The organism is Falsiroseomonas sp. (assembly GCF_051859025.1).
GTDB lineage: Bacteria > Pseudomonadota > Alphaproteobacteria > Acetobacterales > Acetobacteraceae > Falsiroseomonas.
On sequence record NZ_JBHYGL010000008.1, the window covers coordinates 52,869 to 108,854 of the forward strand.

General features: G+C 71.0%; 50 protein-coding genes (1 of these 50 cut by a window edge). 29 read left to right on the top strand and 21 right to left on the bottom strand.

From position 1 onward, the window contains the following. From ACTIE5_RS10120 to ACTIE5_RS10130, 3 genes are all read right to left on the bottom strand, one after another. A partial coding sequence (locus ACTIE5_RS10120; protein ID WP_439549574.1) for a hypothetical protein occupies positions 1–1,178 on the bottom strand: 1,178 nt, incomplete at its 3' end. A gap of 96 nt (positions 1,179–1,274) precedes the next feature. After that, positions 1,275–2,396, bottom strand: a complete 1,122-nt coding sequence (locus ACTIE5_RS10125) for a hypothetical protein (RefSeq protein ID WP_439549575.1) — start codon at positions 2,394–2,396, stop codon at positions 1,275–1,277. Positions 2,397–2,414: 18 nt separating this feature from the next. Continuing rightward, on the bottom strand, positions 2,415–3,395 hold the full coding sequence (locus tag ACTIE5_RS10130; protein ID WP_439549576.1) for an NAD-dependent epimerase/dehydratase family protein: 981 nt from the start codon (positions 3,393–3,395) through the stop codon (positions 2,415–2,417). 577 nt (positions 3,396–3,972) lie between these two features. Between ACTIE5_RS10130 and ACTIE5_RS10135 the strand changes: the two genes are divergently transcribed. The 3 genes from ACTIE5_RS10135 to ACTIE5_RS10145 all read left to right on the top strand — a co-directional run bounded on the left by ACTIE5_RS10135 (position 3,973) and on the right by ACTIE5_RS10145 (position 12,206). Next, positions 3,973–9,756: a glycosyltransferase gene (locus tag ACTIE5_RS10135; protein ID WP_439549577.1), complete on the top strand. Its 5,784-nt coding sequence runs from the start codon at positions 3,973–3,975 to the stop codon at positions 9,754–9,756. A gap of 137 nt (positions 9,757–9,893) precedes the next feature. Beyond that, on the top strand, positions 9,894–11,231 hold the full coding sequence (locus ACTIE5_RS10140; RefSeq protein ID WP_439549578.1) for a UDP-glucose dehydrogenase family protein: 1,338 nt from the start codon (positions 9,894–9,896) through the stop codon (positions 11,229–11,231). Between the two features lie 144 nt (positions 11,232–11,375). Beyond that, positions 11,376–12,206 carry a tellurite resistance TerB family protein gene (locus ACTIE5_RS10145; RefSeq protein WP_439549579.1) on the top strand — a complete coding sequence of 277 codons (831 nt, stop codon included), beginning with the start codon at positions 11,376–11,378 and terminating at the stop codon, positions 12,204–12,206. A gap of 8 nt (positions 12,207–12,214) precedes the next feature. Here ACTIE5_RS10145 and wecB read toward each other — a convergent pair whose 3' ends face one another. Together wecB and ACTIE5_RS10155 are read right to left on the bottom strand one after the other, a co-directional pair. Further along, the gene (gene wecB, locus ACTIE5_RS10150) at positions 12,215–13,291 is read right to left on the bottom strand and encodes a non-hydrolyzing UDP-N-acetylglucosamine 2-epimerase (protein ID WP_439549580.1); all 1,077 of its coding nucleotides are present in this window, start codon (positions 13,289–13,291) and stop codon (positions 12,215–12,217) included. Beyond that, positions 13,288–14,652: a nucleotide sugar dehydrogenase gene (locus tag ACTIE5_RS10155; RefSeq protein ID WP_439549581.1), complete on the bottom strand. Its 1,365-nt coding sequence runs from the start codon at positions 14,650–14,652 to the stop codon at positions 13,288–13,290. The genes wecB and ACTIE5_RS10155 overlap by 4 nt, the downstream gene beginning before the upstream one ends. Positions 14,653–14,868: 216 nt before the next feature. On the opposite strand from ACTIE5_RS10155, the gene ACTIE5_RS10160 reads away from it, so the two are divergent. From ACTIE5_RS10160 to ACTIE5_RS10190, 7 genes are all read left to right on the top strand, one after another. Further along, positions 14,869–16,383, top strand: coding sequence for a Y-family DNA polymerase (locus ACTIE5_RS10160; protein ID WP_439549582.1), 1,515 nt, complete (start codon positions 14,869–14,871; stop codon positions 16,381–16,383). A 3-nt stretch (positions 16,384–16,386) separates the two neighbouring features. Next, complete coding sequence (locus tag ACTIE5_RS10165) at positions 16,387–19,659, top strand: error-prone DNA polymerase (protein WP_439549583.1); 3,273 nt, start codon at positions 16,387–16,389, stop codon at positions 19,657–19,659. A 114-nt stretch (positions 19,660–19,773) separates the two neighbouring features. Then, positions 19,774–20,679, top strand: coding sequence for a manganese catalase family protein (locus ACTIE5_RS10170; protein ID WP_439549584.1), 906 nt, complete (start codon positions 19,774–19,776; stop codon positions 20,677–20,679). Positions 20,680–20,775: 96 nt separating this feature from the next. Next, positions 20,776–21,201 (top strand): DUF1810 domain-containing protein, encoded by a 426-nt coding sequence (locus tag ACTIE5_RS10175; protein WP_439549585.1) that lies wholly within the window; start codon positions 20,776–20,778, stop codon positions 21,199–21,201. Between the two features lie 81 nt (positions 21,202–21,282). Beyond that, the gene (locus ACTIE5_RS10180) at positions 21,283–21,732 is read left to right on the top strand and encodes a hypothetical protein (RefSeq protein WP_439549586.1); all 450 of its coding nucleotides are present in this window, start codon (positions 21,283–21,285) and stop codon (positions 21,730–21,732) included. Between the two features lie 48 nt (positions 21,733–21,780). Then, the gene (locus ACTIE5_RS10185; RefSeq protein WP_439549587.1) at positions 21,781–22,203 is read left to right on the top strand and encodes a MarR family winged helix-turn-helix transcriptional regulator; all 423 of its coding nucleotides are present in this window, start codon (positions 21,781–21,783) and stop codon (positions 22,201–22,203) included. An 8-nt stretch (positions 22,204–22,211) separates the two neighbouring features. Continuing rightward, on the top strand, positions 22,212–23,351 hold the full coding sequence (locus ACTIE5_RS10190) for an MFS transporter (RefSeq protein WP_439549588.1): 1,140 nt from the start codon (positions 22,212–22,214) through the stop codon (positions 23,349–23,351). 3 nt (positions 23,352–23,354) lie between these two features. On the opposite strand, the gene ACTIE5_RS10195 is transcribed toward ACTIE5_RS10190, so the two are convergent. The 4 genes from ACTIE5_RS10195 to ACTIE5_RS10210 all read right to left on the bottom strand — a co-directional run bounded on the left by ACTIE5_RS10195 (position 23,355) and on the right by ACTIE5_RS10210 (position 26,075). Next, on the bottom strand, positions 23,355–23,945 hold the full coding sequence (locus tag ACTIE5_RS10195; RefSeq protein ID WP_439549646.1) for a DUF882 domain-containing protein: 591 nt from the start codon (positions 23,943–23,945) through the stop codon (positions 23,355–23,357). Continuing rightward, positions 23,945–25,432 (bottom strand): L,D-transpeptidase family protein, encoded by a 1,488-nt coding sequence (locus tag ACTIE5_RS10200; RefSeq protein ID WP_439549589.1) that lies wholly within the window; start codon positions 25,430–25,432, stop codon positions 23,945–23,947. The genes ACTIE5_RS10195 and ACTIE5_RS10200 overlap by 1 nt, the downstream gene beginning before the upstream one ends. 57 nt (positions 25,433–25,489) lie before the next feature. Beyond that, positions 25,490–25,693, bottom strand: a complete 204-nt coding sequence (locus ACTIE5_RS10205; protein ID WP_439549590.1) for a hypothetical protein — start codon at positions 25,691–25,693, stop codon at positions 25,490–25,492. A gap of 142 nt (positions 25,694–25,835) precedes the next feature. Continuing rightward, positions 25,836–26,075, bottom strand: a complete 240-nt coding sequence (locus tag ACTIE5_RS10210; protein WP_439549591.1) for a hypothetical protein — start codon at positions 26,073–26,075, stop codon at positions 25,836–25,838. A 193-nt stretch (positions 26,076–26,268) separates the two neighbouring features. Between ACTIE5_RS10210 and ACTIE5_RS10215 the strand changes: the two genes are divergently transcribed. The 5 genes from ACTIE5_RS10215 (at position 26,269) to ACTIE5_RS10235 (ending at position 30,814) form a co-directional block, all read left to right on the top strand. After that, complete coding sequence (locus ACTIE5_RS10215) at positions 26,269–27,357, top strand: Ldh family oxidoreductase (protein ID WP_439549592.1); 1,089 nt, start codon at positions 26,269–26,271, stop codon at positions 27,355–27,357. Between the two features lie 14 nt (positions 27,358–27,371). Then, complete coding sequence (locus ACTIE5_RS10220) at positions 27,372–28,271, top strand: isocitrate lyase/PEP mutase family protein (RefSeq protein WP_439549593.1); 900 nt, start codon at positions 27,372–27,374, stop codon at positions 28,269–28,271. Next, positions 28,268–28,996: a haloacid dehalogenase type II gene (locus ACTIE5_RS10225; RefSeq protein WP_439549594.1), complete on the top strand. Its 729-nt coding sequence runs from the start codon at positions 28,268–28,270 to the stop codon at positions 28,994–28,996. Before ACTIE5_RS10220 ends, ACTIE5_RS10225 begins: the two co-directional genes overlap by 4 nt. 128 nt (positions 28,997–29,124) lie before the next feature. Next, on the top strand, positions 29,125–29,490 hold the full coding sequence (locus ACTIE5_RS10230) for an NfeD family protein (protein ID WP_439549595.1): 366 nt from the start codon (positions 29,125–29,127) through the stop codon (positions 29,488–29,490). 133 nt (positions 29,491–29,623) lie between these two features. Further along, positions 29,624–30,814 carry a class I SAM-dependent methyltransferase gene (locus ACTIE5_RS10235; protein WP_439549596.1) on the top strand — a complete coding sequence of 397 codons (1,191 nt, stop codon included), beginning with the start codon at positions 29,624–29,626 and terminating at the stop codon, positions 30,812–30,814. A gap of 30 nt (positions 30,815–30,844) precedes the next feature. On the opposite strand, the gene ACTIE5_RS10240 is transcribed toward ACTIE5_RS10235, so the two are convergent. From ACTIE5_RS10240 to ACTIE5_RS10250, 3 genes are all read right to left on the bottom strand, one after another. Further along, entirely contained in the window at positions 30,845–31,450 is a 606-nt protein-coding gene (locus ACTIE5_RS10240; RefSeq protein ID WP_439549597.1) for a GIDE domain-containing protein, read from the bottom strand. Positions 31,451–31,895: 445 nt separating this feature from the next. Next, positions 31,896–32,270, bottom strand: coding sequence for a glyoxalase superfamily protein (locus ACTIE5_RS10245; protein ID WP_439549598.1), 375 nt, complete (start codon positions 32,268–32,270; stop codon positions 31,896–31,898). After that, positions 32,267–33,262 (bottom strand): Bug family tripartite tricarboxylate transporter substrate binding protein, encoded by a 996-nt coding sequence (locus ACTIE5_RS10250; RefSeq protein ID WP_439549599.1) that lies wholly within the window; start codon positions 33,260–33,262, stop codon positions 32,267–32,269. The genes ACTIE5_RS10245 and ACTIE5_RS10250 overlap by 4 nt, the downstream gene beginning before the upstream one ends. Positions 33,263–33,374: 112 nt before the next feature. On the opposite strand from ACTIE5_RS10250, the gene ACTIE5_RS10255 reads away from it, so the two are divergent. The 4 genes from ACTIE5_RS10255 to ACTIE5_RS10270 are packed head-to-tail and all read left to right on the top strand — an operon-like array spanning position 33,375 to position 36,941. Next, positions 33,375–34,094 (top strand): DUF1028 domain-containing protein, encoded by a 720-nt coding sequence (locus tag ACTIE5_RS10255; protein WP_439549600.1) that lies wholly within the window; start codon positions 33,375–33,377, stop codon positions 34,092–34,094. A gap of 13 nt (positions 34,095–34,107) precedes the next feature. Next, the gene (locus ACTIE5_RS10260; RefSeq protein WP_439549601.1) at positions 34,108–35,316 is read left to right on the top strand and encodes an MFS transporter; all 1,209 of its coding nucleotides are present in this window, start codon (positions 34,108–34,110) and stop codon (positions 35,314–35,316) included. Between the two features lie 31 nt (positions 35,317–35,347). Next, complete coding sequence (locus ACTIE5_RS10265) at positions 35,348–36,313, top strand: Gfo/Idh/MocA family protein (protein ID WP_439549602.1); 966 nt, start codon at positions 35,348–35,350, stop codon at positions 36,311–36,313. Beyond that, positions 36,303–36,941: a hypothetical protein gene (locus tag ACTIE5_RS10270; protein WP_439549603.1), complete on the top strand. Its 639-nt coding sequence runs from the start codon at positions 36,303–36,305 to the stop codon at positions 36,939–36,941. Before ACTIE5_RS10265 ends, ACTIE5_RS10270 begins: the two co-directional genes overlap by 11 nt. Positions 36,942–36,948: 7 nt before the next feature. Here the strand turns inward: ACTIE5_RS10270 and ACTIE5_RS10275 are convergent, their stop codons facing one another. Then, positions 36,949–38,127 (bottom strand): 4-hydroxybenzoate 3-monooxygenase, encoded by a 1,179-nt coding sequence (locus ACTIE5_RS10275; RefSeq protein ID WP_439549604.1) that lies wholly within the window; start codon positions 38,125–38,127, stop codon positions 36,949–36,951. 140 nt (positions 38,128–38,267) lie between these two features. Between ACTIE5_RS10275 and ACTIE5_RS10280 the strand changes: the two genes are divergently transcribed. The 3 genes from ACTIE5_RS10280 to ACTIE5_RS10290 all read left to right on the top strand — a co-directional run bounded on the left by ACTIE5_RS10280 (position 38,268) and on the right by ACTIE5_RS10290 (position 42,535). Continuing rightward, entirely contained in the window at positions 38,268–39,017 is a 750-nt protein-coding gene (locus tag ACTIE5_RS10280; protein ID WP_439549605.1) for an SDR family NAD(P)-dependent oxidoreductase, read from the top strand. Then, the gene (locus ACTIE5_RS10285) at positions 39,005–39,472 is read left to right on the top strand and encodes a TNT domain-containing protein (protein ID WP_439549606.1); all 468 of its coding nucleotides are present in this window, start codon (positions 39,005–39,007) and stop codon (positions 39,470–39,472) included. The genes ACTIE5_RS10280 and ACTIE5_RS10285 overlap by 13 nt, the downstream gene beginning before the upstream one ends. A 276-nt stretch (positions 39,473–39,748) precedes the next feature. Next, positions 39,749–42,535, top strand: a complete 2,787-nt coding sequence (locus ACTIE5_RS10290; protein WP_439549607.1) for a calcium-binding protein — start codon at positions 39,749–39,751, stop codon at positions 42,533–42,535. Positions 42,536–42,628: 93 nt separating this feature from the next. On the opposite strand, the gene minE is transcribed toward ACTIE5_RS10290, so the two are convergent. The 4 genes from minE to ACTIE5_RS10310 all read right to left on the bottom strand — a co-directional run bounded on the left by minE (position 42,629) and on the right by ACTIE5_RS10310 (position 45,726). Then, positions 42,629–42,919: a cell division topological specificity factor MinE gene (minE, locus tag ACTIE5_RS10295; RefSeq protein WP_439549608.1), complete on the bottom strand. Its 291-nt coding sequence runs from the start codon at positions 42,917–42,919 to the stop codon at positions 42,629–42,631. Beyond that, positions 42,916–43,734 (bottom strand): septum site-determining protein MinD, encoded by an 819-nt coding sequence (minD, locus tag ACTIE5_RS10300; RefSeq protein ID WP_092961830.1) that lies wholly within the window; start codon positions 43,732–43,734, stop codon positions 42,916–42,918. Before minD ends, minE begins: the two co-directional genes overlap by 4 nt. A gap of 65 nt (positions 43,735–43,799) precedes the next feature. After that, positions 43,800–44,588: a septum site-determining protein MinC gene (gene minC, locus ACTIE5_RS10305; RefSeq protein ID WP_439549609.1), complete on the bottom strand. Its 789-nt coding sequence runs from the start codon at positions 44,586–44,588 to the stop codon at positions 43,800–43,802. Between the two features lie 172 nt (positions 44,589–44,760). Then, entirely contained in the window at positions 44,761–45,726 is a 966-nt protein-coding gene (locus tag ACTIE5_RS10310) for a Bug family tripartite tricarboxylate transporter substrate binding protein (protein ID WP_439549610.1), read from the bottom strand. A gap of 75 nt (positions 45,727–45,801) precedes the next feature. On the opposite strand from ACTIE5_RS10310, the gene ACTIE5_RS10315 reads away from it, so the two are divergent. The 6 genes from ACTIE5_RS10315 (at position 45,802) to ACTIE5_RS10340 (ending at position 51,711) form a co-directional block, all read left to right on the top strand. Next, positions 45,802–46,704 carry an ABC transporter substrate-binding protein gene (locus ACTIE5_RS10315; RefSeq protein WP_439549611.1) on the top strand — a complete coding sequence of 301 codons (903 nt, stop codon included), beginning with the start codon at positions 45,802–45,804 and terminating at the stop codon, positions 46,702–46,704. Next, positions 46,701–47,159: an acyl-CoA thioesterase gene (locus ACTIE5_RS10320; protein WP_439549612.1), complete on the top strand. Its 459-nt coding sequence runs from the start codon at positions 46,701–46,703 to the stop codon at positions 47,157–47,159. Before ACTIE5_RS10315 ends, ACTIE5_RS10320 begins: the two co-directional genes overlap by 4 nt. 72 nt (positions 47,160–47,231) lie before the next feature. Next, a complete protein-coding gene (locus tag ACTIE5_RS10325) occupies positions 47,232–48,059 on the top strand; it encodes a hypothetical protein (protein WP_439549613.1) in 828 nt (275 codons plus the stop codon). 39 nt (positions 48,060–48,098) lie between these two features. Continuing rightward, positions 48,099–49,925, top strand: coding sequence for a heavy metal translocating P-type ATPase (locus ACTIE5_RS10330; protein ID WP_439549614.1), 1,827 nt, complete (start codon positions 48,099–48,101; stop codon positions 49,923–49,925). After that, a complete protein-coding gene (locus ACTIE5_RS10335; protein WP_439549615.1) occupies positions 49,922–50,884 on the top strand; it encodes a D-2-hydroxyacid dehydrogenase family protein in 963 nt (320 codons plus the stop codon). Before ACTIE5_RS10330 ends, ACTIE5_RS10335 begins: the two co-directional genes overlap by 4 nt. Next, complete coding sequence (locus ACTIE5_RS10340; protein WP_439549616.1) at positions 50,881–51,711, top strand: alpha/beta hydrolase; 831 nt, start codon at positions 50,881–50,883, stop codon at positions 51,709–51,711. The genes ACTIE5_RS10335 and ACTIE5_RS10340 overlap by 4 nt, the downstream gene beginning before the upstream one ends. A gap of 4 nt (positions 51,712–51,715) precedes the next feature. Here ACTIE5_RS10340 and ACTIE5_RS10345 read toward each other — a convergent pair whose 3' ends face one another. Genes ACTIE5_RS10345 through ACTIE5_RS10355 form a run of 3 tightly spaced genes read right to left on the bottom strand, consistent with a single transcriptional unit; the run spans position 51,716 to position 54,401 of the window. Beyond that, complete coding sequence (locus tag ACTIE5_RS10345) at positions 51,716–52,777, bottom strand: alpha/beta fold hydrolase (protein WP_439549617.1); 1,062 nt, start codon at positions 52,775–52,777, stop codon at positions 51,716–51,718. Between the two features lie 47 nt (positions 52,778–52,824). After that, positions 52,825–53,160, bottom strand: coding sequence for a hypothetical protein (locus ACTIE5_RS10350; RefSeq protein ID WP_439549618.1), 336 nt, complete (start codon positions 53,158–53,160; stop codon positions 52,825–52,827). A gap of 41 nt (positions 53,161–53,201) precedes the next feature. Then, positions 53,202–54,401, bottom strand: coding sequence for a Zn-dependent hydrolase (locus ACTIE5_RS10355; RefSeq protein WP_439549619.1), 1,200 nt, complete (start codon positions 54,399–54,401; stop codon positions 53,202–53,204). Between the two features lie 80 nt (positions 54,402–54,481). On the opposite strand from ACTIE5_RS10355, the gene ACTIE5_RS10360 reads away from it, so the two are divergent. Continuing rightward, the gene (locus ACTIE5_RS10360) at positions 54,482–54,865 is read left to right on the top strand and encodes a RidA family protein (protein ID WP_439549620.1); all 384 of its coding nucleotides are present in this window, start codon (positions 54,482–54,484) and stop codon (positions 54,863–54,865) included. On the opposite strand, the gene ACTIE5_RS10365 is transcribed toward ACTIE5_RS10360, so the two are convergent. After that, a protein-coding gene (locus ACTIE5_RS10365; protein ID WP_439549621.1) for an N-acyl-D-amino-acid deacylase family protein crosses the window boundary here: on the bottom strand, positions 54,859–55,986 show its 3' portion. It continues 327 nt past the right edge of the window; only the last 1,128 of its 1,455 coding nucleotides appear in the window; its start codon lies beyond the right edge, outside the window; it ends in the stop codon at positions 54,859–54,861. The two genes, ACTIE5_RS10360 and ACTIE5_RS10365, sit on opposite strands and share 7 nt — an antisense overlap.

The window sequence follows — 55,986 nt, forward strand, 5'->3', positions numbered from 1 at the left end:
GCCGCCTCCGCGACCGGTTCCGGCGCCCGCTCCGCGGCTGGCTCCCGCACCAGCTTCCGCGCCGCCTCCGCGACCGGTTCCGGCGCCCGCTCCGCGGCTGGCTCCCGCACCAGCTCCCGCGCCGCTTCCGCGACCGGTTCCCGCGCCGCTTCCGCGGCGACACCCGGGACCGCCCCCTTCGCCCCCGCCCTGGCCGCCTTCTTGGCCGCCAGCGCCTCGGCCTTCGCCTTCGCCGCCTCCTGCTCCCGCACCAGCGCCTTCGCCCGCGCCACCGCTTCCTCCTGCCGCAGCGCCTCGATCCGCGCGGCGTTGGGGAAGTCGAAGGTGGCGTCCTGCAGGCCGAGGATGACGGTGCGGGTGAAGCCCGATGCCTCGAACTTCGCCGGGTTCATGTGCAGGCCGACCGCGCCGATGTAGCGCGCATGGACCAGGGCGGTGTTCAGCGCGACGCGGCCGAGGAAGTAGGTCACGGCCTTCTTCACATCGTCCTGGGAGGAGACGCCGACATCGATCCCCCGCGCCCGGTAGTGCCGCAGGATCTCCGCCCCCGGCCGGTCCCGGTAGTCCCGCCCCAGCGTCATGGCGTAGTAGTCCGCCATCACCGGCTGCATCTCCTCCCAATGCCGCCGGAACAGCCCGAAGCCCCAGAGATGGCCGAGCCGCTGCAACGCCCGGGCCTTCTTGCGCTGGTCCTCCTCACTCGCCTTCAGCTCGCCGTAGCAGGCGAAGTAGCCCACCTGCCCCACGCCACCCCCCGCACCGGCACCGGCACCGGCACCGGCACCGGACGCCGCGCAGGCGTCGCGCAGCCGGTCGAGCGTCGCCAGGTAGTTCGGCTCCAGCACCAGATCGTCCTCGAAGAAATAGGCGCAGTCGGCGCCGATCTCCCGGAACATGTGCGTCTCCGCGCGGAAGAAGTTCTCCGCCACGCCGATATTGTCCGCCGCCGCCATCACCCGCCCGGCCGGGAAGATCTCCCGGAACACGGCGATGCAGGCCTCGATCTCCGCGGCCTCGGCGCAGACGCGCCCGCTATGCGCGTTGCGCCAATTGTCCTGGAACAGGATCACCTCCCGCTCCTCGATCGCCGCGCCTTCCTGCGCCGCCAGGCTGGCCAGCACCTGCCGGAGGTAGTCCGGCCGGTTGAACGACATCACGGCGATGGGCGGGTGTCGCATCGATCCTGTCTTCCCATCCTGCGCGGCAAGCGCCGCGCCTTCCTTGTCTTATCAGGCCCGGCTTCAGTCAGTCCCGGCATCAGACGGTGCCGATCATCAGCTCAGGTAGAACCCCTTGCCCTGCGCCTCCCGGCTGCGGAGCAGGGACCGGCGCACCTGGCGCAGCGTGCGCACGCCGACATTCTTCTCGAAGTAGGCCTCGTCCGTCGGCAGCCGGTCCATCACCAGGCGCCACAGCGCCTCCAGCTCCGCCCGCGTGATCGGCAGGTCCGGGTTGAAGAAGCTGGCCCGCATGGTGGCGAGTTCGCGGTCATAGGCATCGCGGCGATGGGCGCTGCAGGCCTCGAACTTCTCGGCCGCGATCCGCTCCAGCACCTCGCCCCCGCCGGCGGGCACCACCGCCGGCAGCGTCTCCGCCATGGGCGCCTCGGCGAAGCCCTGGGCGGCGAAGCGTTCCTCCCGGAAGCTCTCCCCCACCGCGCCGATGTAGCGGGCGAAGCCCACATCGGTGTTGATGCGCGCGAAGCCGAGATCGGCGCAGGCCATGGTCTTCGCCACGTCCTGCGACGAGGCCATGGAGGAGACGCGGCAGGCGCCGAACAGCTCGACGATCCGCAGATGCGGCCGCGCCTGGTAGTCCACCTGCTGGTAGACCTGGTGGAAGGGCTTCAGCCAGGGCTGCATCGCCTGCCAGCAGCGGCGCGTCAGCCCGAAGCCCCAATGGTGTTCCAGCGGCACGATCTGCGGCGCCGCCGGGTCGCCCTGCCGGCGATGGTCGCCATAGGCCGCGAAATAGCCGAGCTGGTTGTGCCGCCCGAACCTTTCCGCCAGCACCTCCATCATCGCGAGGTAGGCCGGGCCGAGTTCCAGGTCCTCCTCGAAGAAATACGCGATGTCGGCGCGCAGCGTCTGGAAGGCGTGGCGTTCGCCGCGGAGGATGTTCATCGCGACGCCGAGATTCTCCGGCGCCGCATGGACCTGGCCGCGCGGGAACACTTCCCGGAAGGCGGCGATGCTGGCCTCGATCAGCGCGGGCTCGGCATAGGTGATGGAGGAACGGCGGGACTTCGCGCCATCCTGCATCAGGTGGATCGATGCCTCATCCACCAGCACGCCCTGCTGCGCCTTCAGCGACCGGCACAGCCGGCGCAGGTAGTCGGGCCGGGCGAAGGCGAAGATGATGATGGGGGCCTGCACGACCGGCATGGTGGCGGACATCGTTCGGGCCGTGCCCGTTCAGCCGAAATGCCCGCGCCACCAGCCGACGAAGCGCGTCAAGCCGGTGCGGAGGTCGGTGGTCGGCTGCCAGCCGAAATCCCGCTTCATGGCGGAGACGTCGGCGAAGGTCGCGGGCACGTCGCCCGGCTGCATCGGCATCAATTGTGTCACTGCCTTCACGCCCAGCAGTTCCTCGAGCATGGCGACCATGTCGAGCAGTTCCTCGGGGTTGCTGTTGCCGATGTTGTAGAGGCGATGCGCCGGCGCCGCCGGCGCGTGGTCCAGCGCCGCGATGATGCCCGCCACGATGTCGTCCACGAAGGTGAAGTCGCGGCGCATCTTCCCCTCGTTGAACAGCCGGATGGGGCGGCCCTTCAGCATGGCGTCGGTGAACAGCCAGTAGGCCATGTCCGGCCGGCCCCAGGGGCCATAGACCGTGAAGAAGCGCAGCCCCGTCAGCTTGATCTTGTAGAGGTCCACATAGACCTTCGACATCAGCTCCCCCGCCGCCTTGGTCGCGGCGTAGAGGCTGGCCGGGCTGTCCACGCGGTCCCCCTCCCGGAACGCGCCATCGGTGCGGGACCCGTAGACCGAGCTGGTGGAGGCATAGACGGTGTGGCCGATCCGCCCCTCGCTCCGCCGCACCGCCTCCAGGATCGCCAGGTGGCCGGTGACGTTGGCCGCCGTGTAGGCGAAGGGCGCTTCCAGCGACCAGCGCACGCCGGCCTGCGCGCCCAGGTGCACGACGCGGTCGATCGCCGGATCGGCCTTGAACATCGCCAGCACGGCGTCCTGGTCCGACAGGTCCAGATGGTGGAAGGTGAAGGCGCCGGGCGCGGCATCCCCGGTCAGCGCCGCCAGACGCGCCCGCTTCAGCGCGGGGTCGTAATAGGGGTTGAGGTTGTCGAGCCCGACCACCTGCTCACCCCGCGCCAGCAGCGCCTGGCAGACATGCGCGCCGATGAAGCCGGCGGCGCCCGTAACGACGATCTTGCCCATGGCTCAGCGCCCCGCCCAGGCGGCGGCATCGGCAGGCTGCGCGGCGGATGAAAGGCGCATCGGCGAGTTCCTTCGATTCCGCGATCCACCGGAGGAGGACGGCGACAGGCTGCCCTGATGGATGCGGTCGGTATGCCCGACCTATACCGACCAGGGCGACTGCCCGCCAGATGCACCCCGGCCTGCCCGGATGTCGCCTGTTTCGCGCCGCGACGATGTTTCCCGCCCCAACCGCCGCTTGTGCCCGGGGATGCAAAATGACGAGGCATGGTTGCACTAAAAACAGTCATTCACAACCAAGGGGCGTCGTGTCAGTTACATTAAGACGGTGCTCAGGGGCTGGAACGCCGCCGCGCGTCCAGGCTACACAACCGCCGACGTTGAGGGTATCGGTGTTTACAGACTATAAATCAGGCGGTTCCAGGACGGCAGCGGCCCAGGGCGTCCCGATCGCGACCCGCGAGACGGATGTCACGACGCCATGCCCGGCGGTGTTCCGCCCCGCCGTGGTGACCGGGCCGACACTGTCCCCAAAGACGGGGCCTCGACTGCAGCAGATCTTGGGACAAACCCACGCATGACAACGGTCAACATCGTCACGTCTGATCGGGGCTGGATCCTGGAGAAGCTGGCGTCCGAGGTGGCCGACCGCCTGCCCTACGTCACCTTCGGCGACGGCCGCGATCCCAAGGCAGCCATCCAGTACTACGTCACCTATTCCTGCCGCGGCCAGCGCCTGTCGCCCATCGAGGTCGCCTACTTCGCCCATCTGGAGCCCGAGGGCCCGGCCTACGACCAGTTCTTCAGGACGGCGCGGGAGGTGGAGCACTGCGTCTGCCACGCCCGCCTGTATGAAGGCGTGCTGCGCGACGCCGGCATCGACCACGTCACCACCATCTCCCCCGGCGTGGATACGGAGACCTTCCGGCCGAAGCTTCGCATCGGCGTCGTCGGCCGCACCTACCATACCGGCCGCAAGGGCGAACACCTGGTCGCCGCGCTGCAGGACATCCCGGAGATCGAGTGGTCCTTCACCGGCACCGGCTGGCCCGGCCCCGCGCTGGAACTGCCGGGCGCCGATTTGCCGGACTACTACCGCAGCCTGGACTACGTGCTGGTGCCCGCCCTTTATGAAGGCGGGCCGATGTGCGTGGTGGAAGCGCTGGCGAGCGGGACGGAAGTGATCGCGCCGGCCATCGGCTGGGTGCCGGAATTCCCGCATGTCGAATACCAGGTCGGCGACGTCGCCGACCTTCGCCGCGTGCTGCTGGAACTGGTGGAGAAGAAGCGCGCACTCCGCGCCTCCGTCATGGACCGCACCTGGGATGCCTGGGCGGAAGGGCATGACCGCGTCTTCCAGGGCCTGGCGAAGCAGCACGGCATCACGCTGCTCGCGCCGGAAACCAAGGCACGGCGCGCGGATCGCCCGCGCAAGGTCGGGCTTTTCCTGCACGGGAATGAGAACAAGTCGCAGGGCGGCCCCACCGTCCGCGTGCCCCGCCTGGCGCGCGAACTGACGCTGTCGGGGATCGAGACCGAGCTCCGCATCCACCCCGCCGCCCGCGGTTTCGGCGACCTAGACCTGGTGCATGCCTTCAACACCTGGTCGCCCTGGTCGGCGCTCGACCTGCTGCGCCGTGCGCACCGGGCCGGCCGGCCGCTGGTCTTCTCCCCCATCTTCCTCGACCTGACGCGCCGCGACCTGTGGCAGGAGAAGCTGCCGAAGCTGCTGACGGATGCCGAACCCGGCGCCGCCACCGATGCCGCCCTCGCCCCCTTCCTGGCCGAACTCCGCGCGCGCCGCGCCAGCGACGAACCGGGCGCCGAGGCCGTGCCCGGCTTCCACGCCGCGGTGCGGGAAATGGCGACGCTCGCCGACCACATGGTGTTCCTGAGCGAGCGGGAACGCGCGCGCCTCGCCCGCATCGGCGCGCCGGTGGACAATGGCACGGTGGTGCACAACCCCGTCGATGCGCAGCTCTTCGCCGATGCCGATCCCGCCCTGTTCGAACAGGAATACGGCATCAAGGACTTCGTGCTCTGCGTCGCGCGGATCGAGGCGCGGAAGAACCAGGTCATGCTGGTCCACGCGCTGCGGGACACGAACCTGCCGATCGTGCTGATCGGCCACACCGCCAACCAGCCCTACCGCGACATCCTGGAAAAGCACCGCACGCCCAATGTGACGGTGATCGACCGCCTGCCCCCCAATTCGCCCCTCCTCGCCTCAGCCTTCGCCGCCGCGCGCGTCGCCGTGCTGGCCAGCTGGGCCGAGGGCGCGCCGCTCGCCGCCCTCGAAGCCGCGGCCTCCGGCGCCAACCTGGTACTGAGCGACGAGTCGGGCGAGAGCGAGTATTTCGGCGACCGCGCCCGCTACTGCGACCCGGGCGACCCTGCCTCCATCCGCCAGGCGGTGATGGAAGCCTATGACGCACCGCGCGACACGGCGGCGATCCAGGTGCAGAAGGACTTCATCGCCACCACCTACAGCTGGGAACGCCACCGCGACGGCACCGAGGCTGTCTATGCCAAGGCGATCGGGGCCGCGAAGGCCCGCGCCTCCGCCACCCCCGAACGGGCCCCCATCCTGCCGCGCTCCCTCGCCGCCTCCGGCAGCCAGGACGTCGCCTCCCCCGGCGACTACAAGCCCGTCACGATCATCTACGACGTCACGACCAGCGCCAACCACAGCGGCCGCTGGACCGGCATCGCGCGCGTCGAGGCCGCGCTGGCGCTGGCGCTGCGCGCCGATGCGCGCGCCGACATCCGCTTCATCGCCTGGAACAACAAGGCCCGGCAATTCGTGGAGATGCCGTTCGAGGGCATCCGCGCCGGCAAGCTCTCCCGCCTCCTCGCCCATTACGACGACAACCCGCCGCCGCTGCTGTCGCTACCCGCCGGCGCGCACTACATCGTGCCCGGCAGCGGCTGGATGCAGAACGCGCTCTACGCCGAGAACGTCGTGGCGCTGGCCCGCCTGCACAAGCTGCGCTTGACGCCCATCATCCACGACATCATCCCGACCAAATTCCCCTTCTGGTTCAACGAAGGCTACGCCCCGGTCTTCGAACAGAACCTGACCATGCTGCTGGACGGCGCCGACCAGGTCGTCGCCATCTCCCAGGCCACGCGGCGCGACGTCGAGGACTATGGCGCGCGCGTCCAGGGCCTCTTCATCCCCGAGGTGCTGGTCCTGCGCGAGGGCGACGAGATCCAGCAGATCCTGCACGCGGAGGACCCGAAGGCCACCGCGGCGATGGAGAAGCAGTTCGGCCGCCGCCCCTTCGTGCTGACCGTCGGCGCCATCCACCAGCGCAAGAACCACAAGCTGCTCTACGATGTGTGGCTGAAGCTGGCGGAGCGCATGGGATCGCGCTGCCCCCACCTCGTCATCGTCGGCGGCGTCGCCTGGAACGGCCATGACGTGGCCCGCGCGCTGCGCGGCGATGCGCGCCTGAAGGACCACGTCACCATCCTCGATGGCGTCGACGACCTGGTGCTGGACTGGCTCTACGAGAACTGCCTGATGACGGTCTATCCCTCGTTGTACGAGGGCTGGGGCCTGCCGGTCGGCGAAAGCCTGCGCCACGGCAAGCTCTGCATCGCCGCCGACACATCGTCCGTGCCGGAGATCGCGCCGGGGCTGGTGGAGTTGCTGGACCCGCTCGATGTCGCGGCCTGGGCCACCAAGCTGCAATTCTACGCCGGCAGCCGCAGCGCCCGCGCGGCGGCGGAAGCGCGCATTCGGGAAGGCTACCGCCCCTTCGGCTGGAACGAATCCGCCGAACACCTGCTCGACCTCCTGGCCTCGAGCCAGGAACGCGCCCGCCCGCCGCGGCCCTACACGCTGGGCGCCATCGTCAATTTCGCGGACCGCGTGGCGGCGTCGCGCATCCGTGGCGGCGGCTGGCACCCGCTGGAACGCTGGGGCTGCTGGGCCAACCATGTCCGCAGCGAGTTGATCTTCGAACCCGGCGTTTCCCCCACCGAACCCCTGGTGCTGATGGCGGAAGCGCGCGCGCTGTCCTTCCCCAACACGCCGTTCGAGGTCCGTGTCCTTGCCAATGGCGTGCCGGTGGCGCGCTGGAAGCTGAAGGGCGGCGACCTCCAGACGCTTCACGCCGTGGTGCCCGCGGCGCTGGCCGCCCGCGGCCGCCAGGTCCGGATCGAATTCGAAAGCAGCAGCCTGACGCCGGTGCGCCAGGTCAGCAAATCCGACGACCAGCGCCTGGTCGGCCTCGGCATCGCCAAGGTGGCGCTGGCGCAGCTGTCGGGCGTGCGCGATGCCGGCGTCTATTTCGGCACCGCCACGCGGCCCGCGCACCGCGCCAGCCTCGGCGTGACCTATGCCGTGGGGGGGGAGACGCCGATCCAGCCCTTCCTCGCCGGCGCCTGGGGCACGCGGTCGGGCTGGGGCATGGTCAGCACCGATTTGCGCCCGCGCCTCGAACTCTCCCTCACGGAGATGCCGGGCCGCGACATCGACCTCGACCTCCGGCTGCGCCCGGTGGCGACCGCCGCCGCGCCCCTGCTCATGCTGGCCCTGGCGAATGGGGAGGAGGTGGGCGCCTGGACCTTCACCAGCGACACCCCAGCCACCGTCACGCTCCGCCTGCCCGCCGCGCTGCGCGCGCGGTCGGAACCCATCACCATCGACCTGGTGGCCGCCGATGCCCGCGCGCCCAAGGCGCTGGAACTGGGCGCGGCGGAGGAAACCTACGGCTTCGGCCTGATCGGCTTCGTGCCGCGCCTGGCCGGCACCGCGCCGCGCCGCGGCCGCCTGGCCTTGCCGCCCGGCGGCGCGCTCGCCATCACCTCCAGCCAGCAGGCGACGGAGATGTCGGCGCTGCGCGCGGCGCTCGGGCTCGACTGGCACGCCCCCGAACGGGTCGCGACCTGGAGCTTCGGCCCGACGGCCACCCTGCCCCTGATGCTGGGGCCTGACGCGGCCAGCGACGGCGCCCTGCTGACGCTGGAGGTGGAGGGCTTCAAGCCCGCCCCGGGCGCGCCGGCCGTGAACATCGTGGCCTCCGCCAGCGGCCGCATCCTGGGCCGCTACACGATGGATGCCGGCCGGATGGGCAGCATCGACGTGCCGGTGCCGCCCCACGCCATCGAATCCGACGGCGCGGTGGATCTGGTGCTGTCCGTCGATGCGGCGCTCTCGCCCTTCGTCGCCAAGGGCTCCAGCGACGAACGCCCGCTGGGCCTCCGCCTGGCCCGCGTCACGCGCCGCGCGCTGCCCATCCTGCGCAGCAACCGCATCCTGAAGTTCGGCGCCGACCCCGCGACCAAGGCGCAGGAGGAGGAAGCCGCCATCACCATGCGCGGCGACTGGTATCCGGCGGAAGCCTCGGGCTGCTGGAGCCGCGGCGATGGCGGCGGCCTGGCGATCGCCCCGGTGGTGGGGGATGACCAGGCCTGGCGCCTGTTCTTCCTCTGCCGCACCATCGCCGGCACCCCCGCCGCCCCCGCGGTGGTGGAGGTGGAGCTGAACGGCACGCTGCTGGACCGCTGGGAATTCACCGGCGACCGCACGGTGCTGGCGGAGGTGCGCGGCCTGGCGGAGCGGCTGGTGGACACCCCGGTCGCCACCCTGTTCTTCCGCCGCGTCGGCGCCGTCTCCCCCAAGGATGCCGGCATCAACACCGATGGCCGCCTGCTCGGCATGCAGTTGACGGCGGCGCTGCTGGTCGGCCCCGGCATCAATGAACGCAAGGTGCGGGACCGCCTGGCCTCCGCCGGCCTCGGCCGCCACCGCCTGCTGCAGGAAGTGGAACGCCCGCCGGAGCCGGAGCCCCCGCCGCCCCCCACCCCGCCGGAGCCCGAGCCGGTGGCTGAGGCGGTGCCGGAAGCCGCGCCCTCGGTCGCCGAACAGGTCGCCGAACAGGCCGCCGCCGAGGCCGCGGCCCCGCCGGAGGTGCCGAAGCTCAGCAGCATGCTCGACTTCTCGGTCGATGGCATGATGGAGGGCGTCACCCTTACCGGCTGGTTCAATGCCGAGCCCGATGGCCGCTGGTCGAATGCCGACAGCGCGGAAGTCCGCCTGCCGCGCCCGCCGGAAGCCGGGCAGACCCTCAGCCTCGAACTCTTCGGCCGCGTCTTCGGCACCCAGGTCAGCGGCCCCGCCATGGTGGAGGTCCGCATCGATGGCGTCGTCGCCACCAGCCTGCGGTTCGAGAATGACGACTTCACCCACCAGAAGGTGGAGATCGATTGCAGCCGCCTGAGCCGCGGCGGCACGGAAGTGCCTGTCAGCCTGCGCCGCGCCGGCGCCGTATCCCCGGCGGAGGCCGGGGAAGGCAGCGATGAACGCCGCCTCGGTGTCCTGGTGCACACCCTCGGCGTGGTGTGGCAGTAGCCGACAGGCGGGGCGTTAACCGCGTTCCGTCATGATCCGAGGGGGATGGCGCCGCCCGGTGCCCTCCCCCTCATCCCACTGGTCCGGGGCCCCGCCTGCCCGGAAAGCCTGCCTGTTTCGAAAAATGGAGTAGTCCGATGCGCGTGACGATGATTGGTTCCGGCTATGTCGGCCTGGTCTCCGGGGCCTGCTTCGCGGATTTCGGGCATGAGGTGATCTGCGTCGATGTGAACCAGCAGAAGGTCGATGACCTGAAGCAGGGGCGCATTCCGATCTACGAACCCGGCCTCGATGCCCTCGTGGTCAGCAACGCCGCGGCGGGGCGCATCTCCTTCACCACCGACCTCGCCAGCGCGGTCGCGGATGCGGATGCGGTGTTCATCGCCGTCGGCACGCCGTCCCGCCGCGGCGACGGGCACGCGGATCTCAGCTACGTCCGCGCCGCGGCGAAGGAGATCGCGCAGGCCATCCGCCGCTACACCGTGGTCGTGACCAAATCCACCGTCCCCGTCGGCACCGGCGACGTGGTGGAACAGATCATCCGGGAAACCCGGCCGGACGCCGAATTCTCCGTCGTCTCCAACCCCGAATTCCTGCGCGAAGGCGCGGCGATCGAGGATTTCAAGCGCCCCGACCGCGTGGTGATCGGCGCCAATGACGAACGCGCCAAGACGGTGATGGCGGAACTCTACCGCCCGCTGTCGCTGAACGCGGCGCCGATCCTGTTCACGGATCGCCGCACGGCGGAGCTGACGAAGTACGCCGCCAATGCCTTCCTCGCCACCAAGATCACCTTCATCAACGAGATCGCCGACCTCTGCGAGGAAGTCGGCGCCGACGTCCAGCTGGTGGCGCGCGGCATCGGCATGGACAAGCGCATCGGGTCCAAGTTCCTGAATGCCGGCCCGGGCTATGGCGGTTCCTGCTTCCCGAAGGACACGCTGGCACTGATCCGCAGCGCGCAGGATTACGGCGTGTCGCTGCGCGTCGTCGAAAGCGTCGTGGCCGTCAACGATGCGCGCAAGACCGCGATGGCGCGCAAGGTGGTGCGGGCCTGCGGCGGTTCCGTGCAGGGCAAGACCGTCGCGGTGCTCGGCCTGACCTTCAAGCCCAACACCGACGACATGCGCGACGCGCCCGCCATCAACATCATCGATGCGCTGCAGCGCGCGGGGGCGAAGATCCGCGCGCATGACCCGGTCGGCATGGACCAGGCCAAGGCGGTGCTGCACAACGTCACCTACACCGACAGCGCCTATGAATGCGCCACGGGCGCGGATGTGCTGGTCCTCGTCACGGAATGGGACGCCTACCGCGCGCTCGACCTCAAGCGCCTGAACCAGTTGATGAAGGCCGCGGTCATCGTGGACCTCCGCAACGTGTACCGGGAGGATGAGGTCGCCCGCGCCGGCTTCGAATACATCCGCATCGGCGCCATGCCGAAGCTCGGCCGCGCCGCCGCACCGGCGGCCTGACCCGAACCGGCGCCCGGGCCCGGGCCGGGTAGCCAGGGCCGGGGAGCCAGGGCCGGGTTGGCGCCGTCGGGTATGAGTCCGGTTGCGATGAAGCCGGCGTCAGGGACCGTTGAATGACCGGGCGGGGATCACGATCTCCGCCCCATGATCAACGCGAAGTCGCTGCTCGACAGTTTCCTCGGCCAGGGACGCCCCGGCCTCAACCAACCCGGCCTCAACCAACCCGGCCAGACCCAACCCGGTAGGGCCGCCACGCCCTACGGCTCCCAGGCCCCTACCCCGGGCGCCACCCAGGGTGGCGGCAGCCTGATGGACCAGGCGCGCGCCGCGCTCGGCCAGGTCAGCGGCGGCAGCTTCGCCGGCGGCGCCGCGGCGGGCGGCATCCTCGGCATGGTGCTGGGCGGGAAAAGCATGCGGAAGCTGGGCGGCAGCGCGCTGACCCATGGCGGGGCCGCCGTGCTCGGCGCGCTGGCCCATCGCGCCTGGCAGAACTGGCAGCAGGGCCAGGCGCCGGCCAGCGCCCCGCTTGCGAACACGGGCGCCGCGACCCCGGCGGAGGCGCGGGACCTCGACCCCCGCTTCATCCCCGGCGCCACCCCGGCCGCCGATGGCCAGCCCTTCGAACTCGCCCTGATCCGCGCCATGATCGGCGCCGCCAAGGCCGATGGCCATGTCGATGCGACGGAACGCGCCCGCATCTTCGAACGGGTGGAGGAAATGGGCCTCGACCCCGAGGCCAAGGCCTTCGTCTTCGACGCGCTGGACCAGGACATGCCCGTGGCCGCCATCGCCGCCACGGCCCGCACGCCGGAACAGGCGGCGGAGCTCTACCTGGCGGCGCGGATGGTGATGGACCCGGACCAGGCGGCGGAACGCGCCTGGCTCGGCGCCCTCGCCCACCGCCTCCGGCTGGACCCGGGCCTGGCCGCGCATCTCGACCGCCAGGCGGAGGCCGCGGCGCCACCGGCCGCCTGAAGGCGCCCTCAGCCGCCCGCCAGCAGTTCCGCCAGGTGCGCGCGGATGCGCGCGCCTACCTCCCGGTCCCACAAGGGCACGGGCAGCGCGCGCGGCCAGGCGCCGGCCAGCACCTCCGCCACCGCCGGCACCAGCGTGGCGGGGGAGACGAGGCGCCCGCTGGACAGCGTCAGCGGCCTTTCGGTGCTGTCGCGCAAGGTCAGGCAGGGGGTGTCGAGCAGCATCGCCTCCTCCTGCACCCCGCCGCTGTCGCTGGCCGCGAAGGCGGCGCCATCCAGCAGCGCCACGAAATCCAGGTAGCCGAGCGGTGGCAGCACGCGGATGCCGGGCGGCGGCTTCAGGCCGAAGGATTGCATCCGCAGCCGCGCGCGGGGGTGCATGGGCCAGGCCAGCGGCAGGTGGCCCGCCACATCCCCGATCGCGTCCAGCCAATCGCCGAGGCGCGCCGCGCTGTCGACATTCTCCGCCCGGTGCAGCGTGACCACCCCGTAGCCCCCGCGCAGCAGCCCGGCGGGCAGGGCGCGGGCGCGGGCGCGATCCAGGCTGTTCAGCAGCGTATCCGCCATGGTGTTGCCCACGGCCCGCACGCGCGCGGGGTGGTGGCCGGTCGCCACCAGCATCGCGGCATCGGCGTCATTCGTCGTCCAGAGGATGTCACTGATGGCATCGACGGCGCGGCGGTTGATCTCCTCCGCCATGTTCCAGTCGCCGCCGCGCAGCCCGGCTTCCAGATGCGCCACGGGGATGCCCATCTTCCGCGCCGCCAGCGCCGCCGCCAGCGTGCCGTCCACATCGCCGACCACCACGGCCAGCGCCGGCCGTTCCACCCGCCAGGCGGCCTCGCAGGCCATCATGGTGCGGCCCGTCAGCTCCGCATGGCTACCACCCGCGACCCCCAGCGCGACATGCGGCGCCGGCAGGCCGAGGTCATCCAGATGCTGGCCGAACAGCGCATCGTCATGGTGCTGGCCGGTATGCAGGATGCGCGGCGTGCAGAAGCCGTCATCCTTCGCCAGCGCGCGCCACAGCGCCGCGATCTTCGGCAGGTTCGGCCGCGCGGCGGCGACCAGGTGAAGGATCGTCACGCCTTCACGATATGCGGGCCATGCACGCCGGCCCGGGCGCAGGCGTTGCGCGTATCCACCACCAGCCGCGCCGCCCGCGCAATGGTGGCGTGGTCCACATCGTCATGGTCCGTCGCCACCAGCACGGCGTCGTAGCCCGCGACGCTGGCGGCATCCGCCGGCACGGATCGCCGCCCCGCGAGTTCCGGATGCTCCCGCGTCCGCGGCACTTCCGGCACATGCGGGTCGTGGTAGTCCACCACCGCGCCGCGCGCTTCCAGCAGCCGCGTCAACACCAGGGACGGGCTTTCGCGCAGGTCGTCCACGTTGCGCTTGTAGGCCATGCCCAGCAGCAGGATGCGCGCCCCGTTCAGCCCGCGGCGCGCCTGGCGGTCCAGCGCCTGGGCCAGCTTCTCCACCACCAGGCGCGGCATCAGCGTGTTCACCTCTCCCGCCAGTTCGATGAAGCGGGTGTTGATGCCGAATTCCCGCGCCTTCCAGGTCAGGTAGAAGGGATCGATCGGGATGCAGTGGCCGCCGAGCCCCGGCCCGGGCTGGAAGGGCATGAAGCCGAAGGGCTTGGTGGAGGCCGCCTCGATCACCTCCCACACATCGATGCCCATCGCGTCGTAGATCGTCTTGAGTTCGTTCACGAGGGCGATGTTGACGGCGCGGAAGATGTTCTCCGTCAGCTTCACCGCCTCCGCCGTCGCGGCCGATGAAACCGGCACGACCCGCGCGACCACGCCCGCATAGAAGGCGCAGGCCAGGTCGAGCGCCGCCCGCCCATCCCCCCCCACCACCTTCGGGATCGCGGCGGTGGTGAAGACCGGGTTGCCCGGGTCCTCCCGTTCCGGCGAATAGGCCAGGAAGAAGTCGTGGCCGCTGAGCAGGCCCGTCTCCTCCAGGATCGGCTTCACCAGTTCCAGCGTGGTGCCCGGCCAGGTCGTGGATTCCAGCACCACCAGCTGCCCGCGCCTGAGGCACCGCGCGATCGCCCGTGCCGTGCCCTCGACGAAGGAGAGGTCGGGCTCCCGGTGCCGGTCCAGCGGCGTGGGCACGCAGATGATGAGGAGGTCCGCCTCCTCCAGCCGGTCGAAATCCGCCGTCGCCTCGAACCCCGCGCCGGTGATCGCCTCCGCCACCGCGGCATCGCCGATGTGGCGCAGCGGCGATCGCCCCTGGTTCAGCCCCGCGACCTTGGGGGCATCGATGTCGAAGCCGATCACCTGATGGCCGGCCCGGGCGGTGGCCAGCGCCAGCGGCAGGCCCACATAGCCAAGGCCGATGACGCCCGCGATGGCGTCCCGTGCCTCGATCCGTCGCATCAACTCGGCGGCGGCCAGCGGGATCGTTGCTGGCGCCGCGTTGGTGTCAGGCATCCTGCCTCGTCTTCGCCGGGCCTGGTGGCCGCCCGGTCACATCACGCTTCCGTGATGAAACCGCACCTCACCGAGGCACGCAACCCTGGGGTGATTATCCCACCACAATTCCGCCTCCAGGGGGATGAGTTGGCGCTTGATCCAGCCCTGATTGAAGAGTACAAAACAAGAACTAACGCCCCCAGGGCCGTCGCGACAGCCGGGATGACAGCCACCATGAGCACCGGAAGCGACATCGCGGGGCCCGAATCGTCACTCGAATCGGCGCGCCGCCACCTGGCCCTGCTGCTGCCCTGCCTGCCCGTGGATCGCCTCCGCCGCCTGGGGCTGCAGGGTCCCGTCCTGCTCTGGCAGGGCATCGGCCCCCGCCGCGCCGTGGTGGCCTGCGATGGCGTGCCCGGCATCCGTCCCGGCCAGGCGCTGGGCGATGCCCGCGCCGTGGCGCCCGAAGCCCAGGCGCTGGAAGCCGATCCCGCCGCCGATACGCTGTTCCTGCGCGACCTCGGCCTCTGGTGCCTGCGCTTCACGCCGCTGGTCGCCACGCGCGGCACGGATGCCCTGCTGCTCGACATCGCCGGCGCCGCCCACCTGGCGGGCGGGGAGGATGCGCTGCTGGATCGTGCCGTCGCCGGCCTCGCGCGCCTCGGCATCCAGGCGCGGGGCGTGGTCGCGGACCATGCCGCGGCGGCCCTCGCCCTGGCGCGCGGCGGGCGGGATGGGCTGGTGGTAGCGCCGGGCGGGGACCAGGCCGCCGTCGCCCCCCTGCCCCTGGCAGCCCTGCCCATCGATTCCGACACCATCGCGGCGCTGTCGCGCCTCGGCCTCCGCCGGGTCGAGGATTTGCACCGCCAGCCCCGCGGCCCGCTCTCCCGCCGCTTCGGCGCGGGGCTGCTGCGCGCCCTGGATGAGGCATCGGGCCTGCTCCACACCCCCATCACGCCGCTCCGCCCGCCCCCGGTGTTCGAGGTCGCGCGGGAATTCCTGGAACCCGTCGCGACCCGCACCGGCATCGATGCGGTGATGCCCCTGCTGCTGGATGCGCTCTGCGCCCGCCTGACAGCCCAGTCCCAGGGCGCCCGCCGCCTGGTGCTGCGGGCGCATCGCGTCGATGGCGGGGTGCAGGAGATCGCGATCGGCACCAGCCTGGCCAGCCGCGACGCTGGTCACCTGTCCCGCCTGTTCCGCGACCGGCTGGATGCGCTGGCGCCCGGCCATGGCTTCGAACGCATGGCCCTGGCGGCCGTGGTCACCGAACCCCTCACCGGCATCCAATCCGGCTTCGCCGGCGCCGGCGCCGCGGCGCGGGAGGAGGAGCTGGCCCGCCTCTTCGACCGCCTCGCCCAGCGCACCCAGCTCTGGCGCCTGGCGCCCCGCCCCTCCCACTGGCCGGAGCGGGAGGTGATGCGCGTTGCCGCCACCACCGCCATCGCGGTGCCGCAGGGCTGGCCCCGCGCCATGCGCCCCGTCCGCCTGCTGCGCCGGCCGAGGGAGGTCACCGCCATGGCCCTGCTGCCCGATGCGCCGCCCCAATTGCTGCGCATCGGCAACCAGGCGCTGCGCGTGCGCGCGGCGGAGGGGCCGGAACGGCTGGAACCCGAATGGTGGCGCGACCCGCCCGGCCGCCAGGCACGGGACTACTACCGCGTCGAACTCGCCACCGGCGCCCGGCTGTGGGTCTGCCGCCTCGGCTTCGGGGCGGAGGCGCGGTGGTTCATCCATGGGCATCTGTAGGACGTGTTCGCCGAACTCGCCGCCCTCTCGAACTTCACCTTCCTCGAAGGCGCCTCCCATCCGCGGGAGCTGGTCGCCGCCGCCAAGGCACTTGGCATGCCCGCCATCGGCATCGCGGACCGCAACTCCGTTGCCGGCCTGGTGCGCGGCATGGTGGCGGCGGAACAGGTCGGCATCCGCTACGTCCCCGGCATCCGCCTGGTGCTGGACGACGCCGCCGAATACCTGGCCTGGCCCACGGACCGCCCAGCCTGGGGCCGCCTCTGCCGGATGCTGTCGGAGGCACGCATGGAAGGCGAGAAGGGCGAGACCCGCCTGACCCGCGATGCGCTGATCGCCGCATCGGAAGGCCAGGTCATCGCCCGCATCCCCTCCCCTGACATGGGCGCCAGCCTCCGCGCCGATGCCGCCGCGCTGCGGGGCCGCCTGGCGCTGCCCCTCATGCTCGCGGTGGACCACCGCTGCCGTGGCGACGACCAGGCGCGGCTCGACCGCCTCTCGGCGCTGGCGGGCAGCGCGGGCATCGGCCTCATCGCCGCCGGCGGCGTGCGCTACCACGCGGCGGAACGTCGCCGCATCGCCGATGTGCTCGCCGCCATCCGCCTCGGCGTCACGGTGGAGGAATTGGGCTTCGCCGCCGAACCCAACGCGGAAGCCCAGCTCCTGCCCCCCGAGGAAGTCGCCCGCCGCCTGCCTCGGCACCCGGAGGCGCTGGAAGCGACACTCCGCGTCATGCGCGCCTGCAGCTTCTCGCTCCGCGACCTCTCCTACGAATACCCGGAGGAGATCCTGGACCCCGGCCGCACCGCGCAGGAAACGCTGGCCGCGCGCGTCGAGGCCGCCTGCCTGGAACACTATCCCACCGGCACGCCGCCCAAGGTGGCGCGGCAGATCGCGCATGAACTCTCGCTGATCTCCCAGCTCGACTACGCCGCCTATTTCCTGACGGTGCATGAGATCGTGCGCTTCGCGCGCTCGAAGGGCATCCTCTGCCAGGGGCGCGGATCGGCGGCCAATTCCGCCATCTGCTACGTGCTCGGCATCACCGCCGTGCCGCCCGACAAGCACGACATGCTGTTCGAACGCTTCATCAGCGCCGCCCGCGACGAACCGCCCGACATCGATGTCGATTTCGAACACGAACGGCGCGAGGAAGTCATCCAGCACATTTTTTCGAGTTACGGCCGCGATCGTGCGGCACTGACGGCAACCCTCATCCGCTACCGCGAACGCAGCGCGATCCGCGAAGTGGGCAAGGCGATGGGGCTGACGGAGGATGTCACCGCGCGCCTCGCCAAATCCGTCTGGGGCTCCGGCGACAAATCCCTCAACGACCTGGCGGAGGACAGCGGCTACGCCCCCGATGGAGACCCGAAGCTCCGCATGGCGATGGAGATCGCGGAGGAGGTGCAGGATTTCCCCCGCCACCTGGCGACGCATGTCGGCGGCTTCGTCATCACCAAGGGTCCGCTGATCGAACACACCGTCGTCGTGAAGGCCGCGATGGAAGGCCGCACCACCATCGAATGGGACAAGGACGATATCGAGGCGCTTCGCATCCTCAAGGTCGATGTGCTCGGCCTCGGCATGCTCACCTGCATCCGCCGCGCCTTCGATCTGATCGAGGGTGCGACAGGGAAAGGCTGGACGCTCGCCTCCGTCCCCCAGGACGATCCCGCCACCTATGCCATGCTGCGCCGCGCGGATTCCGTCGGCGTCTTCCAGGTGGAAAGCCGCGCGCAGATGAACATGCTGCCGCGTCTCCGCCCCGCGAAATTCTACGACCTCGTCGTACAGGTCGCGATCGTCCGCCCCGGCCCGATCCAGGGCGACATGGTCCACCCCTATCTCCGCCGCCGCAACGGGGAGGAGGAAGCGACCTACCCCTCGCCCGAACTGAAAGGCGTGCTGGAAAAGACGCTCGGCGTGCCGCTGTTCCAGGAACAGGCGATGCAGATCGCCATCGTCGGCGCCGGCTTCTCCCCCTCCCGCGCCGACCAGCTTCGCCGCGCCATGGCGACCTTCCGCAACACCGGCGAGATCTGGAAATTCCGCCAGGATTTCTGCGGCGGCATGGTCGCGCGGGGATACGAACAGGAATTCGCGGAGCGCTGCTTCAAGCAGATCGAGGGCTTCGGCACCTACGGCTTTCCCGAAAGCCACGCGGCCAGCTTCGCGCAGCTCGTCTACATCTCCGCCTGGATCAAGCGCCACCACCCCGCCGCCTTCGCCGCCGCCCTGCTGAACAGCCAGCCCATGGGCTTCTACGCGCCGGCGCAGATCGTGCGGGACGCGCGCGAACACCACGTCGAGGTCCGCCCCGCGGATGTCACGCGGTCGGATTGGGATTGCACGCTGGAACACTCCCTCCCCCGCGCTTGCGGGGGGTTGCGGCACTGCCACGACGCCGAAGGCTGGTCGGGGTGGGGGTCTGCGCAACCCCCCCTCCGCCTCGGCCTCCGCCTCATCGCCGGGCTGCACCAGCACCACGCGGAATCCCTCATGGCCGCGCGCGCCGATGCCCCCTTCGCAGACATCCCCGACCTCGCCCGCCGCGCGCGGCTGGATCGCGGCGCCATGCAGGCGCTGGCCCGCGCCGATGCCTTCGGCCCCCTCGCCCAGGGCCGCCGCGGTGCCCTCTGGGAAGCCGCCGGCATCGAGGCCCCCCTCCCCCTCTCCCAGGCCCGCGACGCACAACTGCCGCTGCTGCCGCCGGAAACCGCCGGGGAGGAGACGGTGCTGGACTACGCCGCGACGGGCCTCTCGCTCCGCCGCCACCCCATGGCGCTGCTCCGCGCCGCCATCCGGGACCGCGGCGCCGTCGATACGCGCGGCCTCATCGCCTCACGCCAGGGAAGCTGGATCAAGCTCGCCGGCCTGGTGCTGGTGCGGCAGCGCCCGGGCAGCGCCAAGGGCGTGGTGTTCTTCACGGTGGAGGATGAATTCGGCACCGCCAACCTCGTCCTCTACCCCGATGTCGTGACGCGCGACCGCGCCGCCGTCGTCGCCGCCCGCCTGGTCATGGCGGAAGGCCGGGTGGAGCGGCATGAGCAATCCGCCGTGCCCATCATCCATCTGCTGGTGAAGCGGCTGCATGACTGGTCCGGGATGCTCGATGGCCTGCACCGCCTCGATGCCGACGACCCCAGCTGGAAGCGCACCCTCGCCCGCGCGGATGAGGTGGAGCGCCCGAACCTGCACGACCCCCGCGACCCCACCATCCGCGACGCGAAACGGAACGCCACCGCCATGCCGCCATCGCGCGACTTTCGTTAGCGCAACAAGCACTCGCTCATCCCGCCTGCCATCTGCACCCCCCACGCGGAACATCCACGCACCATCCCGCGCGGCCGGCGTTGCCCCTCCGAACCACCAACGGAGACGCCCCCGATGTTCATGCGCACCGACAAGCTGCTGATCGACCTGCCCGAGCCCACCTCCGCCGACCCCAACGCCGCCGCCGCGCTGCAGGAACTGCTCGGCGGCAAGTTCGGGGAGATGTCGACCCTCAACAACTACATGTTCCAGTCCTTCAACTTCCGCTCGAAGTCGAAGCTGCGTCCCTTCTACGACCTGGTCGCCTCCATCACGGCCGAGGAACTGGGCCATGTCGAACTGGTGACGAATGGCTGCGCGCTGCTGGCCAACGGCCCGCCGGAAAAGGCGCCGAAGGGCGAGCCTGGCGACACGCCCTTCGACATGATGAAGGATGTGCGCGACCCCTCCGCCTTCTTCAGCGGCGGCGGCGCCGGCCTGCCCTTCGACAGCATGGGCCGCCCCTGGAACGGCACCTTCGTTTTCCACACCGGCAACCTGGTGCTGGACCTGCTGCACAATTTCTTTCTCGAATGCGGCGCGCGCATGCACAAGCTGCGGGTCTATGAGACGGTGTCGGACAAGACGGCGCGGGAGGTCTGCGGCTACCTGCTGGTGCGCGGCAGCGTGCACGCCCAGGCCTACGCCCTGGCGCTGAAGAAGATCACCGGCGTGTCGATCGAGAAGATGCTGCCCGTGCCGAACATCCCGCTGTCCAACATCAAGGAATCCGCGAAGTACGAGGCGGAGGGCATCCATCGCCGCCTGTATACGAACAGCCCGGAGGACTACAAGGCGATCGCCGGCATCTGGTCCGAGGACGAGACCACCTATGACGGCACCGGCCCGCTGGTCGTGATGAACGGCCCGCCTGAATCCGGCAAGATCCCCGACCTCGCCGGCGCCTCCTCCGCCTTCACGCCGGACTACGCGCCGGAGGAGATCTTCGAGATCGCGAAGAAGCTCTGGCAGGCGTCGTAACGCCCCCACGCGACTGCCCCCTCCCCCGCGCTTGCGCGGGGGTTGCGGCGCTGCCGCAACGCCGCAGGCTGGTCGGGGTGGGGGTAGGGTACACCCATGCCCCCATCACCCCACCCTTGGGACCCCACCCGCTTCCTCGCCGCCCAGGACCCGGTCATCGACCAGGTGCGCGCCGAACTCGCCGCCGGCCGCAAGCGCACGCATTGGATGTGGTTCATCTTCCCCCAGCTCGACGGCCTGGCCCGCAGCGACACTGCCCGCCACTACGCCCTGCATTCCCTGGACGAGGCACGCGACTGGCTCGCCCACCCCATCCTCGGCCCCCGCCTGCGGGACTGCACCGCACTGGTCAACGCCGCCGCGCCGCGACAATTGGCGGAAATCCTCGGCGGGATCGACGCCCTGAAGTTCCGCTCCTCCATGACCCTCTTCGCCGCCGCCGCCGCCGACCCTCTGTTCGCGGAAGCCCTCTCCCTCCACTGCGAAGGCCAGCCGGACCCCCACACCCTCGCCCTGCTGTGACCGCCGAACCGCCGCCGCTAATTGCGAACGCTTCTCATTTGCGATAGACCTGGGCTCCGACAGGTACAGGAGCGATTCCCCATGGCGACAACCGGCCTTCCCCGCTGGCCCTGGACCAATGCCGAGGCCGAGGCCCTGCCCGTGGCCGAGCGCCTGGCGATCGACGCCGCCCGCGCCTGGGCCCGCGCCGCCCGCACCGGCACCCCCGCCCTGCCCGCCATCCGCCACCTGCTGGCGACGGAGGACGCCGGTGAGGCCGCGGAGCCGCTGGACCGCCTTCTCCGCGCCCTGGCACAATCCCCCCTGACGGTCGGCTGCCCCCTCTGCCCCCGCCTGGTGGGGGAGGAACCGGCCCTGCTCCTGGCACTCGCCTGCGCCCAGCGCGGGCCGAGGCGGGAGGCACTCGCCTGCCTGCTGCGCCGCATGCCGCCCTGGGACGCCTATGCCGCGACCGCCGCCGCCATCGAGATGGGCTGCGCCTTCCGCCGCGCCGGGCTGCGCTTCGCCGACCCGTGGGGGGAGACGCCGTGACCAAAGCATCATGTGACGGCGCCCGGCCCCTGGTGCATATGCACCAGGGTGACGCCAGAGCCTGACCTCCGCGCCTGTTTCGGCTTCCGCACCCGCCGCGCCATGCGGGCGCTGACGCGGCACTATGAACGGCACCTGGCGCCCGCCGGCCTGAAGCCGACGCAGTTCAGCGTGCTTGCCGCGCTGCGCCTGCGATGCCACCGGGACCTGACCCACCTGGCCGAGATGCTGGGCCTGGAACGCACCAGCCTGCTGCGCGCGCTCGCGACCCTGGGGGCCGCCGGCCTGCTGGCGCCGGATCATGCGCTGACGCCGGCCGGGGAGGCCCGCTTCGCCACCGCCCTGCCGCTGTGGCAGGCGGCGCAGGAAGCGGTCGCGGCCGAGCTCGGCGACCAGGCAGGCGCCATCGCCATCCTCGAACAACTCGGCGAACGGCTCGGCCGTCCCGCCCGCGCCCCCAAGGGGCCATAGGCATATCCATGGATCGCCGCATCTGGCTGCTCACCGCGGCGCAATTCGCCTCCGCCACCGGGGCCTATGCCTTCACCGGGCTGCTCGCCAATTTGGCCGCCGATCTCGGCGTGTCGCTGGCCACCGCAGGGCAATTGGCCGCCGCCTATGCGCTGACCTACGCCATCACCGGCGCGCCAGTGGCCGCGCTGACCGCCAGGCTGGATCGCCGCGCCATGCTGGTCTGGGGCCTCGGCCTGGTGGCGGTGCTCAACATCGCGACCGCCTTCGCGACGGATTTCACCACGGCGCTGGGGCTGCGCGTCGCGGCGGGGCTGGCGGTGACGCTGGTGATGCCGGGGGTCGCGGCCTCCATGCTGGTCCCCGCCGAACAGCGGGGCCGCGCCATCGCCATCGTGCTGTCGGGGCTGACGCTGGCCTTCTCCCTCGGCATTCCCCTCGGCACCGCCATCGGCGGCGTGGCGGGGTGGCGGGGCTGCTTCATCTTCTCGGGCGCGCTCTCGGCGCTGGCGGCGCTTGGCGTGCAGTTCGGCCTGCCGAGGCTGCCGAGCACGGACCGGGGCGGCGCGGCGTCCCTCGGCATCATCCTCAAGCCCGCCATCGCGACGCTGCTCGGCACCACGCTGCTGGCCTTCGCGGGGCTGTTCTGCATCGCCGCCTATCTCGGCCCCATCGTGACGGCGACCACGGGCATCGAGGGCAGCGGCATCGGCGCCATCCAGGTCTTCATCGGAATCGGCAGCCTGGCCGGCATCGCGATGGGCAGCCGCGTGGCGAACAGCGTGGGACCGCGCACGCCGGTCGCGCTGTTCCTGCTGCTGGCGGTGGCGCTGGTGGGCTACACGGCCCTGCAACTCACGCCCCAGGCCTTCTGGCACGCGGCGCCGCTGGCGCTGTGTGTCTTCGCGGGCTCGGTGGCCTTGTTCGCGCTGGCGCCGCTGGTGCAGACGCGGCTGATGCACCTGGCGCCGCAGGACCGCGCTGTCGCCATCGCGCTGAACGGGGCCACCACCTTCGCCGGCCAGGGCGCCGGCGCGGCCTATGGCGGCATCGTCATCGGCGCCGCCGGCCTGGCCTGGACCGGCCTGGCCGGCGCCATGCTGGCAGCAGCGGGCGCGGCGCTCGCAGTCAGGGCCTTCAGGAAGTAGGCGCTACCAGCGCCGGACGGGCCCGCAATCCAGGTGCACGAAGCCGTCGCGGGAATAGAGCCCGACGCCGCCGAGTTGCAGTTCGGACGCGACCCTCGCCAGCCCCAGCCCCTGCCGCCCCGGCAGACGGCAATCCGCCGCCATGCCCGACATGTGCAGCGACACGGTGGAGACGCGGCGGCTCCGCCCCGCATTCCGCGCATTCGTCTCCGGCGTCCGGTAGCCGCTGACGACCTCATAGGTCTCGTCGCTGTCCAGCGTCCACGCCAGGGTGGACATCACGTCGAACAGCCGCGGGTCCATCGGCGTGAGTTCGGCGGCGGAGAGGTCGCGGAACACGGTGTCGAGTTGCCGCAGCGCATCCCGGTCATACCGCCCGTCGCGCCAGTAGACGCCGGAGAAACTATCCCCCACCACCTGGCGACGGACCCGCAGCACGCGCGGCGCGCCCCCTTGCGCAATGGCACCCTGGGCGATGGCCGGGGCTGCCGCGCCCGCGACGGCCACGCCCACCGCAGCGGCCACGAAGCCGCGGCGCGACGTGCCATGCTCCACGCCGTCGCAGCAGGGGCAGCCCGCCCCGAACAGCCGCATCACCGCGCCGCGACCTGCACGGGCCGCACGGCGGCCATGGCACGGGCATAGGCCGCGTCGAGTTCGTAGATATCCGGCCTGATCCGCACGCGACCCCCCGCTTCCACCGTCACGGTGTCATAGCGCAGGAGCAGCGGAAGTTGCCGGCGGAGCGACACGGCGCTGGTGGTCCGCGCCTCGATCGCCCGCAGCGCGCGCGGCAGGTCCCAGCCCGGCATCCCCTCCAGCAGCAGCGCCATCAGGTCATTCGGCCGGTCCAGCCTGATGCAGCCGGAGGAGAAGGCCCGGTCCGGCCGCCGGAACAGATGCCGGTCGGGCGTATCGTGAAGGTAGATGTCGTCATTGTTCGGCATGATGAACTTGATGCGCCCCAGCGCCGAGAAATCCCCCGCATCCTGCCGGATGAAGAAGGGGATGCGCTGCGGGTTGATGCTGGCCCAGTCGATGGTGCGCGGGTCGATCTCCTGCCGCTGCCCGTCCACCATGCCAAAAACGCGAAAACCCTTGTCGATCATCGCCTGGGGGTCGCGGCGGAAGCGCGGCAGCAGATCCTCCCGCGCGTTGCGTTCGGGCACGCCCCAGGGCGGGTTGAACTGCAGCGCCGTCATCCGCACGCGCAGCATCGGCGTGGCGCGGTCCCGCCGCCCGACGATGACGGCCATCGTCAGCAGGTCGCGTCCTTCCTCCACCACGCGCAGCGTATAGTCGGGCACGTTCACGTCGATCCGGCGCTCCGACGGCTCCGGCATCCGCGCGCGGGCCATGTCCATGGCGACGCGAACCTGGTCCACCCGCGCGGCGAGCGGCCGGTTCAGCAGCCCGATCGAGATGCGGCCAACGCGCCCATCCACTTCCAGCCCCTGCGCCGCCTGCCAGCGCCGCACCGCTGCTTCCAGCACACTGTCATAGCGCGCGCCGGCATCGGGGGCGGCGGCCAGCACCGGGTCCTCCACCGAAAGCCGGGCCCGCAGCGCCGGGATGCGGACGGCATCGACGCTGCCGGGATCGATCGTCGTGTCGCCCGGGATGATGGCGCCCTGGCCGCGGCGCGCGATCTGCTTCTGCGCCAGCAATTCCGCCTTCAGCGCCGCGGCGCCGGGCGGCAGCAGCGCGGCGCGGTCGATCAGCGCGGCCGGATCGGGCGTCGCCGCCAGTTCCGCCAGCCAGCGATCCATGCCCACCGCCGCCAGGTCACGCCGCAGATCGGGCCGGCCCGGCAATTCCCGCACCCGCCCGCCCAGAAGGTCCATCAGGGCCAGGGACGCCGCCCGGTGCAGCGCCAGGCGGTAGGACGCCACATCCACCGCCGCCAGGGCGGTATCGGGGATGCCGTAGTGCCGCGGGTCCAGCCCATCCTCATCCAGCCGCAGCAGCCGTTCCACCAGGCGCAGCGTGGCGCTGGTGCTCTCGGGGGTCTGTGCCGCGGCAAACGGCACCCCGGCCAGGGACAGGGCGGCGGCAAGCAGGGGACGACGGGCCGTGTTCATGCGCCAGGAATACCGAAGCGCCAAACCCGTTGCAAATCCTGCGATACGCCGCTCTCCTCAGGCCAGCAGGCTGTACAGCAGCAAGGCCACCACCGCCGCCCCCAGGACGAACAGCACCGCCCCCTTGGCCGCGGTCCAGCCATCGCCGCCGGTGCCGCTTTCCTCCGGGTGGGAATTGGGCCGCATGATCTTGTGGTCCCCCTCCACCGCGAAGGGATCGTGCCGGGCCGCCGCGCCCTCGGGCAGCGAATGCGGCAGCACATGGTGCGCGGGCCCCCGGGAAGTCCCCCGGGAAGTCCCCCGGGAAGTCCCCTGGGAACTCCCCTGGCTCGGGCTCGGCGCATGGGGCGGAGTCTCGTTCGGCATGGCAGCCTCCCCGACAGTGCCGGGGCAGTCTATGCCGCTACGCGGATCGCGCCAGCAGCCATCCCATCACGAGGATCACCCCGGCCGCGATCAGCAGCGCCTTGGCCAGGCCCCATAACTCGGACCGGTTGCCGCCCCCCTCATCCTCCTCCGGCAAATAGTTCGGCCGCATCGGCAGCGCGCCATGCGCGAAGGGATCGGCCCGCCCACGACGCTGCGTGGCCAGGTTGGCTGGCGCCTCGACGGCGGGCGGGGCTTCGGTTCGCTGGTCTGCCATGGGGGGACCTGTCCAGATCAACGCAGAATTCATATCGCTTGTGTCAGTCCGATGCAATCGTATCGATTTCAAGATAACGCCCCGCCAGCCCCCCCAGCCCCTCCACCCGGCCCACCCCGTTGACGCGCCGCCCCGTTGACGTGTCAGCCGGGCCGGTCCACCCCTTTCGCCCTCTCGGGGGAGAAACGCGACCATGCGCGCGACAGCAGACAGCGTGAGGGCACAGATCCTCGCCATCCTCACGGCCTGGGGCATGCCCCGGGACCTGGCCGAGGAAACCGCCACCGTCATGCTGGACACGGACCTCATGGGCGTGGACAGCCACGGCATCGGCATGTTGGCGAGCTATGAGGGCATGCGCCGCGCCGGCCAGGTGAAGCTGGACGCCCGCCCCACCGTGCTGCGGGAAGGCGGGCCGGTGGCGCTGGTCGATGGCGGCGCCGGCCTCGGCCACCCCGCCGCCGCCTTCGCCATGCGCCTGGCCGTGAAGAAGGCGAAGGAGGTCGGCGTCGGCGCCGTCGCCGTCGTCAACTCCCACCATTTCGGCGCCGCCGGCTGGTATGTCCGCCAGGCCGCGGCGGAGGGCTGCGTCGCCCTCGTCACCAGCGGCACCCGGACGCTGGCCATGGTGCCGACGCGCGGCGCCGTGCCCGTGCTCGGCACCAACCCCATCGCCTTCGCCGCCCCCGGCCGCCGCCAGTCCCCCGTGGTGCTCGACATGGCCACCACCACGGCCGCCGCCAACAAGGTTCGCGCCAAGGCGCTGCGCGGCAAGCCGATCCCGGAGGGCTGGGTGATGGATGGCGCGGGCAATCCCGTCACCGATGGCGCCGCCGCCGTCGCCCAGGTCTTCGACAAGCCCGAAGGCGGCCTCTCCCCGGTCGGCGGCACGCCCGACATGGCCAGCCACAAGGGCTACGGCCTCGGCATGATGGCGCATATCCTCGGCGCCACGCTGTCCGGCGCCTCCTTCTCCCCCATCCGGAACCGCACCCAGCGGCCGGAGGACCCCGACAATATCGGCCACTTCATGCTGGCCATCGACCCCACCGCCTTCCGCATGCCCGGCGCCTTCGAACACGACCTCGACGACATGGTGGAGGTGCTGCGCGCGACGCCCCCCGCCGACCCCGCCCTTCCCGTCCTCATCCCCGGCGATCCCGAGAATGCGGAACGCGAGGCCCGCCTGGCCGATGGCATCCCCATTCCCCCTGCCCTGGATCGCCAGATCCGCGACATCGCGCTGCGCGCCAATGTCGGCTACCTGCTCGAACAAGCCTGAAGGAAACCCAGACCATGCCGCATCCCAGCCTGCGCCAGGCGCTGAAGAACGACGAATTCATCCTCGCCCCCGGCGTCTTCGACATGATCTCCGCCAAGGTCGCGGACGGCATGGGGTTCAAGGCGCTCTACGCCACCGGCTTCGGCGTCACGGCCTCCCATCTCGGCCTGGCCGATGCGGGCATCGCCACCTACACCGACATGGTCAGCCGCATGGGCACCATCGCCAAGGGCTGCAAGACGCCGGTGATCTCCGACGCCGACACCGGCTATGGCGGGCTGCTCAATGTCCGCCACACCGTCCGCGGCTATGAGGATGCGGGCGTCACCGCCATCCAGCTGGAAGACCAGGAAGTCCCCAAGAAGTGCGGCCACACGCCGGGCCGCAAGGTGATCCCGGCGGAGGAGATGGCCCTCAAGATCCGCGTCGCCGCGGAGGCCCGCCAGAGCGAGGATTTCCTCATCATCGCCCGCACCGATTCCCGCACCGCCCTCGGCCTGGATGAGGCGATCCGCCGCGGCCTGATGTATGCCGAGGCCGGCGCCGACGTGATCTTCATCGAAAGCCCGGAGAGCGAGGCCGAGATGGCCGAGGTCGGCCGCCACATCAAGAAGCCGCTTTTCGCCAACATGGTCGAGGGCGGCCGCACCCCCATCGTGCCGGCGGACCGCCTGCATGCCATGGGCTACCGCATCGCCATCTACCCGGCGGTCGGTTTCCTGACGATCGCCGGCGCCCTGGAACGCGCCTATGGCCAGCTCAAGGCCGATGGCCATTCCAACAACATGACCGTCAACGCCGACTACAGCTTTGCGAAGATGTGCGAGCTGATGGGTTTTCCCGACGTTTGGGAATTCGACCGGAAGTGGGCGGAAGCCGCCGGCAACCTGCCGCCCGCCAAGGCCGCGGAATGAGCGGCATCGCCGGCGTGAAGGCGCTGGTCTTCGACGTCTTCGGCACCGTCGTCGACTGGCGCAGCGGCATCGCGAGGGAGGCCGCGCCCTTCCTCGCGAGGCACGGAATTGCCGTCGATCCCGCCGCCTTCGCCGATGCCTGGCGCCGACGCTACCAGCCGGGGATGGAGGCGGTGCGCAGCGGCGCCCGCCCCTTCACGCGGCTCGATGTGCTGCACCGCGAAAATCTGGAACTCGTCCTGCGCGACCACGGCCTCGACCCCGCCACGGTCCCCGAAGCCGAACTGGACCACCTGAATCGCGCCTGGCACCGCCTGGACCCTTGGCCAGACAGCGTCGCAGGCCTCACCCGCCTCAAGACCCGCTACATCATCGCCCCGCTATCCAACGGCAACATCGCGCTGCTGCTGAACATGGCCAAGCGCGCCGGCCTGCCCTGGGACGCGATCCTCGGCGCGGAAGTCGCCCAGGCCTACAAGCCCAGCCCCGCCGCCTACCTCAACACCGCCGCCGTGCTGGGATTGCGGCCGGAACAGGTGATGCTCTGCGCCGCCCATAACGGCGACCTGGCCGCGGCCCGCAGCACCGGCTTCCGCACGGGGTTCATCCCCCGGCCGCTGGAACACGGGGCGGGCCAGACGAAGGATCTGGCGCCGGCGCAGGATTGGGACGTGGTGGCGCCGGATTTCGGGGCGCTGGCGGATGCGATGGGGTGCCCGGGCTGAGGGGCTGGCGCTGAACGGCCACGAAAGGACCAATGGCGCCCGCGGGGCACATCCAGCCATCGCTTGTGTGCAGCGCGGCAGAAGGTCAGAACGAGTGCGATCCGGGTGAGGACCTGATGAACGCACTGATGGACGTCTTCTACTACGTCGCGCTCGCGATAGGCGTCCTCGCCGTTGCCGCCGTCGTCGTGCTGTACAGTTGGATTCAATTTCCGGGCGGTTTTCTTGACCGCGGGCGCGCAAGAATCGACGAGCATCTCCGGCAAGGAACGCCACACCCTCATGTCGGGAAGCTGGCCCGCGTGCAGGAGGTGATCGATCCCGGCCATTTGTGGGTGGAGCTCGGAGGCGAGGTCTGGCCCGCCAAGCTCCCGCCCTTCACGCCCACACCGCCCAACGGCGAAACGGTGCGCGTCATCAAGGTGGTGTCGAAGGTGCTGATCGTGCGGCCCGATCTGCCAGAAGCGCCAGCCGAGCCGGGTGCATCACCCTGAAGGCGCCCTTGCCACGCGCCAGGTTGCCCGCATGGCCCCGCTGAACGCCGCGACAGCACCAGGATCGCCCCTCGCTTGCCCCCTCCCCCCACCTCCGCGACACTCCCCTCCCCCGCCGTCCCACTGGATCCCCATGTCCTTCCCGCATGACGACAAGCCCTGGGCCGCCACCGCGGAATTCCTCCGCTCCCGCCTCGCCGCCCCCGATCGCGTCCTGGCGCCGGATCCCTTCCGCTTCGTCATCCCCCGCGCCCAGCGCTATGCGGAGGCCGAGGGCGCGGAGCCCCGGGCCTTCGCCTGGATCGTCGTCCACAAGGGCCAGCTCGCGGACATTCCCCGCGGCTTCCTGACGGCGCTCACCACCGCCGCGCGGCCGATCTTCGCGAATGAGGTCTTCGTCGTCTTCGCCACCGCCCCCCTGCCCGGCGACGCCGACCTGAACGAGACCCCCCATGTCCGCGCCTTCCACGCCAACCGGGACGCCCTGCCGCCGGAACCGCCCCGCCCGGCGGCGGCCCGGAGGCCCGACCACATCGCGCCGCCCCCCGCCCTCGCCGCCGCCCTCGCCACCGCCATCCCGGCCCTCCGCCCGGCCCGCGGCTTCTCCAAAGCGGAGCAGCGGGACGCGCCCCCCCGCCCCTGGCTCGCCCCCGGAGGCGTGCCCGGCGTGGCGCGGGAACGCGCCTTCCAGGATGAGACGGATCGCCTGATCGCCGACTATTTGGCCCCCAGCGCCGGGTTGGCGGTGCTCGATATCGGCTGCGGCGCCGGGCGGCTCGGCGCGCTGCTGCCGGGTGCGGCGCTGGTGGCCGGCATCGACATCGCGGACAGCGCCCTGGCCCGCGCCTTGCCGCGCCACCCCGCGCCATCCCCCTTCGCCTTCGCCCGCATGGATGCCGCACGCCTCGGCTTCGCGGAGGCCAGCTTCGACGCCGCCCTGATGATCGACACCATCGATTCCCTGGCCGACCCGGCGGCCGCGCTGGCGGAGGCCGCGCGCGTGCTGGCCCGCGGCGGGCGCCTGATGGTGACGGCGCACAACAAGGAAAGCCTGCCGCTGCGCGCCCTGCGGCGGCTGGACCTGCCCATCCCCGGGCGGGGCTTCGGCGTGCAGGAACTCACCGGGATGCTGCGCGCCGTGGGGCTGACCGTGACGCGCAGCGACGGGCTGTTCCTCTCCCCCGGCTGGGCCCTGCCCGGCGCCTCCGCCGCCCTGGCGCCGCTGGAGGAAGACCCCGAATTCGTGGAGGCCGCCCGCATCCTCGGCCGCCGCGCCGGGCCGGACTACGCCCTGGCCTTCGCCCTGCTGGCGCGGAAGGGGTAGGCGCAAGGGCTGAGACCAGCCCCGCCGACATCAGGGGCCGGCCGCCCGGCGCCGCATCGTCATGAACACGCCCGCGCCCACCAGCACCGCGCCGGCCGCCCCCTGCCCCGCCGCGGCCAGCAGGTGGCGCCGGGCCGTCGCCTCCGGCGAGAGGGTGGAGATGGCGAAATAGCCGCTCTCCGGCGCCCGGACGGCAGCGGGGCCGGATGGGGCCGGCGTCAGGCTGCCCAGCACGAACAGGGGCGCGCCGGCGGGGATCACCTCCTCCGTATAGCGCCGCGTCTCAAGCCGCCCCTGGATGGCGACGGAGGCGATAGTCGCCAGCGCCTCCCCCATGCCGGCCGCGGGCGGCGGGCCATTGCTGGTCCAGCTTTCCGTCTCCGTCCCCGTCATGGTCGCGCCCGCCGGGTCGATGCTGGCCAGGCCGGTCGCGTCCCGCAGCAATATGTCCCTGAAGCTGGTCCCGCGCTCGATCTCCACCCAGCGCTCCTGGTCCTGCCCGGCCTGCTTGCGCAGGGCTTCCACCCGGAAGCTGAACCAGTGGCAGGGCCGGCCGGTCAGCGGCGCGGCCAGCGCACCCTCGGGCGGCACTTCCGCCTGGCCCCGCAGCGCCACCGCGCGGGCCCTGCCCGGCATGGGGGCCGGCGACCGGAACCAGCCGCGCGCCCCGCACCTGCTGGCACAGCCGCCAGGACCAGGCACCGAAGGCGGCCAGGACCAGCCCGACCAGGGCCACCACGGCGCCAGCCCAGGCGGGCGCCTCGTCCAGCATGTCCAGCATCGCCCGATCCCCGCACCCGGATCGATGCTGCGCCGCCACGACAGGACCGTCCAGCCGAGGTCGCGCCCCTCGCCCGTGGAAATCCTTCGACACCCCGGTAGATTCGCGTTATGTTCCGTCCTGGCAGCGGCCGATCCATGCCCGTCGCCGGCAGCGTCCCGAAGACCCGGACTAAATGCACTAAATGTCCTAAATGCGTTTTAGAATCCGCGGATTCATGAACGTTATCAAGCACATCGCGGAATCCCTCAAAATTTGAGCGATTCTAAAATGCCCTAAATGCATTTAGTGACCTCAATGTCACACCCGGAGCTCCTCCGCGAAGGTGATCCGGTTGCCATCGGGATCGCGGAGCGAGAATTCCCGCAGCCCATAGTCGAAATCGGTCGGTGTCACCTCGATCGCCACGCCCCGCCCGGCGATCTCGGCATGCAGCGCATCCAGGCCGGACACCATCACATGCAGCTGCGCCTGGCCGAGCGCCGCCGGCGCGCGCGATGCCGGCATCAGGTTCAGCACCAGCGCCTCGCGCTCCACCGCCGCGAAATGCGGTGGATCGCCGACGCGGAAACACTCGATGCAGCCCAGCTTCTCGACATAGAAGCCGATCGCCCGCGCGACATCGCCCACCACCAGAACCGCGGAGAGTGTACGAAGCGCGGGCGCCGGGCTCATTCCACGCGGATGCCGCCCTCGCGGATCACCGGCGTCCAGCGCGCGACCTCGCGCCGGATGTGGTTCGCGAAATCCTGCGGAGAGCCGCCGACCACCGTGCCCGCCTGCGTGTCGAAGATGCGCTGCTTCACATCCTCCATCGCGGCGATGCGGCCGAAGACCTCGTTGATGCGCAGCGCCAGGCCCGGATCCATGCCCGCCGGCGCCACGATGCCGTGCCACACCGCCACCTCGAACCCCGGCAGCACGGTGGAGACGGCGGGAATGCCCGGCAGCAGCGGCGTGCCCGCCGCATTGCCCACCGCGATCGCCTTCGCATTGCCCTGCCTGATCTGGCCGAGGCCGGAGGATACGGTCGGGAAGCCGAATTGCGCATCGCCGCGGATCAGCGCCGTCACCATCTCGGCGCCCGAGCGGTAGGGCACATGCACCATCTGGATGCCGGCCTCCTTCAGGAACAGCGCCATGAACAGGTGGCTGCCATTGCCGTTGCCGGCGGAGGAATAGGTGAAGCCATCCGGCCGCGCCTTCGCCTGCGCGATCACCTGCTGCACCGTGGTGGCCGTGACCGTCGGATGCGCCATCAGCACCGCCGGCAGGCTCACCAGGTGGATGATGGGGGTGAAGGAGGTCGGCGGATCGTAGCTCAGCGTCGGGATGAGTTCCTTGCCGATGGCATTGGCGCCGATATCGGCCATCATCAGCGTCAGCCCATCCGGCCGCTCGCGCGCCACCGCCGCGCCGGCGATGGTGCCGCCCGCGCCGGGCCGGTTCTCCACCACCAGCGTCTGGCCGCCCGTCACCTCGGCGAATTTGGCGGCGACGGTGCGGGACAGCGTGTCGATCGCGCCGCCGGCACCGAAGGGGACGATCAGGCGGATGGGACGGTCCGGCCAGGCGCCCTGCCCGAAGGCCATGCGCGGCATGAGGGCGGGCGCGGCAAGGACAGGCAGGGCCGCGAGAATGCTGCGGCGCGAAATCGGCTGGCGCATGGACGATATCCTCCCGTTGGTGAACTTAGCCGCAAAATGGCCGCAGACCCCCTGGCGCGCAACGGCACTTCGGCCTGTAGTCTGCGCCCTATTCTAGAGTCGGAACCTCGCCATGACCTGGTCGGTCGTCGCCCATGATCCGGAGACGGGCGCCTTCGCCGTCGCCGTCACCACCTGCGCCTTCGCTGTCGGTGCCTCCTGCCCCTTCGTCCGGTCGGGCGTCGGCGCCGTTTCCACCCAGTCCATGACCAATCGTTACCTCGGTCCCGCCGTGCTGGATGGCATGGCGCGCGGCCTGTCGCCCGCCGCCGCCATCGAAAGCGCGCTGGCGGCGGATGAGGGCCGGGGCCTGCGGCAGATCCACGCCGTGGACCGCCACGGCCGCAGCGCCGCCTATACCGGCAAGAACTGCGTGGAGTGGTGCGGGGATGTCACCTCCGCCCATGTCTCCTTCGCCGGCAACATGCTGGCCGGCCCCGCCGTGCTGGCCGATACCTACGCCGCCTTCGCCGCCAACCACGACCTGAAGCTGGCGGAGCGCCTGCTGGCGGCCCTCGATGCCGGGGAAGCCGCGGGCGGAGACCGTCGCGGCCGGCAATCCGCCGCGCTGGTGCTGACGACGACGGAGGATTTCCCGGACCTCTCCATCCGCGTCGATGACCACCCGCTGCCGCTGGTGGAGTTGCGGCGGCTGTATGACATCTGGAAGCGGGAGCGCGCGCCGCATCTGCGCGAACAGCCCTCCAAGTCGCGGCCTTCCGGCATCACGGATCTCGACATGATCGAGGGCCGCTGGATCCGCCAGGGCCTCGACATCCGGCTGAGGCGCTGACGGCGACAGCGGGATGAAGGCCTGGGTCGCGGCGCTGTCGGCCACGCTGCTGATGCAGACGGTCGGCAGCTTCCTGAACCAGGTCATCCCCGTGGTGGCGCCGCTGATGATGAACGACCTCGGCCTGCCGCCGCAGACCGTGGGCAATTTCTCGTCGCTGAATACCCTTGGCGCCATAGCATTTCTTCTGTTCGGCACGCCGCTGGTGGCGCGGCACGGGCCGCTGCGCATGATCCAGGCGGGTGCGGTCATCGGCAGCGTGGCGCTGGTGGTGGCCTCCCTCGGCCATGCCTGGCTGATGCCGCTGGCGGCGCTCATGCTGGGCTTCGGCTATGGCCCGACGGGGCCGGCCGGCAGCCGCATCCTCCAGCAGCACGCGCCGAAGCGGCACCGCGTGCTGATCTTCTCCGTGAAGCAGGCGGGCGCGCCGGCGGGGGGCGCGCTGGCGGGCTTCCTCGCAGCCCCGCTCGCCGCCGCCTTCGGCTGGCAGGTGGCGATGTGGGTCGCGATCGGCATCGCGCTGTGCTGTGCCGCCTGCATCCAGCCGCTGCGCCCGGCGCTCGATGCCGAAAGGGACGAGACGCGGAGTTGGCGCGAGAGCCTGACCTTCCGCCGCCTGCTGGTGCCGCTGGTGGCGCTGCGGATGCACCCCGTGCTGCCGCCGCTCACGCTCCAGGCCTTCGCCTTCGCGGGCCTGCAGGGCAGCCTGTTCAGCTTCACCGTCACCTGGCTGGTGGAGGAGCACGGCATGGGCCTGGCCGCCGCCGGCAGCATCTTCGCCGCCATGCAACTGGCCGGCGTCACGGGGCGGCTGGTGCTGGGCTGGGCGGCGGATCGCCTCGGCGATGCCACGCGCAGCCTGGCGCTGCACGGGCTGCTGGCCGCGGGGCTTTCGGCGCTGTGGATCACCTTCGGCGCGGGCAGCCACTGGCTGGTGGCCTTCCCTCTGGCGATCCTCTCCGGCTTCACCGCCGCCAGCTGGAACGGCATCTTCCTGGCGGAGGTCGCCCGCGTCTCGCCGCCCGATCGCGTGGCGGAGGCATCGTCGGGCGCCATCCTGCTCTGCTTCCTCGGCTACCTGACGGCCCCCACCGCCTTCGCCTGGGCGGTCACCGCCACCGGCAGCTGGCGCCTGCCCTTCCTGACGGCCTGCGGCGTGCTGGCGGTGGTTTCCTGCATCGTCTTCGCGCTGCGGGCTGGACGGGACGGCACGGCACGTTAAAGCCCTGCTGATAGTGGGAAGGATGGGGCGCATGGCAGTCAGGCTCGGCATCGTCGGCTTCGGCATCATGGGCGAGAGGCTGCTGCGCGCGGCGCTGGCGCATGACGCGACTGAAATCGCCCCCGTCGCGGTCTGGGACCCCTCCCCCGACGCCGCCACGCGCCTCGCTGCCATCGCGCCGGGGTTGCCGATGCTGCCCAGTGCGGAGGCGGTGATCGCGGCCTGCGACGCGCTCTACATCGCCTCCCCGCCCTCCTCCCACATCCCCCATGCCGAGGCCGCCTTCGCCGCCGGCCGCAGCGTTTTCCTGGAAAAGCCCCTGGCGAGCGACCTGCCCGATGCCCGCCGCTTCGTCGCGGCGGCCGAGGCTTCCGGCGCCCGCGCCGCCGTCAACTTTCCTATGGCCTCCTCCCCCGCCGTGGCGCAGCTTTCCGCCTGGCGCGGGGAGATCGGCAGCCCGCGCACCCTGTCCATCACTGCCGATTTCGCCCACTGGCCGCGCGCCTGGCAGATGGGCGCTTCGTCCTGGCTGGCGAAGCGCGCGGATGGCGGCTTCACGCGGGAAGTGCTGTCGCACTTCCTGTTCCTGACGCGGCGCCAGCTCGGCCGCCTCACGCTGCTCGACCGCGACGCGACCTTCCCCGCGGGCGATGGGGCGGAGACGGCGGTGCGCGCCACGCTGATGGCCGGCGACACGCCCGTGGCGCTGCGCGGCGGCGTGGGCACCACCACGGCGGATGAGGCCAATGAATGGCGCCTGTCCTGCGAGGGCGGCAGCATCCGCCTGCGCGACTGGTCCTTCGCCGAGAAGCGCGACGCCGACGGCAGCTTCCGCCCCGCCCAGGACGCGCTGCCCAATGCAGAGATGCGCCCGATGGTGCTGCGCGGCCAGCTCTCCAAGCTCGCGGCACTGACGCAGGGCGGGCGCGTCGACCTCGCCACGCTGCGGGAGGCGCTGGAAGTGCAGGAGATCGTCGAGGCGATCCTTGCGGGCTGACCGCCGCGCCGTTCTGGCGCTGCTGCTCGCGGCCACCCCGGCAGCCGCGCAGCCGCGCATGGTGCCCACCACGGCAGACACCGCGGCTGGCGCGGCGCTGGTCGCGCGGCTGCGCCAGGGCGGCCTGGTGCTGTTCTTCCGCCATGCCGACACGCGGGGCGAGAATTGCGACATCAGCTTCCGCATCGGCGACCGCCCCGGCCAGCGCAACATTTCTTCCAGTGGCCGCGCGCAATCCGTGCTGATCGGGCAGCGGTTGCGCGATCTCGGCATTCCGCTCGCGCAGCCGATCCTGGCCGGCCCCGTCTACCGCGCGCGGGACACGGCGGAGCACGCCTTCGGCGCCGTGGAGGTCACGGACAGCCTGCTGGCCGATGACTATGCCGGCGACCGCCTGGCCTGGGTGGTGGCGGAACATCGCCGGCTGTTCGGGGAGGCGCCGCCGCACGGCAGCAACCGCGTGCTGGTCGGGCACCGCACGCCCGCCATCATGGTGTTCGGCGACCCAGTCGCCGGCCGCACCTTTCCGGAGGGCGCCGCGCTGGTCATCGACCCGCGCGGCCCCGCCATCCTCGGCATCCTGGAACTCGCGCCGCTGCCCGGCGGCGGTTTTCATTCATGCGGCTGATGCGCCCTCACACCTCATAGGGCAGGCCGACGTAGTTTTCCGCCAGCGTCGTCATCGCCGCCTTGCTGGTGGAGACGTATTGCAGCTCCGCGACCTGCACGCGGTGCTCGAAGGGGTCGTTGCCGTCGAAGCGGTGCAGCATCGACGTCATCCACCAGGAGAAGCGCTGCCCCTTCCAGATCCGCCGCAGGCAGATGTCGGAGTAGCGGTCGAGTAGATCCGTCTCACCCTTGGCGAAGAAGCGTTCCAGCCCGCGCGCCAGCACGCGGATATCGGCGATCGCCAGGTTCATGCCCTTGGCGCCGGTCGGCGGCACGATGTGGGCGCTGTCACCGGCCAGGAACAGACGGCCGTGGCGCATCGTCTCGCAGACGAAGCTGCGCATCGGCGTCACGCCCTTCTGGAAGATCTCGCCTTCCTCCAACTCGCCGCCGACACCGAGGCGGCGGTGCAGCTCCTCCCAGATTCGCGCATCCGGCCACTCGCGAATATCTTCATCCGGCGTGCATTGGAGGTAGAGGCGGGAGACGGTGTTGGACCGCATGGTGGCGAGCGCGAAGCCTTCGCGGTGGCGGGCATAGATCAGTTCCTCCGATACCGGCCTCGATCGCGACAGGATGCCGAGCCAGGCGAAGGGATAGACGCGCTCGAAGATCTGCAGATCCGGGATCGCGGGGCGGCAGATGCCGTGGAAGCCGTCGCAGCCCCCGATGAAGACGCAATCCAGCACCTGGTCCTGGCCATCATGCCGAAAGGTGATGCGGGGATTGTCGCTGGTGACGTCATGCACCGCCGCATCCTCCACATCGAAGAGGATCGCCGGATTGCCGGAATGGGTGCCGGCGGCGAGCCGCGCGGCGATGAGGTCCTTCACCACCTCCTGCTGCCCATAGATCGTGACCACGCGGCCCGTGAGGTCCGTGACCGGGATGCGATGGCCGATGCCGTCGTAGCGCAGTTCGATCCCGTGATGGACCAGGCCCTCCCGGTGCAGCCGGTCCGCGACACCCGCTTCCGTCAGCGTGTCCACGCTGCCCTGTTCCAGCAGACCCGCCCGCACCCGTTCCTCGACATAGGAGCGGCTGCGCGCTTCCAGCACCACGCTGTCGATGCCCTGGAGGTGGAGGAGATGCGACAGCAGCAGCCCCGCGGGGCCCGCGCCGATGATGCCTACCTGGGTGCGCATGGGAAACCTCCTGACTGTTATGATACATAACTATTAGGCGTATCATGCCCCATTCCGCCGGCGCCGTCACGGCCCCCTTTCGCAGGGATCGGTTCCGGCCGAAGCTGCCCGCTGGCACGGCTTTCACGGAGGAATCGGGCATGGCGGATCGCAAGGTGGCGGTGGTGACGGGCGGCGCGCGGGGCATCGGTCGCGGCTGCGCCCATGCGCTGGCGGAGCGCGGCTTCGACCTGGTGCTGGTGGATTTGCTGGCGCCCGAGATGGCCAACACCAAGGCCGAGCTGGAAGCCATGGGCCGCGAATGCCTGACCTTCGAGGCCGATGTCGCCGACCACGCCCGCGCCAAGGAGATCGCCGCTTCCGTCGAAGCGGAATGGGGCCATTGCGACGTGCTGGTGAACAACGCCGGCAAGTCCAACCCGCGCACCATCATGGAATGCCCGGAGGAGGAGTTCGACCGCACCATCGCGATCAACCTGAAATCCTGCTTCAACTACATCCAGGCCTTCGTGCCGCTGATGCGGAAGGTCGGCGGCGGGCGCATCGTCTCCATGTCCAGCCTCAACGCGCACACCGGCGGCGTCACCAGCGCGGTCAGCAAATTCGCCTATGCCAGCGCCAAGGCCGGCATCCTCGGCATGACGCGGGCGCTGGCCAAGGAACTCGGCCCCGACATCGCCGTGAACGCCGTCTGCCCCGGCGTGATCGAGACGGAGATCGGCAATACGCTGACCCGTTCCCGCGGCGCGGAACTCGCGAAGAAGATCGCGCTGGGGCGCGTCGGCAAGCCGCAGGACGTGGCGCGCGTCGTCGCCTTCCTGGCCGCGGAGCAGCCGAACTTCATCACGGGCCAGCACATCGTCATCGATGGGTTCCAGTGGGAGATCTGACCCGGCGCCGTGCCGTGCTGCTGCTGGCGCTGGCGGCCTCCGCCTGCGCCGGGCCGCCGCCGCTGCCGCCGGGCGCGCGCCCCGATTTGGCGCGGGAATGGGTGACGCCGCAGGGCTATCGCTGGCCGCCGGATAACGGCTTCGGCGAACGCGCCACCTACCTGGTGCTGCCGCCGGGGATGCTGCTGGACCGCTTCGGCCAGGATAATGGCCGCTTCTTCAGCCCGCGTGGCGCCGCCTTCGGCGCCCGCGCCCTGCCGAGCGACTGCGCGACGCTGCCCTACCGGGTCTATCGGGTGCAGGCGCCGCTGGTGGCGCGGGTGGGCTATGCCCTGCCCTGGTTCGGGGAGCCGGGCGGCGCGACGCAATTGCTGACGGATGCGACCGTGGCGCAGCTTCTGGCCGATGGCACGCTGGTCGCCGTGCCCGGCGGGGAAGCGCCCTGCCCCCGCTGAGCGATCCCGTCGCCGGGCGCCGGGCGGCGTGGCTGCTAGCGCCTGGATTCCTGCTGGCCCTTTGGCAGGCCAGCCGGGGCGCGGTGCTGACGCGCCTCGGCATTGTCAGGCGCTTCATCCTGTTCGCCGGGGCGCCCCCACGGGAAAGCGCATCGCTCACGCCTCCGTGAGGCATCACTCCCTGCCCTGGTGACGCCGCATGGCCGTCGATATCGTCCGTTAACCATGCGGGCCGTTAACCATTCGGGCCGTTAACCATTCGGGGTATCTGACATCATGGCCACGCTGATCGGCGGCAACGCGGCGGAAACCCTCGCCGGCATCGGTGCCGACCACGACATCATCTTCGGCCAGGGCGGCGCGGATACGCTGGTCGGCGGCGCGGGGCGGGATACGCTGGCCGGCGGCGACGGCGATGACCTGATCCTCGGCGGGCTGGAGGCGGACCGGCTGAGCGGCGGCGCCGGCAACGATACCTTCCGCTTCGCCAGTGCCGCGGAGATGGCGGGCGACATCATCGGCGATGCGCGGCCCGGGGACAGGCTCGACCTGTCCTTCGCCGCCGGCTTCACCTTCATCGGCTCGGCCGCCTTCTCCGGCGCCGGCAATGAGATCCGCGCTGTCCGCGTGACGCTGGAGGATGGCACCGCCGCACTCAGCCTGCAGACCGCAGATGCGACGCTGACACTCGCCGGTGGCGTCTATGTCGCGCCGGCAGGCGGCGGGGTCTTCACCATCCTCGCCAACCGCGTGATGAACGGTACGGCCGGGGCGGACACGCTGGATGCCGCCGGCGGCGCCGATACGCTGCGAGCGCAGGGTGGCGACGATGTGGTGCGCATGGGACTCGCCGGCGGCGCCGCCTTCGGCCAGGACGGCGCGGACACGCTGCTCGGCCATTTCGGCACGGACCTGCTGAATGGCGGCGCAGGCGACGATATCATCAGCGGCGGCGACGGGGCGGATACGCTGCTGGGCTCCGACGGCGCGGACAGCCTCTCCGGCGGCGCGGGCGCCGACAGCATGAATGGCAATGCCGGCGCCGACACGGTGCTGGGCGGCGATGGCGATGACCGTCTGTCCGGCGGCACGGAGGCCGACCTGCTGGTGGGCGGCACCGGCGCCGACACGCTGATGGGCGATCTGGGCGACGATACGCTGGTGGCGGGCGATGCGGGCAGCGTGCTGAGCGGCAGCCGCGGCGCGGATCGGCTGGAAGCCGGCGCCGGCGCCGATACGCTCAGCGGCGGGTCCCATGACGACCGCTTCGTCTTCGGCAGCCTCGATTCCTTCGGCGGCGACCTGATCACCGATGCCGAGGGCGGGGACCTCATCGACCTTTCCGCCATGGCGGGCTTCCTTCGCCTGGTGCGCGGCGGCTTCACCGGCCAGGCGGGGGAGGTGCTGGTGACCGGCACCGGCATCGCCATCGACATGGATGGCGACGCCATCGCCGACCGCCAGATCACCATCACCCAGCCGCGCGGCATCCTGTCCCTGGATGAGGTGACGCAAGGCAGCCTGGTATTCGGCTACAGCCTTCCCGTCACGCTGCCCGGATCGGCGGCCGATGACCTGATCGTCGGCAGCAATGGCGCGGATGCGATCAGCGGCCAGGCGGGGCATGACACGCTGCTGGGCGGGTTTGGCGCCGATACGCTGTCCGGCGGCGCGGATTCCGACAAGCTGGTCGGCGGCGACGGCGCGGATCTGGTGCGGGGCGCCGAGGGGCGGGACCTGATCGTCGTCGGGGCCGGCGATACGGTCAGCGGCGGTATCGGCGCGGATCGATTCGTCCTCGGCGAGATCGCGAGCGCGACCATCGCGGATTTCGCGCTGGGCGACGTGCTGGATCTCTCCTTCCTGTCGAGCCTGTCCTTTGTCGGCACCGCCGCCTTCTCCGGCATGGCGGGCGAGGTCCGGCTCTACCGGTTCGGGCTGGAGATCGACCGGGATGGCGACGGGGTCGGCGAGACGTTCATCAATGTGGGCAACGGCGACTTCACCCTGGCAGAGACGGCGCCGGGAAGCCTCGTCTTCCAGGTCGCGCGGGCGTTGCGCAACGGGTCGGCCAATGGCGATCTGCTTGCCGGCACGGACGGCTACGACCATCTGCGAGGGCTCGGCGGCAATGACACGCTGACCGCAGGGGATGGCGACCTGCTGCAAGGCGGCCTCGGTACCGACCGCTTCGCCATGACGATCACGCGCGTCTCCTCCACCCCCGTCACCGCCACCATCCTGGACCTGGCGGTGGGGGAGACCGTGGCGCTGGACTTCACGCGCCAGCAGGGCCTGACGTCAACGAACGTGCCGGTCTATCGCGGGCTGGACGGCTTCACGGGGTTCGAGGGCTGGCAGGTCGTGCTGCTGGACCATGTGTGGGTCGATGGCACCTACATCCTGAAGGGGCTCGCCATCGACAGCACCTCCGACCGGGTGGCGGACCACATCATCGACCTCTCCGGCTTCAACGGCGCCTTCACCGCGACGGTGACGCAGACCGGCGCCTCGACCTTCACCCTGTCCCTGGTCGCGACAGGCACGGAGCACCTGCTGGTCGATGGCGATGCGGCCGCCAACACGCTCTCCTCCGGCACCGCCGGCGATACCCTTCGCGGCCAGGGCGGCGCGGATACGCTGCTGGGTGGCGACGGCGCGGATGCGCTGGATGGCGGCACGGGCAATGATTCGCTGGTTGGCGGCGCGGGCAACGACGTGCTGTTCGGCAGTTCGGGCACGGATCGGATGACCGGGGGAGAGGGGCCCGACACCTTCTTCTTCAATGCCCCGCATTCGCGCCCCGGCGCGCTGCGTGACGTGATCACCGACTTCGATGCCGATGACGGGGACGTCATCGACCTGCGCCGGATCGATGCGAACCCCGATATCGACGGTCGCCAGCCCTTCGCCTTCATCGGCGACGCCGCCTTCACTCACGGGGGTCAGGCGCGCTACGCGAACGGGCTGCTCCAGCTGGACTGGACCGGCGATGGCGTGGCCGATTTCGAGGTCGAGCTTCTGGGCGCGCCCACCCTGCCGGAGGCGCATCTGCTGGCGTGATGCGCGCCCCCGGCCCCTGGTCGCGGGGGCCGGGCCGTTGCCCTCAGGCGCTTGCGCGCCGGGAGGCTTCAGGCGCTTGCGCGCCGGGAGGCTTCAGGCGCTTGCGCGCCGGGCCGCCTGCGCGGGCGGGCCGGGCAGGTCGATCTCGATCGCCAGGGTGGACATGTCCCCGCCCCGGTCGAGCGAGACATTCACCCGCCCCGGATCGATCGACACATACCGCGCCACCACGGCCACGATCTCCTGCTGCAGCTTCGGCAGGAAATCCTCCCGCGTCCGGCCGATGCGCTCATGCGCCAGAACGATCTGCAGCCGCTCCTTCGCCTGGGATGCCGTTGCCGGCTCCGGCTTGCGGCTGCGGAAGATGTCCGCGAGCCAGCTCATGCCGCCCTCCCCCCGAACAGGCGTGAGAAGATGCCCTTCTTCGCGGGTTCCAGGAACCGGTGCTCCACCTTCTCGCCCAGGAAGCGGGAGACCGCATCCTTGTAGGCCTGACCGGCGACGCTTTCCTGGTCCATGATCACGGGGTTGCCCGTGTTGGACGCCTTCAGCACGCTCTCGCTTTCCGGGATCACGCCGAGCAGCGGGATGGCCAGGATCTCCCGGATGTCGTCGAGCTTCAGCATCTCCCCCTTCTCGACCCGGGCGGGGTCGTAGCGGGTGACCAGCAGGTGTTCCTTCACCGGGTCGCGCTTCTCCTCCGCCCGGCGGGACTTGGATTGCAGCACGCCGAGGATGCGGTCGCTGTCGCGCACCGACGACACTTCGGGGTTCGTCACCACGATCGCCTGGTCCGCGAAATAGAGCGCCATGAGCGCACCCTTCTCGATTCCCGCGGGGCTGTCGCAGAGGATGTAGTCGTTGTCCTTCGACAACTCCTCGATGATCTTGCCGACGCCTTCCTTGGTCAGCGCGTCCTTGTCCCGGGTCTGGGAGGCGGGGAGGATCTGCAGGCAATCCACGCGCTTGTCGCGGATCAGCGCCTGGTTCAGCCGGGCTTCGCCGCTGATGACGTTGACGATGTCGAACACCACGCGGCGCTCGACGCCCATGATGAGGTCGAGGTTGCGCAGGCCGACGTCGAAGTCGATGACCACCGTCCTCTTGCCCCGCTGCGCGAGGCCCGTGGCGAAGGCGGCGGATGACGTGGTCTTGCCCACCCCTCCCTTGCCCGATGTGACGACGATGACTTCCGCCATGCTGACCCCCTGCCCTTCTTCACCCGGCGCGCCGCGGGGCGCTGCCAACTTGACCGAAAACCCGCTCAGCCGAGCGGGTCGAACCGCATATGCTCGCCGACCAGCCTGGCCATGACGGCCTTGCCGATCGGTGCTTCCCCGAGCCCTTCCCGCACCGCGTAGTAGCCGGCGATGGAGACGAGTTCGGGGTCGAAATGCTGCGCGAAGACGCGCGCTTCCGCATTGTCCTGCCCGCCGGCGATGGCGCGGCCCAGGAGGCGGCCATAGACGTGGATGTTGCCATCCGCGATCACTTCCGCCCCCCGGTTCACCGTGCCGACGATGATGAGGTCCGTGCCCTGCGCCCAGATGCGCTGGCCCGCGCGGACGGGCTGGTCGATCACCATGGCGGCCTGGGCGATGCCCTGGGGCTGCGGTTCCGGGGCGGGTGCCGGTGGGGGCGGGGGTGCCTGGTAGACGGGCGGCGCCGGTACTGCGGCGGAAGGGGGCGCCAGCGGCACCTCCTCCTCCTTCCCGCCGACCATGCGCAGCGGCGGCAGGCCGGCGCCCTGGGCGGCGACGCGCATTTCCGGCGTGCCACCGACGGTGCCGATGGGCACGATCTCGATGGCGCGGAGCTGCTGCACCAGGCCGGCGAAGTCGACCTCATGCGGGCGGGCCTGGATGTCGTCCAGTCCGACCACGATGGGGGCGAAGCGCAGGAAGCCGGGCGCGCGGCGGAACTGGTCCCCCAGCGCGGGCACCACGGCCTCCACACGATGATCCAGCAGCCGCATCACCAGCAGATTGAAATTGGCCCCGCGCAGCCTGAAGGGCTCGAGGCGCGGCGCGGAAGGGCTGGGCGCGAAGGACATCGCGGCGGGGGGTTCCTCTGGACAGGGGGCCAGGCGCCGGGGGGCAGCGCGCGGCCATCCCCACCCTATAGCCGCGCCCCCGGGCGGAGCGAAGCCTTCTCGCGCCGCCATGACGGAATAGAGACGATAGGCGCGCGATCTTCACACGCGCCCTGAGGTGCGAATCGGGCGGTCAGCCCGGCCGGATACCAAGCTCCCGCACCAGCCCGCCCCATTTCGCGACCTCGATCGCCAGATGGGCGCGCGCTGCCTCCGGCGAGGGATCGGCGAAGGCATCGACGCCGGCGGCCGCCAGCCTGGCCTGCACGCCAGGGTCCCGCAGCGCCCGGGCCGCCGCATCGGCGATGGGGCGCAGCACGGCGTCCGGCGTATTGGCCGGCGCATACATCGCCTGCCAGGCGGAGGCGTCGTAGCCCGTGACACCCGCTTCCGCGAGGGTCGGCAGTTGCGGCAGCATGGTCGAACGCTGCGCACTGGTGACGGCCAGGCCGCGCACCCGCCCATCGGCCATCAGCGGGCCGAGCAGCGTCTGGCTGTCGATCATGAAGTCCACGCGCCCGGCCGTCAGGTCCGCCACCGCCTGCGGCGTGCCGCGATAGGGCACCACGGTGAAGTTGGCGCCCGTCAGCTTGCGGAGCAGTTCGGCCGCGAGGTGCGACGACGCACCGATCCCCGCCGTGCCGAAATTCGCCTCCCCGTTCCGGGACCGCAGCCAGGCGAGGAAGCTGGGCACATCGGTGGCCGGCACGCCGGGATGGACGGCCACCACGAAGGGCTGGCGCGTCACCAGGGCGACGGGCGCGAAGCTCGTGATGGGGTCGAAGGGGAAGTTGCTGTAGAGCGCCGCCATCGCGGAATGCCCGACGCTTCCGACCAGGATGGTGTTCCCGTCCGGTGCCGCGCGCGCCACGGTGGTGGCGCCGATGGTGCTGCCCGCGCCGCCCTGGTTGTCGATCACCAGCGGCCGGCCGAGCGTGATGGTCATGTGCTCCGCCAGGATGCGCGCCACCACATCGGTCAGGCCGCCAACCGCGAAGGCGACCACCACGCGGAGCGGCCGCGGCGCCTGCGCCAGCGCGCCGCGCGCCAGCAGCGGCGTCGCCAATGATCCCAGAACCAGTCGGCGCGACAACGTCATCAGGGGGGTCCCTCTTCTCCGGCAGGCCGCAATCATGTCACATCGCGCGAAGTCTTACAGCCGGAGCACGGGCCCATGAACACCATCACGCTGCAGGAGCCCTTCCGCGCCCTGTTCTACACGCCCTTCTACGCCGCGATCGCCCGCGGCGATTTCGCCGCCGCCGGCGTCGATGTCACGCTCATCACGGTGGGGGAGCCCGATCGCGCGGTGGCGAACCTGCTGTCCGGCGCGGCGCACATGGCCTGGTCCGGCCCGATGCGCGTGATCCGCGACCATGCCGCGAATCCGGACAGCCCGCTGGTCAGCTTCGGCGCGGTGGTGATGAAGGACCCCTTCCTGCTGGTCGGGCGCGGGCCGAAGCCCGGCTTCACGCTGCGCGACCTGCGCACCCATTCGCTGGGCGTGGTGAGCGAGGTGCCGACCCCTTGGTGGTGCCTGCAGCGGGACCTGCTGGAGGCGGGGATCGACCCGGCGGGGCTGGAGACGGTGCAGGGCCGGACCATGGCGGAGAATGCCGATGCGGTGGCGGCCGGCACGCTCGGCCTGGCGCAGGTGTTCGAGCCTTTCGCGACGATGGCGGAGGCGAAGGGCTGCGCGGTGTGGCATGCGCAGGCGGATCGGGGCCCGACATCCTACACCGCCTTCTACGCGACGCGCGCCATCCTGGCGAAACGCCGACCCGCCATCCTCGGCATGATCCGCGGCCTGGCTTCCATGCAGCGCTGGCTGCAGGGCAGCGATGCCGCGACCATTGCCGCGACGGTCGCGCCCTTCTTCGCGGGCATGGACCGCGCGACGCTGGAAGGCGGCATCGCGCGCTACAGGAAGCTCGGCCTCTGGGCGCCGACCCCATTCTTCCCGCGCGACGCCTATGAATCGCTGGAAGCCTCCATGCTGCGCGCGGGCGCCATTCCCGCCGCGCCAGGCTATGATGCCTGCATCGACAACGCCGTGGTGCAGGAGGCGCTGGGGTGACGAAGGCGCTGCCGACCCGCGCGGATTACCGCTTCTTCCTGCCCATCCCGACACGCTGGATGGACAACGACATCTACGGCCACGTCAACAACGTGACCTACTACAGCTATTTCGACACGGTGGTGGCGCGCTTCCTGCTGGGGGAAGGCGCCATCAACCTGGTGGACAGCCCCGTCATCGGCGTGGTGGTGGAAACGCAGTGCCGCTTCCACGCCCCCATCGCCTTCCCGGAGGAGATCACCGCCGGGCTGCGCGTGGAACGCCTGGGCAATACCTCCATCCGCTACGGCATCGGCATCTTCAAGGCCGAGGAAGAGACGGCGAGCGCGGAGGGGCATTTTGTCCATGTCTATGTGGACCGCGCCACGCAGCGCCGGCCCACGCCGCTTCCCGACCGGCTTCGTCAGGCTGCGTCGGGAATTCTCGTTACTGGGATTGTTGATACCAACCGATAGTTGCAGCACCCCCTGCAACTCGCCTAGGGTCGCCAGCAGCATGGGAGAATGCGCCGTGGCAGGCGGGCGGGCATGAGCATCATCGGGACGCAGCCGGCCTGGCGCCTCGGCAGCCGCACGGCCATGCCGCCGGGGGAAGCGATCCTCGGCATCCGCGCCCTGCCCTACCGCGCCGAGGGCCAGCCCGGCATGCTGCCCCCGGTGGCGGGGCTGGTGATGAAGGCCATCGGCATCATCGGCGCGCGGACGGCCTGGGATGCGGCATCGGGCCAGATGCGCTTCACGGATCTGCCGCCCGGCCCCCGCCGCATCCTGGTCACGGACCCCGATCGCCGCTACCTGCCCGCGGCCGTGATGGTGGAGGTGCCGGACCGCTACCCCCAGCGCCCCACCGCCGGCGGACCGCCCATCCCGGTACCGCCGCACCCCGTGCGCCGCACCATCCTGCTGCGCCCGGCGCCCGCTCGCGCCATCCCGACGGGCATGACGGCCGTGATCGGCACGCTGCGCGATGCGGCGGGACGCGGCATCGCCCTGGCCCGCCTGGCCGCCAGCACCGATGCCGGCCTGATGCGCGTCGTGACCTGGACGGATGAGGCCGGCGGCTTCGCGCTGGTGCTGCCGGACAGCGAGGCCGGGTCCCCCCCCGCCACCTGCATCCTGGCCGTGCATACCCCCGTGGCAAGGCTGGCCGCTGCCCTCGCGGCCGATCCGCTCGGCGCGCTGCCCGCGGACCTCGACCAGCAGGATCCGGACGGGCCGCACAGCCAGTTCGACCGCCGCGCCGTCGCCACCCTCGCCCCCGATGGCTCGGTGGCGGGGGCGCCTCCGGGGGCGCCTCCGGGGGCGCTGCCGCTTCGCCCGGGCCGCACCGTTCGCTGGGATCTCCTCGCTCCCTGAGGGCTGGACAGCCGCTCCATCCGGCGCGACGCATGGACCATGGATGAAACGGCGAAACGGTACCTGCTGATCGCCGCCGGCTGCGGGCTGGCGATGGGCCTGGCGCTGCGCCTCGCCGGCCTTCCGACACTGTCATCCCTGAGCCTCGCCGCCGGGACCGCGGTGGTGCTGGGCGCGCTGCTGGTGCAGATCGCGCGCAGCATCGCGCAGCGGGACTTCGCGCTGGATGTCGTGGCGGCACTCGCCATGGCCGGCGCGCTGGCGCTGGGCGAATGGCTGGCCGGTGCGGTGGTGGCGCTGATGTTCGCCGGCGGCCAGGTGCTGGAAGCCCGCGCCAGCGCGCGGGCAAGGCGGGAAATGACGGCCCTGCTGGCCCGCCAGCCCCGCACCGCGCTCCGTCAGGACGCCTCAGGGCTGACGGAAATTCCCATCGAGGCGATCCGCCCCGGCGACCGCCTGCTGATCCGCAAGGGTGAGGTCCTGCCGGTGGATGGCCGGCTGGAAGCCCCCGCCTTGCTGGATGAGGCCGCGCTGACCGGCGAGCCCCTGCCCGTGACGCGCCCCGCCGGCGATGCCGCGCGCAGCGGTGCCACCAATGCGGGGGAAAGCCTGGTGCTGGTGGCGCTGCGCCCGGCGGCGGAAAGCACCTACGCCGCCATCGTGCGCCTGGTGGAAGGCGCCGCCGCCGCCAAGCCGCCCATGGCACGGCTGGCGGAGCGCTGGTCCGTCGCCTTCCTGGCCGCGACGCTGGCGCTGTCCGGCCTCGCCTGGCTGCTGACGGGCGATCCGGCGCGCGCGCTGGCGGTGCTGGTCATCGCCACCCCGTGCCCGCTGCTGCTGGCCGTGCCGGTGGCGCTGGTGGCGGGGATGAACCGCGCCGCGCGGGCGGGGGTGCTGGTGAAATCGGGCGCGGCGCTCGAACGGTTGGCCAGCGTCTCCGTCCTCGTCCTCGACAAGACCGGCACGCTGACGGAAGGCCGGCCGCGCCTCGTCTCCATCCAGCCCGCGCCGGGGGTGGCGGAGGGCGATCTGCTGCGCCTGTCCGCCGCGCTGGACCAGGCCAGCGGCCACGTGCTGGCGGAGGCGCTGGTGGCCGCGGCGCGGGCGGCGGGCCACGACCTGCCGATGCCGGGCGAGGTGCGGGAGGAAGCTGGCGCGGGCCTGGCCGGCCTGGTGGAAGGCCGCGCCATCGCCATCGGCACGCGTGGCTTCGCGGGCCGCCACGCGCCCCTGCCGGAGGCCGCCCCGCATGAGCCCGGCACCGCCGCCGTCACCGTCGCCATCGATGGCCGCTTCGCCGGCACGCTGCTGTTCCGGGACGCGCTGCGCGCCGATGCGCCCGCCATGGTCGCCGCCGCGCGCCGCGCCGGCATTGCCCGGGTTGTGCTGCTGTCCGGCGATGCGGAAGCGCCGGCCCAGGCCGTGGGCCGGCAGGTCGGCGCCGATGCGGTCTTCGCGGATCACGACCCCGCCCGGAAACTCGCCGTGATCGAGGCCGAGCGCCGGTCGGGCCGCGTGCTGATGGTGGGGGATGGGGTGAATGACGCGCCGGCGCTCGCCATGGCCGATGTCGGCATCGCCATGGCCGCGCGGGGCTCCGCGGCGCCCGGGGAGGCCGCGGATGCGGTGGTGCTGGTGGACCGCCTGGACCGCGTCGCCACGGCGTTGTTCGCCGCGCGCCGGGCGCAGGCCATCGCGAAGCAATCCGTCGCCGTCGGCATCACGCTGTCCATCCTCGGCATGGTCGCAGCCGCGCTGGGGTATCTCAGCCCCGTGCAGGGTGCTTTGATCCAGGAGGGCATTGACGTCGCGGTCGTGCTCAACGCATTGCGGGCACTCGGTCCGGGTAGGGATGAAACGACATGACGCCACTGAAGAAGATCGCGATCCTTGATGACTACCAGGGCGTCGCCCTGTCCATGGGCCCGTGGGACCGGCTGCCCGCGGGGGTCGAGGTGACGGTCTTCCGCGACACGCTGAAGGACCAGGATGCGCTGGTGGCGCGGCTGCTGCCCTTCGATGCCATCCTGGCGATGCGCGAACGCACCCCCTTCCCCGGCGCGCTCATCAAGCGCCTGCCGAACCTCAAGCTCCTCATGACGACGGGGGAGCGCAACCGGTCGCTCGACATCGCCGCGGCCAATGCGCAGGGCGTGACGGTGTGCGGCACGTCGTCCAGCGGCGCGCCGACGGTGGACATCACCTGGGGCCTGATCCTGAACCTGATGCGCGACCTGCCGGCCCAGGCGGCCAGCCTGCGCGCCGGCACCTGGCAGACCAGCGTCGGCACCGCGGTGGGCGGGCAGACGCTCGGCATCCTGGGCCTCGGCAAGCTCGGCACCGCGGTGGCCAAGGTAGGCCAGGCCTTCGGCATGAAGGTCATCGCCTGGTCCACGAACCTGACGAGCGAGGCCGCCGCCGCGGTCGGCGTCACGCGGGTGGAGAAGCGGGAGCTGTTCGCGCAGTCGGACGTGGTGTCCCTGCACATGATCCTGTCGGATCGCAGCCGCGGCATCGTGGGCGCGGCGGAACTCGCCGCCATGAAGCCCAGCGCCTTCATCGTGAACACCAGCCGCGGCCCGCTGATCGACCAGGCCGCGCTGATCGCGGCGCTGCAGGAAGGGCGCATCGCGGGCGCCGGGCTCGACGTGTACGACGAGGAACCGATCCCCGCGACGCATCCGCTGATGTCGGCGCCGAACGCGCTGCTGCTGCCGCATCTCGGCTATGTCTCGAAGCAGAATTACGGCGCCTACTTCAAGGGCGCGGTAGAGGTGATCGAGGCCTTCATGGCCGGCAACCCGATCCGCGTGCTGGCGCCATGAAGGCGCTGCCGGATTTCTGGGCGACGGCCAGCCAGGCGGATCGCGACCGCGCCTACAACAACGCCGAAGCCGTCGCCGACAGCCCGGCCCTGATCGCGGAGCGCGATGCGGCGGCGGCCGCCTTTCGCGCCGCGCATCCCGGGCATCTCGACCTGGCCTTCGGGCCGCATGAGCGGGAGGCCTGGGACCTGTTCCCGGGCCGCGATGCGAATGCGCCCTGCCTGGTCTTCATCCATGGCGGCTATTGGCAGCGCAACAAGCGGCAGGATTTCTGCCACCTGGCGGAAGGCGTGCTGGCCATGGGCTGGTCCGCCGCCTTTTGCGGCTACACCCTAGCGCCCGAAGCCACGCTCACCACCATCTGCTGGCAGGTGAATGCGGCGCTGGACTGGCTTTCCGCGCATGGCGCAGCGCACGGCATCGCGGGGCCCATCGTCGCCTCCGGCTGGTCCGCCGGCGGGCACCTGACCGCGATGGCGCTGGAACATCCGGCGGTGACGGCGGGGCTCGCCATTTCCGGCGTCTTCGACCTGGAGGCGATCCGGGAGACCTACCTGGATGCGGCACTCAAGCTGACGGCGGATGAGGTCGAGAACCTCTCCCCCGCCCGCCGCCCGGTGGTGATGAAGCCGCTGGCCATCGCCTATGGCGCGGCGGAGCTGCCGGAACTGGTGCGCCACAGCCGCGATTTTCATGAGCTGCGCAGCGCGGCGCAGGCGCCGGGGCCGCTGGTGCCGATCCCGGGCGCCGATCACTTCCGGGTGCTGGAGGCGCTGCGCGTGCCCGGCGGCAGCCTGGTGAGGATTGCCGCCGCGCTGCTGGACTGACCGTCTATGGCAGCGTCGCCATGAAGCGGCGCAGATCCTCCGCCCAGAAGCGCGCATTGCCGGTGGTGCCGTGGCCCAGCGACTGCGCGCTGGCGGGGATCAGCAGCAGCTGGCCATTCGCCACCCGGCGCATGGCGGCGTCCATCAGCCCGGTCTCCGGCGGGTTGCGTTCATCATCGGCGGCGTTGATCGCCAGCACGCGCGCCTTGATGCGCTCCAGCCTCGGCGCGGGGTTGTAGTCGCGCGACGAATCCCACTGCCAGATGAAGTCGTTGGCATCCGCCGGCGGCGGCGCGGCCAGGCGCTGGTCGATCAGCCGGTCGGCGGCTTCGCGCGTCGGCGCGATGGCGGAAAGGTTCAGCGTGCCGCCATTCGTGCCGGTTGCGTAGACCACATTGGCCAGGCCGAGGCTCGCGGGCTGCTGCGTGTAGAAGCCGTTGTTGTAGGCCGGGTCGCGCCGCACCGTTTCCACCAGCAGGCGCCGCATCATCCAGTTGCGGGCGGACATCTCCGTCGGCTGCGATGCCATGGGCACGATCGCGTCCATCGCATCCGGGAAATTCGTGCCCCAGACCCAGGCATGCATGCCGCCCATGGAATTGCCGATCACCAGGCGCAGGCGGCTTATGCCCAGGCCCTCCGTCACCAGCCGGTGCTGGGCCAGCACCATGTCGTCGTAGTTGTAGCGCGGGAAGGCACCGCGGAGGCCGTCGCTCGGCTTGGTGGTGCGGCCGGTGCCGATGGCGTCGGGGATGATGATGAAGTGCCGCTTAGCATCCAGCGGCTGGCCTTCGCCGAAGAGCTGCCCCGCGAAGGCCTGGGTCAGCATGCTGCGCGCGGACCCGGCCGTGCCGTGCAGCACAAGGACCGGAATGCCGGAGGGTTCGCCGACGGTGGTGTAGCCGATGCGGAGTTCGGGCATCACATCGCCGGTGTGGAAGCGGAAATCGCGCGCCACCCAACTGCCGTCGCGGGGCGCGGGGTAGTCCGCGGCCAGGGTCGGGGTCGCCGCCATCGCCAATCCGATCATCAGCGCGGCACGCCGCGCGAAACGCAGGCTTTCCATGGGTCGTTCCTCCGGAAGGCTTCTTGTCGCGCAAGCCTAACGGAGTTTCACGACGTGCGGATATAGGCCAGGAAGACCAGGAAGCTGGCAGCGCCTAAGGCCACATGCAGGCCGAGCACCGCGCCGCCGCCGCGCCGCAGCCAGCGGAAGGCGCCATAGCCGCCCGCCAGCGCCAGCGCGACGAGCAGGGGCGGCACCAGCGCCGGCATAGGCCCCGGCGGCCCGGCCACGACGCGCGCCGCCACCACCGCCAGCGCGACGATCGCCGCCACCAGATGCGCCGTCACCACCCAGCGCTTCCGCGTCCGGGTCAGGTAATGGAACCCCGCCAGCGCACCCAGGGCCAGCGTTGCGAGCAGCGCGACGATCCCGATCGTGTTCATGGACCCATCCCCTTGTTGCGCAACCAGATGGGGCCGCGCGCTCAGCCTGCCAGGTAGCGCGCCGCGCCTTCGGCCAGCACCTCGACGCAGAGCGCCAGGTCTTCCTCCTTCGTGTCCTCGCTCCAATGGTGGCTGATGCCGCCGATGGAGGGGCTGAACAGCATCGCCGCCGGCATGCGCTTGGCCAGGTATTGCGCATCATGCCCGGCGCCGGATGGCATGTGGCGCCAGGCGCCGGGAGCGAATTGCTCCGCCGCCCCCGCCAGCGCCGCCTGCATCGCGGGATCGCAGAGCGCGGGCTTGGAGAGGCTCATCGCCTCCAGCACCGCGGTGCAGCGTTCGCGGCGGTTGCTTTCCTGCACGCAGGCTTCGAGGCAATGGGCCATGCGGGCCAGCACGCTCTCCTCCACGTCGCGGAACTGGAACAGCACCTCCGCGCGGCCGGGGATGATGGAGGAAGCGCCGGGGTCAAGCGCGATGCGGCCGCAGGTCCAGGTGCTGCGCGGGCCGCAGACCATCGGCATGCGGTCGTCCAGCATGGCCAGCAGCCGCACGGCGGTCAGGCCGGCATCCCTGCGTTCCGCCATGGTGGTGCCGCCGGCATGGTCCTGCATGCCCGTGATGGTGATGCGGTACTGCCAGATGGCGACGATACCCGTCACCACGCCGACGCGCTGGCCGGAACCCTCAAGCTGCGTCCCCTGCTCGATATGGAGTTCGAGAAACCCCTTGTGGCGCCCCGGCTCCATCGCGATGCGCGGCAGGCCGGCGAGGCCCGCTTCCTGCAAGGCGGTCCGCAGCGGCTTGCCGTGGTAGCGGTTGGTCAGGCGGTCGATCTCGTCTTCCGGAAGCTCGCCGATGAAGGACCGGCTGCCGATGAAGCCGCCGTAATGCCCTTCCTCATCCGCCCAGGCCGCCACATCCACCGGCAGCCCGGCGCGGGCCAGCGCGACGCCGGCCATGACGCCGAGCGCGCCATCCAGCCAGCCCGCGTAGTTCTGGCTCTCGATATGGCTGCCGACCAGCAGATGCGGGCCTGGCCCCTGGTGGCGGCCGATGACGTTGCCGATGCCGTCCATGGTCGGCGCCAGCCCGCATTCGCGCATGCGGTCCATCAGCCAGCGGCGGCTTTCCATGTCCTCCGGCGAGAAGGTCGGCCGATGCACGCCGGTCTTGTAGGCGCCGATCTGCCGCAACTCGTTCAGATCGGCCAGGAAGCGGGCGGTATCGACCTTCGGCATGGCGTGCGGGAACCCGTGGCTGTTGCGCCGACATGGTGGAACCGGCATCCATGCCTCCGCAAGATTAGGGGGAACACCCGATGCCGGAAATCACGCGCTTCATGCCGCCGCAGGGCGGCCGGAAATACCCGCCCTTCGCCCAATCCGTCCGCCATGGGCCAACGCTCTACGTCTCCGGCATCGGCCCCATGGGCCCGGATGGGGTGCCGGAGGGGTTCGAGGCGCAGTTCGCCCTGGTGATGCAGCACCTGAAGCGCGCACTGAAGGAAGCCGGCAGCGACATGCAGAACATCCTGAAGGCCAATGTCCTGCTGACGCGGATCGAGGATGTGGGCCTGATGAACCGCCTCTATGCCGAGGCCTTCCCGGCGGATCACCTGCCCGCCCGCACCACCTGCGTCGTGGCGGCGCTGCCGATCCCGGAATTCCTGCTGGAGATCGAGTGCATCGCCGCGGTCTACTGAACCTGGCGCTGCAGTAGCCGCCCCGCCGGCGTGTCGCTCGCGCCGGCGGCGTGGGTATAGACGGATTGGCCGTTCACCCAGGTCTCGATGATGCCGTCGGCGACCTGGCGCGGGGCCACGAAACTCGCGCGGTCCAGTACCGTGTCGGCATCGAACAGCACCAGGTCGGCGAAGGCGCCCTCCCGGATCGTGCCGCGATCCGGAATGCCGAAGATGGTGGCGGTGCGGCCCGTCATCTTGTGGACCGCGGTTTCGAGGCTGAACAGGCCGAGTTCCCGGCAATAGCGCCCCAGCACCCGGGGGAAGGTACCCCAGAGGCGGGGATGCGGATGTTCCGCCAGCGGCCCGCCATCGCTGCCGATCATGGACAGGCGATGCGCCATGATCCGCCGCACATCCTCCTCCGCCATGTTGTGGAAGACGCCGCCGCCAGGCGCCAGGCGGATCGCCGCTTCCTCCAGCGTCACGCCCCATTCCCGCGCGATATCGTCCAGCGCGCGGCCCGCCATCTCCGGATGGGGCAAGGACGTCGTGACCTGCACCGGCACGTCGGCGCGCGGCTTGCGGGCGCTGAGCGAGGTGGAGGAGGCGGTGTAGGGATAGACGTCGAAGGCCACGGGGTAGTCAGCCGCGTGGCGTTCGATCAGCGGCAGCGTTTCGACCGACCTGCCATGGTTCTCCGGCTGAATGCATTTATGGTGGCTGATGATGACCGGCGCGCCGACGGCTTTCCCGATCCGCAGCGTCTCCTCGATGCTGTCCAGCACGCCATCGCCCTCATCCCGCATATGCGTGACATAGAGGCCGCGGTGCTCGCGCAGCGCCTCCGCCACCGCGATCACCTCCTGCTCCGGCGCGTGTCTGCTGGGGGGATAGAACAGCCCGGTGGAGAAGCCGGCGGCGCCTTCGGCCAGCGACTGCGCCAGCTTGCGGCGCATCCGCTCGGCCTCCCTGTCCGTCGCAGCGCGCGCCGTATCGCCGCCCATGGCCGCCACGCGCAGCGACATGTGGCCGATCAGCGCCAGGGTGTTCACCGATGATGGCTGCCGGCGCAGATGCTCCGCATAGGCGCCGAAACTGTCGAAAATCCACCATTCCGGGGCGCAGACGCCGTCCAGCGG

Excerpts from the sequence above, each read along its gene's own strand:
- ACTIE5_RS10125 (WP_439549575.1), bottom strand. The coding sequence starts at position 2,396 with ATGTCCGCCACCATGCCGGTCGTGCAGGCCCCCATCATCATCTTCGCC.
- ACTIE5_RS10130 (WP_439549576.1), bottom strand. The coding sequence starts at position 3,395 with ATGGGCAAGATCGTCGTTACGGGCGCCGCCGGCTTCATCGGCGCGCAT.
- ACTIE5_RS10135 (WP_439549577.1), top strand. The coding sequence starts at position 3,973 with ATGACAACGGTCAACATCGTCACGTCTGATCGGGGCTGGATCCTGGAG.
- ACTIE5_RS10140 (WP_439549578.1), top strand. The coding sequence starts at position 9,894 with ATGCGCGTGACGATGATTGGTTCCGGCTATGTCGGCCTGGTCTCCGGG.
- ACTIE5_RS10145 (WP_439549579.1), top strand. The coding sequence starts at position 11,376 with ATGATCAACGCGAAGTCGCTGCTCGACAGTTTCCTCGGCCAGGGACGC.
- ACTIE5_RS10155 (WP_439549581.1), bottom strand. The coding sequence starts at position 14,652 with ATGCCTGACACCAACGCGGCGCCAGCAACGATCCCGCTGGCCGCCGCC.
- ACTIE5_RS10160 (WP_439549582.1), top strand. The coding sequence starts at position 14,869 with ATGAGCACCGGAAGCGACATCGCGGGGCCCGAATCGTCACTCGAATCG.
- ACTIE5_RS10170 (WP_439549584.1), top strand. The coding sequence starts at position 19,774 with ATGTTCATGCGCACCGACAAGCTGCTGATCGACCTGCCCGAGCCCACC.
- ACTIE5_RS10175 (WP_439549585.1), top strand. The coding sequence starts at position 20,776 with ATGCCCCCATCACCCCACCCTTGGGACCCCACCCGCTTCCTCGCCGCC.
- ACTIE5_RS10180 (WP_439549586.1), top strand. The coding sequence starts at position 21,283 with ATGGCGACAACCGGCCTTCCCCGCTGGCCCTGGACCAATGCCGAGGCC.
- ACTIE5_RS10190 (WP_439549588.1), top strand. The coding sequence starts at position 22,212 with ATGGATCGCCGCATCTGGCTGCTCACCGCGGCGCAATTCGCCTCCGCC.
- ACTIE5_RS10195 (WP_439549646.1), bottom strand. The coding sequence starts at position 23,945 with ATGCGGCTGTTCGGGGCGGGCTGCCCCTGCTGCGACGGCGTGGAGCAT.
- ACTIE5_RS10200 (WP_439549589.1), bottom strand. The coding sequence starts at position 25,432 with ATGAACACGGCCCGTCGTCCCCTGCTTGCCGCCGCCCTGTCCCTGGCC.
- ACTIE5_RS10210 (WP_439549591.1), bottom strand. The coding sequence starts at position 26,075 with ATGGCAGACCAGCGAACCGAAGCCCCGCCCGCCGTCGAGGCGCCAGCC.
- ACTIE5_RS10215 (WP_439549592.1), top strand. The coding sequence starts at position 26,269 with ATGCGCGCGACAGCAGACAGCGTGAGGGCACAGATCCTCGCCATCCTC.
- ACTIE5_RS10220 (WP_439549593.1), top strand. The coding sequence starts at position 27,372 with ATGCCGCATCCCAGCCTGCGCCAGGCGCTGAAGAACGACGAATTCATC.
- ACTIE5_RS10225 (WP_439549594.1), top strand. The coding sequence starts at position 28,268 with ATGAGCGGCATCGCCGGCGTGAAGGCGCTGGTCTTCGACGTCTTCGGC.
- ACTIE5_RS10230 (WP_439549595.1), top strand. The coding sequence starts at position 29,125 with ATGGACGTCTTCTACTACGTCGCGCTCGCGATAGGCGTCCTCGCCGTT.
- ACTIE5_RS10235 (WP_439549596.1), top strand. The coding sequence starts at position 29,624 with ATGTCCTTCCCGCATGACGACAAGCCCTGGGCCGCCACCGCGGAATTC.
- ACTIE5_RS10240 (WP_439549597.1), bottom strand. The coding sequence starts at position 31,450 with ATGCCGGGCAGGGCCCGCGCGGTGGCGCTGCGGGGCCAGGCGGAAGTG.
- ACTIE5_RS10245 (WP_439549598.1), bottom strand. The coding sequence starts at position 32,270 with ATGAGCCCGGCGCCCGCGCTTCGTACACTCTCCGCGGTTCTGGTGGTG.
- ACTIE5_RS10250 (WP_439549599.1), bottom strand. The coding sequence starts at position 33,262 with ATGCGCCAGCCGATTTCGCGCCGCAGCATTCTCGCGGCCCTGCCTGTC.
- ACTIE5_RS10255 (WP_439549600.1), top strand. The coding sequence starts at position 33,375 with ATGACCTGGTCGGTCGTCGCCCATGATCCGGAGACGGGCGCCTTCGCC.
- ACTIE5_RS10260 (WP_439549601.1), top strand. The coding sequence starts at position 34,108 with ATGAAGGCCTGGGTCGCGGCGCTGTCGGCCACGCTGCTGATGCAGACG.
- ACTIE5_RS10265 (WP_439549602.1), top strand. The coding sequence starts at position 35,348 with ATGGCAGTCAGGCTCGGCATCGTCGGCTTCGGCATCATGGGCGAGAGG.
- ACTIE5_RS10275 (WP_439549604.1), bottom strand. The coding sequence starts at position 38,127 with ATGCGCACCCAGGTAGGCATCATCGGCGCGGGCCCCGCGGGGCTGCTG.
- ACTIE5_RS10280 (WP_439549605.1), top strand. The coding sequence starts at position 38,268 with ATGGCGGATCGCAAGGTGGCGGTGGTGACGGGCGGCGCGCGGGGCATC.
- ACTIE5_RS10290 (WP_439549607.1), top strand. The coding sequence starts at position 39,749 with ATGGCCACGCTGATCGGCGGCAACGCGGCGGAAACCCTCGCCGGCATC.
- minE (WP_439549608.1), bottom strand. The coding sequence starts at position 42,919 with ATGAGCTGGCTCGCGGACATCTTCCGCAGCCGCAAGCCGGAGCCGGCA.
- minD (WP_092961830.1), bottom strand. The coding sequence starts at position 43,734 with ATGGCGGAAGTCATCGTCGTCACATCGGGCAAGGGAGGGGTGGGCAAG.
- minC (WP_439549609.1), bottom strand. The coding sequence starts at position 44,588 with ATGTCCTTCGCGCCCAGCCCTTCCGCGCCGCGCCTCGAGCCCTTCAGG.
- ACTIE5_RS10310 (WP_439549610.1), bottom strand. The coding sequence starts at position 45,726 with ATGACGTTGTCGCGCCGACTGGTTCTGGGATCATTGGCGACGCCGCTG.
- ACTIE5_RS10315 (WP_439549611.1), top strand. The coding sequence starts at position 45,802 with ATGAACACCATCACGCTGCAGGAGCCCTTCCGCGCCCTGTTCTACACG.
- ACTIE5_RS10325 (WP_439549613.1), top strand. The coding sequence starts at position 47,232 with ATGAGCATCATCGGGACGCAGCCGGCCTGGCGCCTCGGCAGCCGCACG.
- ACTIE5_RS10330 (WP_439549614.1), top strand. The coding sequence starts at position 48,099 with ATGGATGAAACGGCGAAACGGTACCTGCTGATCGCCGCCGGCTGCGGG.
- ACTIE5_RS10335 (WP_439549615.1), top strand. The coding sequence starts at position 49,922 with ATGACGCCACTGAAGAAGATCGCGATCCTTGATGACTACCAGGGCGTC.
- ACTIE5_RS10340 (WP_439549616.1), top strand. The coding sequence starts at position 50,881 with ATGAAGGCGCTGCCGGATTTCTGGGCGACGGCCAGCCAGGCGGATCGC.
- ACTIE5_RS10345 (WP_439549617.1), bottom strand. The coding sequence starts at position 52,777 with ATGGAAAGCCTGCGTTTCGCGCGGCGTGCCGCGCTGATGATCGGATTG.
- ACTIE5_RS10350 (WP_439549618.1), bottom strand. The coding sequence starts at position 53,160 with ATGAACACGATCGGGATCGTCGCGCTGCTCGCAACGCTGGCCCTGGGT.
- ACTIE5_RS10355 (WP_439549619.1), bottom strand. The coding sequence starts at position 54,401 with ATGCCGAAGGTCGATACCGCCCGCTTCCTGGCCGATCTGAACGAGTTG.
- ACTIE5_RS10360 (WP_439549620.1), top strand. The coding sequence starts at position 54,482 with ATGCCGGAAATCACGCGCTTCATGCCGCCGCAGGGCGGCCGGAAATAC.